Raw genomic sequence first — 56,900 nt, 5'->3', positions numbered from 1 at the left:
GATCATGTAATGAAAAAAAACAACATTTTTTAACGTCATTCCTCCCCGCTTAGCGTAACGGAGGGGTATATTCTTGCTAAAACGCCTGATGATTTCATCCATTAATGAAATCGCTTCCACTGATGAGCGCTCCGTTACCCATGAACATGCTGGAAAAAATCCAGTCCCGGCTGGAACACCTTAGCAAATCCGAACGCAAAGTGGCGGAAGTCATTCTTGCTACGCCTGCTCAGGCAATTCATTCAAGCATTGCGGCCCTGGCGCTGGAAGCTGGCGTCAGCGAACCGACCGTTAACCGTTTTTGCCGGAGTCTGGAAACCCGCGGCTTTCCTGATTTTAAACTTCACCTGGCACAAAGCCTGGCACACGGTACTCTCTATGTTAACCGCAATGTCGATGAAGACGACAGCGTAGAGTCCTATACGGGGAAGATTTTCGAGTCAGCCATGGCCAGTTTAGATCAGGTCCACCACTCTCTCGATATGTCAGCGGTTAATCGTGCCGTCGACCTTCTGACCCAGGCCAAGAAAATTGCCTTCTTTGGCCTCGGCTCCTCGGCAGCCGTCGCGCATGACGCCATGAACAAATTTTTCCGTTTTAACGTTCCGGTTATCTACTCCGACGACATTGTCCTGCAACGCATGAGCTGTATGAATTGCAATGATGATGACGTTGTCGTGATTATCTCACATACTGGCCGGACAAAAAGCCAGGTCGAACTGGCGCAGCTGGCGCGTGAAAACGATGCCATGGTCATCGCCATCACGTCGGCGGGTACCCCGCTGGCGCGAGAGGCAACCTTGTCGATTACGCTTGATGTCCCCGAAGATACGGATATCTATATGCCCATGGTTTCACGTCTTGCTCAGCTGACGGTAATAGATGTGCTGGCCACCGGTTTTACCCTCCGTCGAGGAGCGAAATTCAGAGATAACTTGAAGAGGGTCAAGGAAGCATTGAAGGAATCGCGTTTTGATAAAGAGCTGCCTGTACACAGCGACAACCCATAAAACTTGATAATTAGGTAGTGACCCATTACACCTTCGGTAACGTTCCGGCAGAGCGACATTGCTGACCGGCACCGCCGATTCCATGTTCACGCAACACCAAAGTTGTTTTAGTCAACGGAGTATTACATGTCCAGAAGGCTTCGCAGAACCAAAATCGTAACGACCTTAGGCCCGGCAACCGATCGTGATAACAACCTTGAAAAGGTGATCGCCGCAGGCGCTAACGTGGTACGTATGAACTTCTCTCACGGTACCCCGGAAGATCATCAGATTCGCGCGGATAAAGTCCGTCAGATCGCGGCAAAACTGGGCCGTCATGTGGCCATCCTCGGCGATCTGCAAGGCCCCAAAATTCGCGTATCCACCTTCAAAGAAGGCAAAATTTTCCTTAATATCGGCGACAAATTCCTGCTTGATGCAGAGCTGGGCAAAGGCGAAGGCGACAAAGAGAAAGTCGGTATTGATTATAAAGGCCTGCCGGCGGATGTCGTGCCAGGCGATATCCTGCTGCTGGACGATGGCCGCGTACAGCTGAAAGTCATCGAAGTTAAGGGTCTGAAAGTGTTCACCGAAGTCACCGTCGGCGGACCGCTGTCAAACAATAAAGGTATCAACAAACTGGGTGGCGGCCTGTCTGCCGAAGCGCTGACTGAGAAAGACAAGGCTGACATCGTCACCGCGGCGAAAATCGGCGTTGATTACCTGGCCGTCTCCTTCCCACGCTGTGGCGAAGACCTGAACTATGCCCGCCGCCTGGCGCGCGAAGCCGGCTGCGATGCGAAGATCGTCGCGAAAGTTGAGCGTGCGGAAGCGGTTTGCGATCAGGACGCAATGGACGACGTAATTCTGGCCTCTGACGTGGTGATGGTTGCCCGTGGCGACCTTGGCGTTGAAATCGGCGACCCGGAGCTGGTGGGTATCCAGAAAGCCCTGATTCGCCGCGCTCGTCAGCTGAACCGTTCGGTCATCACCGCGACTCAGATGATGGAGTCGATGATTACTAACCCGATGCCAACCCGCGCGGAAGTCATGGACGTCGCTAACGCCGTCCTCGACGGTACCGATGCCGTGATGCTCTCAGCGGAAACCGCCGCCGGTCAGTATCCGTCAGAAACCGTGGCCGCTATGGCGCGCGTCTGTCTGGGCGCCGAAAAAATCCCAAGCCTCAACGTCTCCAAACATCGTCTGGATATCCAGTTCGATAACGTTGAAGAGGCGATTGCCATGTCAGCGATGTATGCGGCGAACCACCTGAAAGGCGTCACCGCGATCATCACCATGACCGAGTCCGGTCGTACCGCGCTGATGACTTCACGCATTAGCTCTGGCCTGCCCATTTTCGCCCTCTCCCGCCATGAACGTACGCTGAACCTGACCGCCTTGTATCGCGGCGTGACGCCGGTTCACTTCGACAGCACCAACGACGGCGTCGCTGCGGCGCACGATGCGGTGAATCTGCTGCGTGATAAAGGCTATCTGGTCTCCGGTGACCTCGTTATCGTGACCCAGGGTGACGTGATGAGCACCATCGGCAGCACTAACACCACGCGTATTCTGACCGTCGAGTAATACCGACCTCGTGGTGAACGCCCAACCTGCCAGCATCATGCTGGCAGGTTTTTTTTATCCGTAATCAGACAATCCAGCTCAGCAGCAACGTCGCGGCAATCACCGTTGAGGCGCCGCCAATACGGGTGGCAATCTGTGCAAACGGCATCAGCGACATGCGATTCGATGCCGAGAGTATCGCCACATCCCCGGTGCCGCCCAGCCCACTGTGGCAGCTGGTCACAATCGCCGCTTCAACAGGATACATATTCAGCCGGGAAGCGATGAAAAATCCGCTTAACGCCATGGCAATCACGATGGAACCGCAAACCACGACGTAGCCAATCGAGAAGACGGAAACCACGCTCTCCAGAGGGACATACAGCATCCCAAGGCCGATCATCAGCGGCCAGACGAGGGCTGCGGACACAAATTTGTAGCAGCTATGCGCCCCCAGCTCCATCGCTGCGGGGATAATTTTGGTGTATTTGCACAGAACGGCGGCCAGAATCATCAATACCGGTCCCGGGATGTGCAGCACTTTCTCCAGCAGCCCGCCAACGATAAAAAATGCGCAGATCATTAGCAGCCCGGCCCCCATCAGCTGGAAATCGGTGGGCTGCCCTCCCTGAGACTGCGAGAAAACGTGGTTATCATCATGGCTGCGAATTAACATGCCATCGCCGGACAGCGCCGGGCGGCGGACGCCCAGGCGAGCCAGAAAGCCTGCGCAGATAATGGCGAAGATATTCCCCACCACCGCAGCTGGCGCCAGCTGTGCCACATACACGTCCGGCGTTTGCCCGAGGATCGCAGAATATGCCAGCGACAGCGGCAGGATGCCTTCCCCAATACCGCCGCCGATAATCGGCACAATAATAAAGAAAAAGGTATGGTACATGCTGTAGCCAAACAGGCTTCCCACCAGCAGCCCCGTCGCGATCGCCGCTCCGGTCCCCACAACCAGCGGAACGAACATACGCACCATTCCCTGGATAAGAATGGTTCTGTTCATTCCCAGAATACTGCCAACCACCAGACAGGCGATGACAAAATAGAGTAAATTGGCCTCTTTCATCAACAGATGCACGGTGCCCAGAGTGTGGGGATCAAATACCCCGAAATAGACCAGTACCGACGGCATCATCAGACACAAAATGGCCGGGCCGCCGATATCTTTAAGCACCGGCACCATTCGCCCGATTTTGGCCAGCGCGAATCCCAGGGTCATAATGACCGCCAGCCCGCCAATCATGTTCTTTGGCAACAGTCCCGCCATTGATGAGACGGCGACAATCATTGCAATACCGACAAACAGCGTTAAAGGTACGGCGCCGACATCAACGTTGGATAAGAACCGCGGAGTTTGCCCACTCGAGTGCGTTTGTTCTACCGGATGGTTGAGTGAATTATTTTTCATGTTTCACCTGAATTGTGATAGATGGCGTAGGATCGAGGCGCAATATTAAAATTGCGCAGTCAAATAAAAATAAAAAGAAACAAAAAATGAAGAAGCATTCGAATTAAAACCACGTAAACGGTAGCACAGGAATTTTCGCTAAAAAAGAAAACAACGTTCTCCGTTCACGACTTTGTGACTGAGTTAGAAACTCCCTTTTAAGTAATTTAAATTATTACGCCGTAGTTAAAGTTATTGGTTACGACATTGCGTTATCGACAGCCATGAAAAACAAGGAGTTAATCTCCGCACCGCTATTTGTAAGTAAAGTTCCCAAGGCGAAATTATTTAAATACCCGCCATTGTGATTTCAATCACCTTTCATTCCATAGGGGATCGTTAGATTAAAAACCACAAGCAACCCTACACCCTATTTTCAGGATAATTTATGCCTACGCTGCTATTGCAATCATTGTTCCCATTAGTTTTTATCATGTTACTCGGTTGGCTCAGCGGTAAGTTAGGCTATACCCGTCGTGAAGATGCTTCGGTGTTAGCCACCGTGGTCATTCGGTTTGCTCTGCCCTTCCATCTTTTTATTGGCGCGTTAAATACCAACCCGGATAAAATTAAAAACTTCGCCTTTATGGCCGTATTAGTGATTGGCCTGATGGGGTCTTATTTCCTTACTCTGCTGATCTCGCGCTACGTATTCCGCCATGACATCAAAACCAGCGCGATCCAGTCCCTGGTGTGCGCATTTCCTGATATGGCCTATTTCGGTGCGCCGGTCCTTGCCGTCCTGATTGGACCCGAAGGCTTTCTGGGTGTGCTTATCGGCAACTTAATCACCAGCGTGTTCATGATTCCCCTGACTATAATCCTGATTCGGATGGGCGATAAACATGCCGCTGGCGATAGCGAGGAGATTCATGCTGGTAAGCTGATTGTGCAAAACCTGCTGAAAGCCATAAGAAATCCAATCGTCTGGATCCCTATCTCAGGGGTGCTGCTGAGCCTTGCTGGCGTACAGCTTCCCCATATGCTCAGCATGCCGATTGAAATGGTCGGGAAAATTGCCGGCGGCCTGTCGCTGTTTGCTCTTGGCCTGCTGTTTTATGGCGAACGCCCGACGGTTAATATTCAGACCTGCACCAACATCAGTATTAAAAATCTGATTCAGCCCGCCATGATGGCCGCGGCAGGCCTGGCTTTTGGTCTTAGCCACACGCTGATGCAGCAGGTCATTATCATTGGCGCAACCCCTTCAGCCATCGCCGCCGGTATGTTTGCACTGCGCAGCGATACGTATATTGAGCCGGCCTCATCCTCTATTTTACTCGGCACCGCCATTGGCGTGGTCACCGAAGGGATCATGATTTATTTAATTTCTTAATTACCGTCTCAGGGCAACATTTCTATCAAGTTAAAACCTGTTTTTATTTAAACAATGTTCAGGAGTCATCAAATGTTAGTCAAAGAAACATTATATACCCCTTATAATGGCGCAGTCCTGCTGGAAAATCCGCTGTTAAATAAAGGGCTCGCATTTACCGAGGGGGAAAGAACGGCGTTTAATCTCCAGGGATTGCTTCCGCATAATGTTGAAACTATCGAAGAACAAACGGAGCGCGCGTGGAAGCAGTTCAGTGAATTTAAGCGCGATATTTCCCGGCATATCTATCTGCGGAATATTCAGGATACTAACGAGACACTATTTTATCATTTACTGCGTCGTCATATGAAAGAGATGCTGCCGGTGATTTATACGCCAACCGTCGGAGAAGCCTGCGAACACTTCTCTGAAATTTATCGTCGCGGCCGCGGCCTGTTTATTTCCTGGCCTAACCGCCATCACATTGACGAGATGCTGCAGGGCTTCTCGCGCAACGATATTCAGGTGATCGTCGTCACCGACGGCGAGCGTATTCTTGGTCTGGGCGATCAGGGCATCGGCGGGATGGGTATTCCGATCGGTAAACTCTCGTTGTATACCGCCTGCGGCGGCATTCATCCCGCCGCGACACTGCCAGTGATGCTGGACGTCGGGACCAACAATGCGAAGCTCCTTGAAGACCCGCTGTATATGGGCTGGCGTCATCCGCGCATTAACGACGATCAGTATATGGAGTTTATGGATATGTTTGTCGATGCGGTAAAACGTCGCTGGCCGCATGTCCTGCTGCAATTCGAAGATTTTGCCCAGAAGAATGCCAGCCGCCTGCTTAATCGCTATCGCAACCAGCTGTGCTGTTTCAACGATGATATCCAGGGAACCGCCGCCGTCACGACAGGTACGCTGATTGCCGCCGCCGCGGTGGCAGGTACCCGTATGCGCGACCAGCGCGTTGTCTTCCTCGGCGGCGGTTCCGCCGGCTGCGGTATTGCTGAAAAAATTATTGCGCTGATGGTTGATGATGGTTTGTCGGAGGAAGAGGCCCGCAGCAAAGTCTTCATGGTCGATCGTTTTGGTTTACTGACCGATGAGATGCCCAATCTGCTCGATTTTCAGCAACGCCTCGTGACGCCGCGGGACACTACTGCCCACTGGGATGTCACGTCTGCCAACCTGTCGTTGATGGATGTCGTGCGCAATGTGCACCCGACCGTGCTCATTGGCGTATCCGGCCAGCCGGGTCTGTTCAGCGAAGAGATTATCAAAGAGATGCACCGCCACTGCCCGCGGCCAATCGTGATGCCGCTCTCTAACCCAACTTCCCGCGCCGAAGCGCAGCCGAAAGAGTTGCTTGAATGGACTCAGGGTAACGCGCTGATCGCCACCGGCAGCCCGTTTGAACCGGTGTTCTGTCAAGGTGCGACTTACGATATCGCTCAGTGCAACAACGCCTATATTTTCCCGGGACTGGGGCTAGGCATCCTGGCGACCAAAGCAGAACGCGTCACCGAAGCCATGCTGATTACCTGCAGTAAAACGCTGGCGGCGCACTCGCCGTTAGCCACAACCGGAAAAGGCGGATTATTACCCCCGGTAGAAGAGATTGAGATGATTTCCCGGGCCATTGCCCTTGATGTCGCTCTGGTGGCCCAGGCCGAAGGCGTCGCCGCAAAACTCAGCGAGGAAGAGCTGATCGCGAATATTGATAAAACCTTCTGGCACGCGCGTTACACCTCCTATAAGCGTTCATCGCTGTAGCGACACGTCTCTTCATTAATCCTGCGGGAAGCATCGAGGCGTCGACTCCCCTGCTTCCCGATAGTCAAAGGAACCACGCATGTTCAATGTGCTTATTGTGGATGATGATTCGATGGTTGCGGAGCTGAACCGGCTGTTTATCAGCAGGGTCGCCGACTTTCGCTGCTGCGGTATCGCCTCAACGCTGGCGGAAGCTGAGCAGATGCTGAACCATTTGCCACCGATCGATTTGGTTCTGCTGGATGTGTACATGCAGCGAGAGAACGGGCTGGATCTGCTGCCCACCCTGCGTACGAGCGCCCGCAGCATCGATGCGATCATGATTACTTCCGCCGCCGATGCGGCAACCGTCCAGACGGCAATGCGCTATGGCGTGGTTGATTATTTAATTAAACCGTTTCAGTTCCCGCGCTTTGAAGAGGCGCTGCTGACATGGCGTAAACGACGCGAGCTGCAGCGCGCCAAATCCCGCTACGAGCAGTCCGATGTTGACGATTTACTGCGCAGCGGTATTCAGCGCCCGGATAACGCCCGCCGCTTACCTAAGGGATTAACGCCGCAAACGCTGCGCCTGGTATGCCAATGGATCGATACCCATCAGGAGAATGCCTTCTCGACAAATGAGATCGCCACCGCGCTGCAAATATCCAGAGTTTCGTGTCGTAAGTATTTAATCTGGCTAGAAAAAACGGGAATTCTCTTCACCAATAACCACTATGGTCTCACCGGCAGACCGGAATACCGCTATCGGTTGATTAACGAGCATATCGCTTTACTCAGACAATACAGCCAATGAACCCGACAGGTTCATTGGCTCTCTTTTGCTACGTCGGTGCAGGAACAGGCGGGCGCTATTTCTTTTTCGGGAAGAGCTCTTTGCGCTTATAAGGCTCGATTTCCCCCGGTTTACGCGTCTTCAGCAACTTGAGGATCCAGGTATATTGCTCGGTATGCGGCTTGACGAAAATCTCGACCTCTTCGTTCATCCGCCGCGCGATCGTGCGATCATCGGCGTCCAGCAGGTCATCCATCGGCGGACGCACCAGCACCGTCAGACGATGAGTTTTCCCATCATAGACCGGAAACAGCGGCACTACGCGCGCACGGCAGACTTTCATCAGCCGGCCAATCGCCGGCAGGGTGGCTTTATAGGTCGCGAAGAAATCGACGAATTCGCTGTGCTCGGCGCCGTGATCCTGGTCGGGCAAATAGTAGCCCCAGTAGCCCTGGCGGACCGACTGGATAAACGGTTTAATGCCATCGTTACGCGCGTGCATGCGCCCGCCAAAGCGACGTCTGACGGTATTCCACACGTAGTCGAAGACCGGATTCCCCTGGTTATGGAACATTGCCGCCATTTTCTGACCGCCCGAGGCCATCAACATGGCTGGAATATCCACCCCCCAGGCGTGCGGCACCAGGAAGATCACCTTTTCGTTATTGCGCTGCATCTCTTCGATGATCTCTTTGCCCTGCCAGTCGACGCGGGAAAGAATATGAGCAGGATCCCGCAGACCCAGCTCGGCCATCATGACCATCGCCTGCGGTGCCGACATATACATTTCATCGATAATTGCCTCGCGCTCCTGCTCGCTCTTTTCCGGGAAGCAGTACAGCAGGTTTATCTGCGCACGCCGGCGCGAGCTTTTCGCCAGCCGACCCACCGCCCGTCCCAGTTTACCGAGGATCGGATCGCGAAAAGAGGGAGGCGTCAGAGCGATACCGGCAAACGCAAAAACCCCCAGCCAGGCGCCCCAGTAGCGCGGGAGTAAAAAGGATTTTTCAAACTTTGGAATAAACTCAATATTATTTTTTTTCGTTTCCATGCCCAGTCCACAGCCGTACTGCATAAAAAAGATAATGGGGTAATCCCGTCAAACCGCAAGTTGCAGCCTCAGAAGCCGTAAGACGACTTATTGTGGGTATAGTTTAGCGATACGACGGGGAACCTACAAAAGAAAAAGCCGGCGCGCGACAGGCACCGGCTTGCATTGACATCCTGCTAGTCAAACCGCAGCTGCGGGATGACCTCTTTGACCTGCGCCAGATAATCGGTGCGATCGGAACCGCTCAACCCTTCGGTACGCGGCAGTTTCGCCGTTAATGGGTTCACGGCCTGTTGGTTAATCCACACTTCGTAGTGCAGATGCGGACCGGTAGAACGGCCGGTGTTACCCGACAGCGCAATACGATCGCCGCGCTTCACTTTCTGCCCCGGTTTCACCAGCAGTTTACGCAGGTGCATATAGCGAGTGGTATAGGTGCGACCATGGCGTACGGCCACATAGTATCCCGCCGCGCCGCTGCGCTTAGCGACCACGACTTCACCATCGCCGACCGCAAGAACCGGCGTCCCCTGCGGCATAGCAAAATCGACGCCGCGGTGCGGCGCCACGCGCCCGGTCACCGGATTCAGGCGACGCGGATTAAAGTTCGAAGAGACGCGGAACTGGCGCGCCGTCGGGAAGCGCATAAAGCCCTTCGCCAGACCGGTACCGTTACGATCGTAGAACTTACCGTCTTCCGCACGAATCGCGTAGTAATCCTTGCCTTCTGAACGCAAACGCACGCCCAGCAGCTGGCTCTGTTCCCGTTTACCGTCAAGCATTTCGCGCGACATCAGTACCGAGAACTCATCGCCTTTTTTCAGCTTGCGGAAGTCCATCTGCCACTGCATCGCTCGGATCACCGCGCTGACTTCCGTACTGGTTAACCCGGCTTCACGAGCGCTGGCAACAAAGCTGGCGCCCACGGTGCCTTTCAACACGTTGTTGACCCAATCCCCTTTCTGCAGCTCGCTGCTCATTTTAAAGCCGTTCGCAACCCGGGTATAGGTGCGGGTTTCACGGCGCGACATTTCCCATGTCAGACTTTGCAAATCCCCCTCTGCCGTTAAGGTCCACGAGAGCTGTTGACCAATTTTCAGGTTTCGCAACTCTTTGTCGGCTGAGGAGAGCTGGGCGATATCGCCCATATCGATGCCGTACTGGTTGAGGATACTGCTCAGCGTATCGCCAGTGGAGACCACATATTCGTGGCCGCCTGACTCACTGTCGGCTTTATCATCCAGTTCATCCTGAGGAATGGCTTCTTCTTCCTGCGGCGCCTGGTCGATAGGTTCGGAGGCTTCCGGCAGCAGAGAGCGGATTTCGCTTTTTTCCAGCTCAATCGTCCTGACGATAGGGGCGGATTCTGGATGGTAGATATAGGGTCGCCAGACGGCGACCGCTAATGTCAGAACGCTCAACGACCCCAGCATGACGCGGTGAGGTCGTGGCAAATTGTTGAATGCCTGAGTGACAGCGCGGGCTATCTGTTGCACGTATTCACTTCCTCGTTAATCTCCTTTCAGGCAGCTCGAATACTGTTTCGCCAGTTGGTCGAGGAACTGCGGGTAACTTTCTTTACCCAGCTTAATCCCGGTACCGAGAGGGTCCAGAGTCCCCATGCGCACAGAGGTGCCCCTGGCAACAGCTTCTATAACGGCTGGCCTGAACTGTGGCTCAGCAAAAACGCACGTTGCTTTTTGCTCAACCAGCTGTGTTCTGATTTCGTGTAAACGCTGCGCACCGGGCTGTATTTCAGGGTTTACGGTAAAATGCCCCAGAGAGGTCAGACCGTAGTGTTTTTCAAAGTAGCCATAGGCATCATGAAAAACGAAATACCCTTTTCCTTTCAGCGGTGCGAGCTCGTTACTCACCTGCTTATCGGTTGAGGCTAATTTTGCCTCAAATTCTTTCAGGTTAGCGTCAAGTTTGGCTCGACTCTGCGGCATAAGTTCCAATAATTTATCGTGGATTGCAACCGCTGAAAGCCGCGCTATCTCTGGGGATAACCACAGATGCATATTGTAAACACCATGATGGTGATCGCCGTCACTATTTTCACCTGCGGCGTGTTCGTGGCCATGCTCGTCATCGTCGTCATCCGCCCCTTTCATGAGCAGCGGTTTCACGCCGGCAAGCTCAGCGATGGTCACCTTTTTATTCGACGCAATGCTTTGCGTTGACTTGTCCATGAACGCTTCCATCTCTGGACCAATCCAGACCACTAAGTCTGCGTTCTGTAAGCGTTTTGCATCGGAAGGACGCAGTGAATAATCATGCTCTGAGGCACCGTCAGGCAGGAGCACCTGGGTCTCCGTGACCCCATCCGCGATAGCGGAAGCGATAAAGCCTAAGGGTTTCATTGAGGTAACCACGGCAGCATTCGCCGTAGAGGTCTGAGCGAACAAAAAAACGGCGCTAAGTCCAGCGCAAAGAAGCGTATTTTTATGTAACATAATGCGTCTAGTCATCGTAATGAATGAGAAAGATGTGATATTATAACATTCACTCGCTTGTGCAACCCCTAATTTGACATGACAAATCTTGTAACTCTCGAAAACGTCTCGGTCGCCTTCGGCCAACGACGCGTACTGTCTGACATTTCGCTGACGCTAAAGCCCGGCAAAATTTTGACCTTACTCGGCCCTAATGGCGCAGGCAAATCCACGCTCGTGCGGGTGGTTCTTGGACTGGTAGCACCGAGTGACGGTGTTATCAAGCGCGAGAACAATCTGCGGATTGGCTACGTCCCGCAAAAACTGCATCTGGATGCCACGATGCCGCTGACCGTCAGCCGGTTCATGCGCTTACGTCCAGGCACCCGCAAGCAGGACATCCTGCCGGCGCTGAAACGTGTCCAGGCCGGGCACCTGATTGAAGCGCCGATGCAAAAACTCTCCGGTGGCGAAACCCAGCGCGTGCTGCTGGCCCGGGCCCTGCTAAACCAGCCGCAGCTGCTGGTGCTGGATGAACCCACGCAGGGCGTCGACGTTAACGGGCAGGTTGCCCTGTACGATCTGATAAACCAGCTCCGCCAGGAGCTTGATTGCTCGGTGCTGATGGTCTCCCACGACCTGCATCTGGTGATGGCAAAAACCGATGAGGTGCTGTGCCTGAATCAACATATTTGCTGTTCCGGCACCCCGGAAGTGGTCTCCACACATCCGCAGTTTATCTCGATGTTTGGCCAGCGTGGGGCGGAACAGCTGGGAATCTATCGTCACCATCATAATCACCGCCATGACCTGCAGGGGCGGATTGTACTGCGTAGGGGAAATGAGCGCTGATGATTGAACTTCTGTTACCCGGCTGGCTGGCCGGGATGATGCTTGCCTGTGCGGCAGGCCCGCTCGGGTCGTTTGTGGTCTGGCGCCGGATGTCCTATTTCGGCGATACCTTAGCGCATGCCTCTTTGCTTGGCGTGGCCTTCGGGCTGTTGCTTAACGTCAATCCGTTTTATGCGGTGATCGCCGTGACCTTAATGCTGGCAGGCGGTCTGGTGTGGCTGGAAAAACGTCCGCATCTGGCGCTCGATACCTTATTGGGGATTATGGCGCACAGCGCGCTGTCGCTTGGTCTGGTGGTGGTTAGCCTGATGTCGAATATTCGCGTCGACCTGATGGCCTATCTGTTTGGCGATTTACTGGCGGTAACGCCGGAAGATTTGATCTCTATCGCCATTGGCGTGGTGATTGTGCTGGCTATCCTGCTCTGGCAGTGGCGCAACCTGCTGTCGATGACCATCAGCCCCGATCTGGCGTTTGTCGATGGCGTGAAGCTGCAGCGGGTGAAACTGCTGTTAATGCTGGTCACCGCGCTGACCATTGGCGTCGCCATGAAGTTCGTCGGCGCGTTGATTATTACCTCGCTGCTGATCATTCCTGCCGCCACGGCGCGCCGCTTTGCCCGTACGCCGGAGCAGATGGCCGCCGCTGCCGTTGGGGTGGGGATTATCGCGGTGACCGGTGGACTGACCTTCTCGGCGTTTTACGACACCCCCGCCGGCCCGTCCGTGGTGCTGTGCGCCGCGCTGCTGTTTATCTTCAGCATGATGAAAAAATCGGCCGCCTGAGCCGCGCCCTCTTCCCCGGTCGCGGCGAGTTGACCGGGGTCCTCATCCCTGCCCTGCCGGAACAAGCTCACCGCTCATCTGCCGGCAGCCAGGTTACGGCATTGCCGGCGGCGTAATACCGAAGTGATTCCAGGCGCGTACCGTCGCCATACGCCCACGCGGCGTACGCTGCAAAAAGCCTTGCTGGATCAGATACGGTTCCAGAACATCTTCGATAGTTTCCCGCTCTTCGCCAATCGCCGCCGCCAGGTTATCCAGGCCGACGGGGCCGCCGAAGAATTTATCGATGACCGCCAGCAGAAGTTTGCGGTCCATATAGTCGAACCCTTCCGCATCAACATTCAGCATGTCCAGCGCCTGAGCGGCAATCTCCAGCGAAATGGTGCCATCATGGCGCACTTCGGCAAAGTCACGTACCCGGCGCAGCAGGCGGTTGGCGATACGCGGCGTGCCGCGCGCGCGGCGGGCCACCTCCAGCGCACCTTCGTCGCTCATTTCCAGCCCCATAAAGCGCGCGCTGCGGCTGACGATATGCTGCAGGTCAGGAACCTGGTAAAACTCGAGGCGCTGTACAATCCCGAAACGGTCACGCAGCGGCGAAGTTAATGACCCCGCGCGCGTCGTGGCGCCAATCAGGGTAAACGGCGGCAGATCGATTTTGATCGACCGCGCCGCAGGCCCTTCGCCGATCATAATATCCAGCTGATAGTCTTCCATTGCCGGATACAGCACCTCTTCCACTACCGGCGAGAGGCGGTGTATTTCATCAATAAACAGCACATCGTGGGGTTCGAGGTTGGTGAGCATGGCGGCCAGGTCACCCGCCTTCTCAAGCACCGGACCGGAGGTGGTTCGCAGGTTAACGCCCATCTCATTGGCGACGATGTTTGCCAGCGTCGTCTTTCCCAGCCCCGGTGGACCAAAGATCAGCAGGTGATCGAGTGCGTCCCCGCGCAGCTTTGCCGCCTGGATAAAAATCTCCATTTGCGAACGCACCTGCGGTTGACCGACATACTCTGCCAGCAATTTCGGGCGGATTGCGCGGTCGGCCGTCTCTTCAAACCCGGCGCTGTCTGCCGATACCAGCCTGTCTGCTTCAATCATCCCTTACCTCACAACGCGGCGCGGAGCGCTTCGCGAATTAGCATTTCACTGTTGGCATCCGGGCGAGCGATTTTACTCACCATCCGGCTGGCCTCCTGAGGTTTATAGCCCAGCGCCACCAGCGCAGCAACCGCTTCCTGCTCCGCATCGTCATCAGACGGACCCGCCGGTGAAGTCAGCACCAGATCCGTCGCCGGCGTAAACAGATCGCCGTGCAGACCTTTGAACCGGTCTTTCATTTCAACAATCAGACGCTCAGCGGTTTTCTTACCGATACCCGGCAGTTTCACCAGGGCAGCCAGCTCCTCGCGCTCTACGGCGTTAACAAACTGCTGCGCCGACATACCGGAGAGGATCGCCAGCGCCAGCTTTGGCCCGACGCCGTTGGTTTTAATCAGCTCTTTGAACAGGGTGCGTTCCTGCTTGTTATTAAAACCATAGAGCAGCTGCGCATCTTCGCGAACGACAAAATGGGTAAAAACGATGGCCTCGTTGCCCACATCCGGCAGTTCATAAAAACAGGTCATTGGCATATGTACTTCATAGCCCACGCCTCCCGTTTCCAGTAATACAAGCGGGGGTTGTTTTTCGAGAACGATGCCTCTGAGTCTGCCTATCACATGGAGCTCCTGCGTTAAGGGCTAAAGTATCTGCGGTATCATAAAAAAAGGCTGGATGAATATCCAGCCTGATTTGACGTTATCGTAAGCGCCCACGCGCCAGATTGAGCCGCGTCTCGCTGATCTGAGCCGCGTTCTGACTGACGTGGCAGTGGGTAATGGCGATAGCCAGCGCATCCGCCGCGTCCGCCTGGGGGTTGGCGGGAAGCTTAAGCAGCGTGCGCACCATGTGCTGCACCTGGCTTTTTTCCGCGCTGCCGATGCCGACAACGGTTTGCTTAACCTGCCTCGCGGCATACTCGAACACCGGCAGGTCCTGATTCGTCGCCGCGACAATCGCCACGCCGCGCGCCTGCCCCAGCTTCAGCGCCGAGTCGGCGTTTTTCGCCATAAACACCTGCTCGATGGCGAAATAGTCCGGCTGAAACTGGGTGATAATTTCCGTCACGCCTGCGTAAATCAGCTTCAGGCGCGACGGTAAATCGTCGACTTTGGTCCGAATACAGCCGCTGCCAAGATAGCTCAGCTGCCGCCCGACCTGACGAATAACGCCATAACCGGTAATGCGTGACCCCGGGTCAATGCCGAGAATAATGGCCATCACGCACCTCCGGTTAGTGATTTAACGGTCAGCAACATTAGAGCGTTGCGGCGACCTCATCAGAGATCTCGCCGTTATGATACACTTCCTGCACGTCGTCGCAGTCTTCCAGCATATCGATCAGACGCAGCAGTTTGGGTGCCGTTTCCGCATCCATATCCGCCTTGGTCGAAGGAATCATGGAGACTTCAGCCGCATCAGCCTTCAGGCCAGCCGCTTCCAGCGCATCGCGCACCGCGCCCATCTCTTCCCACGCGGTATATACGTCAATCGCGCCGTCGTCATAGGTTACAACGTCTTCTGCGCCAGCTTCCAGCGCGGCTTCCATGATCACGTCTTCGTCGCCGGCTTCAAAAGAGATGACCCCTTTTTTGCTGAACAGATAGGCTACGGAGCCATCGGTGCCGAGGTTGCCGCCGGTTTTGCTGAAGGCATGGCGCACTTCGGCAACGGTACGGTTGCGGTTGTCGCTCAGGCATTCAACCATGACCGCGGTGCCGCCAGGGCCGTAACCTTCATAAATGATGGTTTCCATGTTCGCGTCATCATCGCCGCCAACGCCACGGGCGATAGCACGGTTCAGGGTGTCGCGGGTCATGTTGTTGGACAGTGCTTTATCTACTGCCGCACGCAAACGCGGGTTAGAAGCGACATCGCCGCCGCCCAGACGCGCAGCGGTAACCAGCTCACGAATGATTTTAGTAAAGATCTTACCGCGCTTGGCATCCTGTGCCGCTTTGCGGTGTTTGGTGTTGGCCCATTTACTATGACCTGCCATAAAAAACTCTCCAAAAATGCCTGCTTCCCGCAGCCTTTCGACCTGCAAATGGCTGGGAAGACTAGTCGGCGTTAATTACAAATTCTTCAATCGCCTGCCGGTTACTCCACGACTTGGTCAGGGCGGCGGCTTCTGCCGCATTGACCCAGCGGTAATCCAGATGTTCCGTAAAGACAATCTGGCGTTCATGAGGGAGCGCAAGACAGAACCAAAATTCCGTATTGCGCTCAACGCCCGGCGCGTAGCGATGACGTAAATGAGAAAAAATCTCGAAATCCACCGTGCGCTGACAGTCCATTAAGGTCAGCTGCTCATGAGCAACATCAATCGCGACCTCTTCCTTTACTTCACGCACGGCGGCTTGCGCTGCGGTCTCCCCCGCTTCCAGGCTGCCGGTTACCGACTGCCAGAAAGCGGGATCGTCGCGTCGCTGCAACATCAGCACCCGCTTCGTATCTTCGGCATAAATGACCACCAGAACGGAAACGGGAAGCTTGAATGACATCTTACTTATTCTCCAGAGACTCTTTTGTCTCTTTCGCCACAACCTGAATACCTAACTCACCCAGGGATGTCGGGTTAGCAAAGCTCGGCGCTTCGGTCATCAGACAGGCCGCGGCGGTCGTTTTCGGGAAGGCAATAACGTCACGGATATTATCGGTACCGGTCAGCAGCATGGTCAGACGGTCAAGACCGAAGGCCAGACCCGCGTGCGGCGGCGTACCGTACTTCAGCGCGTCCAGCAGGAAGCCGAATTTTTCACGCTGTTCCTGTTCGTTGATGCCCAGAATACCGAAGACGGTCTGCTGCATGTCGCCATTGTGGATACGGACGGAACCGCCGCCCACTTCATACCCGTTGATCACCATATCGTAGGCGTTAGCGATCGCCGTTTCCGGCGCGGTTTTCAGTTCATCCGCAGTCATGTCTTTCGGCGAAGTGAACGGGTGGTGCATCGCGGTCAGACCGCCTTCACCATCATCTTCGAACATCGGGAAGTCGATAACCCACAGCGGCGCCCATTTGGTTTCGTCGGTCAGGCTCAGGTCTTTACCCAGCTTCAGACGCAGCGCACCCAGCGCATCGGCAACCACTTTCTTATTGTCCGCGCCGAAGAAAATCATGTCGCCATCCTGGGCGCCGGTGCGCTCAAGAATGGCGTCGACGATCTCTGCGTTGAGGAATTTCGCTACCGGGCTGTTGATGCCTTCGAGACCTTTCGCACGCTCGTTGACTTTCATGTACGCCAGGCCTTTCGCGCCATAGATCTGGACGAACTTGCCATACTCATCAATTTGTTTACGGGTCAGCGCAGCGCCACCCGGTACGCGCAGCGCAGCGACGCGCCCTTTGGCATCATTGGCCGGGCCGGAGAAGACGGCAAACTCTACGGCCTTCACCAGGTCGGCAATATCGACCAGCTCCATCGGGTTACGCAGATCCGGCTTATCGGAACCGAAGCGGCGCTCGGCTTCCGCAAAGGTCATCACCGGGAATTTGCCCAGGTCGACGCCTTTCACGTCCAGCCACAGCTGGTGAACCAGCTCTTCCATGACTTCACGCACCTGCGGCGCGGTCATAAAGGAGGTTTCCACATCGATCTGGGTGAATTCCGGCTGGCGGTCTGCACGCAGGTCTTCGTCACGGAAGCATTTCACTATCTGATAGTAACGGTCAAAGCCAGACATCATCAGCAGCTGTTTAAACAGCTGAGGAGACTGCGGCAGCGCGTAGAATTTGCCTTTGTGAACGCGGCTCGGCACCAGATAGTCGCGCGCGCCTTCCGGGGTCGCTTTGGTCAGCATCGGGGTTTCGATATCGAGGAAACCGTGATCGTCCATAAAGCGGCGCACGAAGCTGGTGATTTTCGCACGGGTTTTCAGACGCTGAGCCATTTCCGGACGACGCAGGTCCAGGTAACGGTATTTCAGTCGCGCTTCTTCGGTGTTGACGTGATTGGAGTCAAGCGGCAGCGCTTCTGCACGGTTGATGATCGTCAGCGAAGAGGCCAGCACTTCGATGTCGCCCGTAGCCATCTCGCTGTTGACGTTTTTTTCGTCGCGCGCACGCACGGTACCGGTGATTTGGATGCAAAACTCATTGCGCAGTTCGGAAGCCAGCTTTAACGCCTCCGCACGATCCGGATCGAAAAACACCTGCACGATGCCTTCGCGGTCACGCATATCAATGAAGATAAGGCTACCAAGATCACGACGACGGTTGACCCAACCACACAGAGTCACCTGCTGCCCCACGTGGGACAGACGTAGCTGTCCGCAATATTCTGTACGCATGAGATATCCCTTAACTTAGCCGCAGGCGGATTGTTGCCTGCCTCGCAGGCGACGGAGTCGCAGCTTTAGCTGAATGTCACAACTGAATGAAAAAAGGCGGTCATTATAATAGAATTTCCGCCGCACGATAAGCCCGATGCAGTTTGTACGTTGCTTTGCTGTACGCTTATTGCCTGTGCTCACAAAAATTAACAAAAATTGTTACCCATGAGCCGGATCGGCAACGGTATTGTAACGGTCAAACCACAGAAGAAGATACGGGGATACCATGTTAGAACTCAATGCGAAAAAAACTGCGCTCGTTGTCATCGATCTGCAAGAGGGTATTTTGCCCTTCGCCGGTGGGCCGCATCGTGCCGATGACGTGGTAACGCGCGCGGCCCGTCTGGCTGAAAAGTGCCGTCAGCAAGGCTCGCCGGTCATCATGGTCCGCGTTGGCTGGTCCGCTGATTTTGCCGAAGCGCTAAAGCAACCGGTTGACGCGCAGGCCGGCGGGCACGCGCTGCCGGATAACTGGTGGACCTACCCGCAGGCGCTGGGCAAACAGGACGGCGATATTGAAGTCACCAAACGCCAGTGGGGCGCCTTCTATGGTACCGACCTCGAGCTGCAGCTACGTCGTCGCGGTGTTGATACCCTTATTCTCTGCGGCATCTCCACCAACATCGGCGTTGAATCCACCGCGCGTAATGCCTGGGAGCTGGGCTTCAACCTGGTTATCGTCGAAGACGCCTGCAGCGCCGCCTCTGCCGAGCAGCACCAGGGCAGCATGACGCATATTTTCCCGCGCATCGCCCGCGTGCGCAGCACCGAGGACGTCCTCGCCGCCTTATGATTTATATCGGGCTCCCGCAATGGTCGCACCCGAAGTGGGTGCGTCTGGGCATCACCAGCCTTGCAGACTATGCTCGCCACTTTAACTGCGTGGAGGGTAATACGACCCTTTACGCCCTGCCGAAGGCGGAGATTGTCGCCCGCTGGTATGAGCAAACTCACGATAATTTTCGCTTCTGCTTTAAATTTCCGGCCACCATTTCGCATCAGGCCGCTCTGCGCCATTGCGACGACCTGAGCCACGAGTTTTTTACTCGTCTGGCGCCGCTGGAAACGCGTATTGGCCAGTACTGGCTGCAGCTGCCCGCCACCTTTGGCCCCGGAGACCTCCCTGCCCTGTGGCACTTTCTCGATACGCTGCCGACCCAATTCACCTATGGCGTCGAAGTACGGCATCCAGAGTTTTTCGCCAAAGGGGACGCCGAAAAGGCGCTCAATCGCGGGCTGCATCAACGTCACGTGAATCGCGCCATCCTCGACAGCCGCCCGGTGCATAGCGCCATCGCGCGAAATCCGGCCATGATCGACGCCCAGCGTAAAAAACCCAAACTTCCGGTTCATGCCGTGGTCACGGCGGGGAATCCGCTGGTTCGCTTTATCGGCAGCGACGACATGGCCCACAATCACCGGCTGTTTGGCGTCTGGCTGCAGACCTTACCCCAATGGAGCCAGTCGACAACGCCCTATTTATTTCTCCACACCCCGGACATCGCGCAGGCCCCGGAGCTGGTCAGCACGCTTTGGGAAGATTTGCGCCGGGTGATGCCAGAGGTCGGGACCGCACCGTCAATTCCGCAGCAAACCGCGCTTTTCTGATATCCTGCTATGCTAATCGGAGCCATCTGAAAGAGTGAAAGGGAGTTTTTTGTATGGTCAGCGCGCTGTACGCGGTGTTGGGTGCGTTATTGCTAATTAAGTTTTCTTTTGATGTTGTACGTCTGCGCACGCAATACCACGTCGGGTATGGTGACGGAGGGTTTAGCGAGCTGCAGGTTGCTATCCGCGTGCACGGCAACGCCGTTGAGTATGTGCCCATTGGCATCATCCTGCTGCTGTTTATGGAGATGAATGGCGCGCAGAACTGGATGGTGCACGTCTGCGGTATTTTGCTGATTGCCGGACGACTGATGCACTCTTACGGTTTTCACCACCGGCTCTTCAGCTGGCGTCGCTCCGGAATGAGCGCCACCTGGTGCGCCCTGTTGCTGATGGTGCTCGCGAATCTGTGGTATATGCCCTGGGAGTTGGTTTTCTCCTTACATTAGCGCACAATACGCCGTTTTCGTTTTTTCGGGTTTAACGTTATGTCTCACCGCGATACGCTTTTTTCCGCGCCGATTGCCAGCCTCGGCGACTGGACCTTTGATGAACGGGTTGCTGAAGTCTTCCCGGATATGATCCAGCGCTCCGTGCCCGGCTATTCCAATATCATTTCTATGATCGGCATGCTGGCTGAACGCTTCGTTCAGCCCGATACCCAGGTTTATGACCTCGGCTGCTCGCTTGGAGCGGCAACGCTCTCTATCCGGCGTAACATTGCCCACCCTGGCTGCAAAATTGTGGCGGTGGATAACTCTTCGGCGATGGTCGAACGCTGCCGTCGCCACATCGATGCCTATAAAGCGCCGACGCCCGTCGAGGTTGTGGAAGGCGATATTCGTGATATCACCATCGACAACGCCTCCATGGTGGTACTGAACTTTACCATTCAGTTTCTGGCCCCCGATGAACGCCAGGCTATTCTGGATAAGGTTTACCAGGGGCTGAATCCCGGGGGCGCGCTGGTGCTGTCCGAAAAATTCAGTTTCGAAGATGCGCATGTTGGCGAACTGCTGTTCAACATGCATCACGACTTTAAGCGTGCCAACGGCTACAGCGAACTGGAAATCAGCCAGAAGCGCAGCATGCTGGAAAACGTCATGTTGACCGATTCGGTCGAAACGCACAAAGCCCGCCTGCATAAAGCCGGGTTTGAACATGCCGAATTGTGGTTCCAGTGCTTTAACTTTGGTTCACTGGTGGCGGTGAAATCAGAGGAAAAAGCATGATCGATTTCAATCATTTTTATCAACGCATCGCTCTCAGCCCGCTATCTCACTGGCTGGAGACGCTCCCTGCCCAGGTCGCGGCGTGGCAACGGGAAGCTCTGCACGGCAAATTCCGCGAGTGGGAACGGGCCGTAGAGTTTCTGCCGGAGCTGGCCCCGTATCGTCTGGACCTGCTGCATAGCGTCACCGCCGAAAGCGAAGCGCCGCTAAGCGAAGGCCATCGGATGCGCGTAGAGAACCTGCTGAAAAACCTGATGCCCTGGCGCAAAGGGCCCTACTCGCTTTACGGCGTGAATATCGATACCGAATGGCGTTCTGACTGGAAATGGGAGCGCGTGCTGCCGCATCTGTCCGATCTGACCGGGCGCACGATTCTCGACGTTGGCTGCGGCAGCGGCTACCACATGTGGCGCATGATCGGCGCCGGCGCGCATCTGGCGGTCGGGATTGACCCGACGCAGCTGTTTTTATGCCAGTTTGAAGCGGTGCGTAAGCTGCTGGGTAACGATCAGCGCGCCCACCTGTTGCCGCTGGGCATTGAGCAGCTTCCGGCGCTCAACGCCTTCGATACCGTCTTTTCAATGGGCGTGCTGTACCATCGCCGCTCGCCGCTCGACCATTTATGGCAGCTCAAAGATCAGCTGGTCGACGGTGGCGAACTGGTGCTGGAGACGCTGGTGGTCGAAGGGGATGAAAATAGCGTTCTGGTACCAGGCGACCGCTATGCGCAGATGCGCAACGTCTACTTTATTCCGTCGGCCGCGGCGTTGAAAATGTGGCTGGAGAAGTGCGGATTTGTCAATGTGCGGATTGTCGATGTCTGCGCCACCACCACCGAAGAGCAGCGCCGTACCGAATGGATGATTACGGAGTCGCTGGCTGACTTCCTCGACCCCGAAGACAGCAGTAAAACGCTTGAAGGTTACCCGGCGCCGGTGCGCGCGGTGATTATTGCCAACAAACCTGAGACCCAGCAATCGCTGGCGAAAAAGTCAGCCGGGGGCAAATAAAGGTGAAAAAAAGACCCCTGTTGAAATTGCAGGGGCCTGGTACGGGCAATCATCATATTGGGCGACATGATGTGCAGCAAAAAACGGTTTAACTTCTCTGCGCAGAAATGATTTGCTTCATTTCTGCCACCGCTACGCCATTAACGGCATAGCGTGAATATTCATCTGCGTCGGCATCGGCGGACATCGATAATCCGGAATGACGGAAGCGCATTGGCGATGGCACCCAGTGTCCGGCCGAGCTGTGGACCTCTTTGACACCTGCCTGAAGAAACTTCGCCAGGTTGGCCGCTCGAACACCTGCACCAGCCATAATGGTTGGAGTATCCCCCAGGGCAATAAGTTCCGTAATTAATGAAAGACCTTTTTCAGCGCTGGCCTGCTGACCCGATGTCAGGATACGGGCAACGCCGGAATCGGCCAGCGTGCGATAAGCCTGATACGGATCCGCACACATATCAAAAGCCCGGTGGAACGTGACCGCCAGCGAACCGGCCGCCGCCATAATTTTTTGCATGCGCGCGGTATCGACCCGACCATCCACATCTAACACCCCGATGACCACGCCGGGAAAACCCAGCTCCCTGACCGTCGCCACATCGTCGAGCATCGCCGCAAACTCGCTTTCGGTGTAGCAAAAATCACCGCCGCGCGGGCGAATAATCGGATGCACCGGAATGGTCACCGTTTCGCGTACTGTTTTCAGCACGCCCAGCGACGGGGTTAATCCCCCTTCATGCGGCGCGGCGCAGAGCTCAATGCGATCGGCTCCACAGCGCTGCGCCTCTTGCGCACAGGCCATGCTATAACAGCAGACTTCCAGTAGCGTCATTTCCTTCTCCTTTACGCTGCGGGCAACACAGCATGTCATGATTTATCCGTTCAAAAACCGCGTCGCTTCACACTGTTACGCATCAGATTGTTCGCTGGCGACAATTTGCTCAATTGACCACGGGTGAAATTTAATCGTGACGCGGCCATCCGTCACCGCCAGGGTCGGGTTTGGCAGCCGTTCGCGCTCTCCTTTCGGCGAGCTGGTTTTGACAAAAATCCCCGGCTGACTCAATCCCTCATCAGACAGCAGCGCCAGCGCGCGAGCATTGAGCGCATCCGGCTCGCCCGGCAGCACAATCTCAACGTGCTCCCATCCTTCATGCGGATAGCGTTTCTCGCCCGGCCACGGCAGCTCAACCACGCTGAAACGCCAGTGGGCCACCGAAACCGGCTCATCCAGTTTGAACAGGCAGATAGGTCGACCGTTGATCGTGTTTTCCGACAGCAGCGTGCCGCATTGTTCAAAACCGCGACGCCAGCGCTCTGCCGTGGCGTTTTGGTGGCAGCGCAGGGAAATATGGTCGGCATCCAGCGGCGCGATATCCAACCCAAGTCGGTCGGCCAGCCCGCTTAGCGCGTCGGTGAAACGCGGCAGATCCGCGGAAATATCGTTAAGCTCATCAATTTGCTGCCAGTTTGCCATACTGCACCTCAATGCACGTCAAAGGGGGGGTAATTTAGCGTGTTTCCCGGCGGCGACCAACCGGGAATCTTCTGTGGGGTTCGCCGAGTGGCTATTCATTAAGCGTGCTGCCCGGCAACGCGCGCACGGTGCTGACGCATGGGCGCAAATGCAGTATACTCCTGCCCTAATTTGTCCACATTCCGGCGCTGCCCCATAGGGGTTATAGCGCCTTAAACGTAAGGTATTCCGGTGAATATTCAGGCTCTTCTCTCAGAAAAAGTCAGCCAGGCCCTGATCGCGGCAGGTGCGCCTGCCGATTGCGAACCTCAGGTCCGCCAGTCAGCAAAAATCCAGTTCGGCGACTATCAGGCCAACGGCGTGATGGCAGTAGCGAAAAAACTGGGTATGGCGCCGCGACAACTCGCAGAGCAGATACTGTCTCATCTCGACCTTAACGGGATTGCTAACAAGGTTGAAATCGCCGGGCCCGGCTTTATCAATATTTTCCTCGATCCGGCCTTTTTAGCGGAAAATGTGAACAGCGCGCTGGCGTCTGAGCGTCTGGGCGTCGCCCGGCCGCAGGCGCAAACTATCGTCGTTGACTACTCCGCCCCGAACGTCGCCAAAGAGATGCACGTCGGCCATCTGCGTTCCACCATCATCGGTGACGCTGCCGTCCGTACGCTTGAATTCCTCGGTCATAAGGTGATCCGTGCGAACCACGTCGGCGACTGGGGCACTCAGTTCGGCATGCTGATCGCCTGGCTGGAAAAACAGCAGCAGGAAAACGCCGGTGAAATGGCGCTGTCCGACCTCGAAGGCTTCTACCGCGATGCGAAAAAGCATTATGACGAAGATGAAGTCTTTGCCGAACGCGCCCGTAACTACGTGGTAAAACTCCAGGGTGGCGATGCTTACTTCCTGGAGATGTGGCGCAAGCTGGTTGACATCACCATGACACAAAACCAGATTACCTACGATCGTCTGAACGTCACCCTGACCCGCGATGACGTCATGGGTGAAAGTCTCTACAACCCGATGCTGCCGGGCATTGTTGCCGATCTGAAAGCCAAAGGTCTGGCCGTCGAGAGCGAAGGCGCGACCGTGGTGTTCCTTGATGAGTACAAAAACAAGGAAGGCGAACCGATGGGCGTCATCATCCAGAAAAAGGATGGCGGCTACCTCTATACCACTACCGATATCGCCTGTGCGAAGTATCGTTATGAAACGCTGCACGCCGACCGGGTGCTCTACTACATCGATTCCCGTCAGCACCAGCACCTGATGCAGGCGTGGACGATCGTGCGTAAAGCGGGCTATGTACCGGAATCCGTGCCGCTGGAACATCACATGTTCGGCATGATGCTGGGCAAAGACGGGAAGCCGTTCAAAACTCGCGCCGGCGGTACCGTGAAGCTGGCGGATCTGCTGGATGAAGCGCTGGAACGCGCGCGCCGCCTGGTGGCCGAGAAAAATCCGGACATGCCTGCCGATGAGCTGGAACAGCTGGCCAATGCGGTCGGTATTGGCGCAGTGAAGTATGCCGATCTGTCCAAAAACCGGACCACCGATTACGTATTTGACTGGGATAACATGCTGGCCTTCGAAGGCAACACCGCGCCGTATATGCAGTATGCCTATACCCGCGTGCTCTCCGTCTTCCGTAAAGCGGAAGTTGACGAGCAGGCGCTGGCTGCGGCACCGGTGATCATTACCGAAGCGCGCGAAGCGCAGCTGGCCGCGCGCCTGCTGCAGTTCGAAGAGACGCTGACCGTTGTGGCCCGCGAAGGCACGCCGCACGTCATGTGCGCCTATCTCTACGATCTGGCGGGCCTGTTCTCCGGTTTCTACGAGCATTGCCCGATTATCACCGCCGAGAGCGAAGCCGCACGCAACAGCCGTCTGAAGCTGGCGCAGCTGACGGCCAGAACCCTGAAACAGGGTCTGGATACGCTGGGTATTGAAACCGTCGAGCGGATGTAAGTCGGCGGGGGATTTTGTCGCCCCGGCTAGCCGCGCGCTGCCGGGGAAATGCCTGATGGCGCGGTGCTTGTCAGCGTCTGTCAGGGCGATCAAATCCTGCCTTAGAAGTATTTGCGCAAATACTCCGTCAGACACAATATCGCCATTGCCTGACCATACGGCATCGAAGTCAGCGGGATCTCGCGGTAAAAGTCGAGATTGCCGCCCATCCCGGTCCCAAACGAGGTCTGTAACAGCTCGCCTTCCGGGGAGATATTTTTCACCACCCCGCGAATCGCCTTCTCCGCCACCTCGGCGTACTCCGCCGCGACATAGCGCTTACGCACCGCTTTCAGAATGCCATAGGCAAATCCGGCGGTGGCCGATGCTTCCAGGTACGAGTGCGGATCGTCCAGCAGCGTATGCCACAGGCCGCTGTCATCCTGACATTTTGCCAGCGCGGCAATTTGCGCATTCAGCACCTGGATCAAATAGCGTCTGACGGCGCTGTGCTCAGGTAAATCAACCAGTTCAAGGAAATCGGGGATCACCATCGTCAGCCAGCTGTTACCCCGCGCCCAGCGAGCGCGGGCGAAGTTATGCTGACCGTCATAGCTCCAGCCGTGAAACCACAGCCCGGTTTCCCGATCCATCAGGTTCTGAACGTGAAGTAAAAACTGATACACCGCCTCTTCCACATACTGCGGACGATTGAGCAATTTACCGATTTTAGCCAGCGGCAGTACGGTCATCATCAGCGTATCGTCCCACATCTGCTGATGGTTCTCTTCCGCCAGCGTGATGTGCTGCATTCCCCCATGCTCCGTGCGCGGCATCTCATGCATCGCCCACTCCGCCCAGCTATCGAGCCAGGGCAGATACTCCGGTCTCCCGGTCTCTTCGTAGCGCCAGGCCAGGGTCAGGAATGGGGCCATGGTATTAACGTTCTTCGTGGTCGCCCCTTCGGCGAAGCGATCGGCAAACCAGCTGTCGATAATATCGCGCATCGCCGTGTCCCCGGTCTGCTGGTAGTACTGATGAATACCGTACAAACCTACGCCATGCGTCCACTCCCAACCGGCCCACCCTTTGGTATCAATGACCCGCCCGTCGTCCAGCCGCAGCAGAAACGTCCCCGCTTCATCGCGAATATTGACCAGATTATGGGTCACTTTTTGGATCAGCGACTGCAGTTCATGGCGGCTAATAAAATGCGCCGGCTGACGCAGTAACGGGCTATGTTTGACAGGCCACACCTTCATCTCTTTACCCTCTGTTGTATGTCGATTTCATTTCAGCACCCTGCTTCAGCGATGGCGCGGCAGGTTTATTGCGGTTCAGATAACCAATATTGTTATTTCCCCACAGCGCGTCGAACGGCATGCCGGCCAGCATCTCAACCACCGCGCGATCTTCCGCTGTCGCCAGCTCTGGCTGTGCGCGGCCCGAGCGACGCATTTTGAGCGTCTCCGCCCGCAGCACGCTATGCGTGGCAAGATTGAGCCTGAAGCGCAGGGAGACGAGGAAACCGCAGGCCAGCACCGCCAGCGTGCCGACGCTCAGGATCAACAGGATGGTATGGCTCACTTCATAGGGCTGGGTCTTCTGCCCGGAAACAAACCCCGAGAGCTGCATAATGATACCCACCAGCATCACCGCGCCGGCCTGAGAGGCTTTGCGCGTCAGCGTCATAATGCCGGCAAAAATCCCTTCACGACGCTGCCCGGTGATGACCTCATCCACATCCGCGATATAGGTGTAGGTATTCCATGGCACATAGTTGATTCCGCCACGCCCAAGTCCCGCGACGGCAGAGATCAACAGCAGCAGCGAGTAGACATCGCTCAGTCCGGCGTAATAGAGAATCGCGTAGGACAGCGAGCTCAGGCCAAACAGCACGACCACCATACGATACGAAGGGGCGGGTCCGAAGCGAATACAGAGCGGAATCATGGCGATGACGGCAATAAACTGGAAGATAGCCATCGTGCCCAGCAGGTTGGACGCCATTGAGGCCTCCTGCATCAGCACAAACACCACGTAGTAGGTAAACACGGCATTAAAGACGTCCTGAGCGATATAGCCGCCAAGGTACATCCCCAGGTGCTGGCGGAAAATCTTAATCCGCAGCGTCGAACTCAGCTCAATAAACAGGCGATTGAGGCTCTGAGCCAAAGACAAATTGCGCTTCTCTTCTTCCGCCCGCAGCGCGGCTTCGGACCACTCTTCCCGCGGACGTTCCCAGGTAAAGAACCAGACGAAGGTCAGCATCAGCGCGCACAGCACGGAGAAGACGAGACTTGCGTAGAAAAAGGAAACCGCATTGTCCTTACCAAACTGGGTCAGCAGAATGCCCGGCAGGAATGACGCCAGAATGGCCGACATCTGCGCCATCGAAATACGCGCGCCGGAGAATTTGGTTTTTTGTTTAAAATCATCCGTCATTTCCGGTACCAGCGTTTCATACGGCACCAGAATCATGGTGTAGACGATATCGAACAGCAGATAGGTGAGCAGGTAATACCAGAATCCCATATCGCTAACCCACATGATGGAGTAGCTGAACACGCAGGGGATGCCGAGCAGAATAAAGAACTTACGTCGGCCAAAGCGTTTGCCGAGCCACGTGGTCCCAAAGTTATCGGTCAGAAAGCCCATCAGCGGGCTGATCACCGCATCCAGCACTCTCGCCGTGGCAAAAATCAATGTTGCTTCAATAGGGGAAAGGCCGCAGAAGGTGGTGTAGAAGTAGAGGAGCCAGGCCGCGGTCAGCGCGGTGGTCCCGGCGCCGAGGAAGTCGCCCGAGCCATAGGCCAGATAATTAACTAAACCGATTTTACGTGTTTTCATCGCCGTAAATCCTGTGTCTTTTTTTTAGTGAACTCCGACAAGCTTTCTGGCTTAGCCAAAAGGGAGTGGATACATGGCTACAGTAGAAGTATGAGAACAGGGTTACCTTTTCGTTTTTGCCAGCCCGCCCCCGTCCATGGCAAAAATACAAAGAGTCGACGGACACGCATCACCTATTTATAAAACAGCATTTCCTTTATAACAAAACGCATGTCCAAAACTAAAATTTGGTCGATGAAAACGTGATTTATCTCCACCAGAAATCAGTCGCTTAATGTGTGATGAACAGGGATTGCGGGAGATAAAAAATGAGAGTAAAGAAAGTATGAAGGGTTATTTCGCGTATCTGAAGGAGGCCTGATGTCCTATTCTCATCTGCTCGTTGCCGTCGCCCCAACGCCGGAAAGCCGCGTGCTTATCAATAAAGCGGTCTCTATCGCACGTCCGCTGGATGCCAAAGTCAGCCTGATCACGCTGGCCACCGATCCGGAGTTATATAACCAGTTTGCTGCGCCGATGCTGGAAAACCTGCGGGACTTGATGCATGAAGAAACGCGAGATTTTCTCTCCGGACTGGCGAAAGAAGCCAATTACCCTATCGACAACGTGACGATTGCCAGCGGCGAACTCAGCCACCACATCAAAGATTTTTGCCAGCAGCATCACGTGGACCTGGTGATATGTGGCAATCACAACCACAGCCTGTTTTCGCGCGCCACCTGCTCGGCGAAAAGCATCGTCGGCAGCAGCGGCGTGGACGTTTTACTGGTCTCTCTGGAAAAAGGCTGACGCCAAAGGCGTCAGCCTGTATCCCGCTTACCGCGCTACGCCAGTTTGGGGAAAGTTGAGACTTTGCGTTGCAATCGGCTCTCCTCACTGCGCGGTTCGATCTGCTGCAAATCGCTGATGAACCGCTCCTGCCAATGATGGATATCGTTATCCTTGATGACCGCCAGCATCTCCGCATGACGCGCAATGCGTTCCGCCAGCGGCATCGTCAGACCACGATCCAGCGCCGCGGCCACCTCATCGCGATCGTAGGGATTGACGATCAGCGCACTGGTTAGCTCATTCGCCGCCCCGGCAAACTGCGACAGGACCAGCACGCCCGGGTTCTGCGGATCCTGGGCAGCAATAAACTCTTTCGCCACCAGATTCATCCCGTCGCGTAGAGGCGTCACTAACCCGACATCGGAATAGCGGAAGATCTTCATCAACAGTTTGCGTTCAAAATGTTGATTCAGGTAGTACAGCGGCGTCCAGCCCAGCTGTCCGTACTGGCCATTGATTCTGCCGCTGGCGGTCTCCAGCTGATGGCGAATATCCTGATAGGCCTGTACTTCGCCGCGGGAGGTTGGCGCAATCTGCGTATAGCGAATCTTGCCATGGTGCTGCGGGTATTTCTCCAGCAGGGCTTCATAGGCGAGAAAGCGCTCCGGCAGGCCTTTAGAGTAATCCAGTCGCTCAACGGAGAAGATATTTTTTACCCCCTTAAGCTCGCTTTTCAGCTGTGCCAGTTTGGGCGGCAGCGGCCCCTTCGCACTGCGCGCAATCTCGTCAGGATCGATGCCTATCGGGTAAACCTCGGTGCGGAAATGTTTGCCCCATGCCTCATGGCGTCGGCCATCTCGCGTTACTACCCGGGTCTGTAGCGAGACGCTATCAAGAAACGCCACTCTGTCGTTATCGGTCTGGAAGCCAAGCAGATCGTAGTCACAGAGCTGCTCAAGAAGCTCGGCATGCGGAGGCAGCGCGTTAAAAATCTCTGGCGTCGGGAACGGAATGTGCAAAAAGAAACCGATACGGTTATTGACCCCGAGCTTGCGCAGCTCGCTGGCAAAAGGCAGCAGATGATAATCATGAATCCACAAAATATCATCGGGCTCAATCAGCGGGAGAAGCTTCTTCGCCAGGTTGGCGTTAACCCGCAGATAGCCGTCCCATGACGGACGCTGGAAGTCCACCAGATCCAGGCGATAGTGAAATGCCGGCCACAGCACGGCGTTGGAAAACTGGTTGTAGTATTCGTCATGATCCCGTTCATTGAGCGTAAACGAGGCCCAGGTGATATTGCCTCGCGTCACCGTGTTTAGCGGTTTCTGGTCATCGCCAATCTCTCCGCTCCAGCCAAACCATAATCCACCGGCGGCCTTCAGCGCGCCCAAAATGCCCACGGCCAGGCCACCCGCGCTGGCCTTTTTATCATCCGGTGGCGCAATACGATTAGATATTACGACTAAGCGCCCCATAACCCTCCCTCCTGTCATTTTGCGCATCAGGTTGTTGCTTATTATTTGCGATGCTGATTAACCAATGCTGAACGGCCGCGACATCCGGCAGACGCCATTGCGCCTGGGTGTCGCCCTTGCCAACTTTTACCGACATGCCGCCGAGCTGATTCACGACGTTGAACCCGGCTTCGTCCGTCAAATCGTCGCCAACGAATACCGGTTTACGCCCCTGAAACGGCGCCTCCTGCATAAACGTCGCAATCGCTTCCCCTTTATTGACCCCACGCGGCTTAATCTCCACCACGCACTTACCCAACTGCAATGCGAGGATGGGGTAACGTTTGACAATCCCCTGCGCCAGCGATAGCGCCGCGCTCTGGTACGTCGGCGCCTGGCGATAATGCAGCGCAAACGCCATGCCTTTGTGTTCCAGCTCACATCCCGGCATCGTCTCCAGCGCCGCCCGCAGCTGCTCATCCAGTTCCCGGAGCAGCGCATCAGGAAGCGTGACGATGTGCGTTTTACCATTGATATCGCGGCGTTCTGCCCCGTGAACACCGGCCAGCGGCAGCCGGTATGGATGGGTAAGCGCATCAAGCTCAACCATTGAGCGCCCTGAAATCAATGCCACCGCCCCACCGTGCTGCTGCGCAAGCTGCCGCAGCGCCTGAAGCGCCTGTGTGGGGATAACAACCTGATCGGGATGAGGTTTGATATCGGCAAGCGTGCCGTCGAGGTCAAAGAAAAATGCATGATGTTCGGTTGGCACAGGCGGTACAGATATCTTGTCAGCCACCCTGTTCTCCTCCTTTCATGGCCAGCACAACGCTGGTTGTTAACGGATTGTTAGCCATGTAAGTATAGACAGTGTGACCGGGATCGCCATTTTTGATAGCTATCGCCAGCGTAGCGGGCGCTGGCGATAATCAGGGATTAGACTAAAAGGTTGGGGGATTATTAAGCAGCCCGTTTTGCTTTTTGTTTATAACGGTCGAAGATAACCGCCGCCAGCAGAATCACCCCGCGCACCACGTACTGAGAGAACGGCGAGATATTGAGCAGGTTCATGGCGTTCTCTACGGTGCCGAGGATCAGGATCCCGGCAACCACATAAGAGATCTTACCGATCCCGCCTTTCAGCGACACGCCACCCAGCACGCAAGCTGAGATAACGATCAGCTCATAGCCAATCGAGGTCATCGGCTGGCCGCTGGTCATGCGCGAGGCGAGGATAATCCCGGCGGCCGCAGAAACCACGCCTGAGATCACGAAGATAATAATTTTGGTCCGCACCACCGGCACCCCCGCCAGACGGGCCGCCTCTTCATTGCCACCGATAGCCAGCGTATTGCGGCCAAAGGTGGTTTTGTTGAGCAGTAAACCAAAAACAATCAGGCAGGCGACGGTCAGCCAGATCGGGGCCGGCAGGCCAAACCAGTTGGCATAGCCTAAGGTAAAGAAGCGCTCATCTTCAATGCCGACCGCCTTTCCGTCGGAGATAATATAAGCCAGGCCGCGCACAATCTGCATTGTGGCCAGCGTCGTGATCAGGGCGTTAATTTTCAGCCGGGCAATCACGAAGCCGTTAACCAGCCCGCTGATTGCCCCCAGCAGCAGACCGGCGGCAATCCCTATCCACATGCTTTCCGTCAGATTAATCACCACTGCCGTCGTTACGCCAGCGCAGGCGATGACCGATGCCACCGACAGATCAAAATCCCCGGACGCCAGGCAAAACAGCATGCCGCAGGCCACCATACCGGACATTGAGATCGCCAGCCCCAGCCCTTTCATATTGATAAACGAGGCAAAATTGGGTACAAAAATCACGCAGCCGATAAACAACACGGCAAAAACAACCAGCATGCCAAACTGATCCCAGATTCGGGCAAAGCTAAACGAACTCTGGCGGGCATTAGGGGTAGTAACAGAGGACATTATTGACTCCTTACTCAGGCGACCGCCTGGCTCACTTTTGGCATCGCAAGGCTTAACGCCTGCTGTTCATTGGCATCATCATGCAGCAGTTCGCCCGCCACCTCACCTTCGCGCATCACCACGATACGATCGGCCACGCCGAGCACTTCGGGCAAATCGCTGGAGGCGAAAACGACGGCGACACCGGAGGCCGCCAGGGCATAGATAACGTTATAAATTTCATGCTTAGCGCCCACATCAATGCCGCGGGTCGGCTCATCCAGCAGGATCACTTTCATCTCTTCCGACAGCCAGCGTCCCAGAATCGCCTTCTGCTGGTTGCCGCCGGAGAGATTCATAATCAGCTGTTCGGGGCCCGGGGTTTTGATATTAAGCGACTTAATATGCCGATCGGCGTTGTGCGCTTCCCAGCCGTTGTTAATGATGCAGCCCGCGTGAATATGCCGGCGACGCGCGCTGATATTGATATTGTCGCGTACGGAATGGACCGGAATAATGCCCTCCGCTTTGCGGTCTTCCGGGCACAGCATCATTCCGGCCTCGATAGCCTGTGCCGGTTTGCGAATATCGATCGCCTGCCCGTCGATATACACCTGACCGCCGGTGATACGGGTTCCGCCAAACAACCCTTTCATCAGCTCGCTACGCCCGGCCCCGACCAGCCCAAACAGGCCGACGATTTCCCCGCTGCGCACCGACAGATCTACCGGCCTGCGGACGCCGGGCGCTTTGACCTGCTCCAGGCGCAGACGCTCTTTGCCATACTCACGCGGTTTCCAGCCGTAAACATCGCCCAGCTCGCGCCCGACCATCGCCTGCACCAGCGCGTCATGACTCACGGTCTGCATATCATCGAAGGTGCGTACGTAGCGGCCATCTTTAAACACGGTGATCGCATCGCTGAGCGCAAAAATCTCCTCCATGCGGTGCGAAACATAAATAATCACGCGCCCTTCCTCACGCAATTCGCGGATGACGCGAAACAGATGGTCGATCTCGCGCGCCGAAAGAGAGCTGGTCGGTTCATCAAATGCGATAACCTTTGCGTTACGGGTGAGCGCCTTAGCAATCTCAACCATCTGCCACTGGCCGATGGAGAGGTATTTCAACGGCGTTTCCGGGTCGATATCCAGCCCCAGATGTTCCAGCTGCAGCCGCGCTTCGTAGTTGAGCAGCGAGCGGTTCACTAAGCCGTACTTATGCGGGATTTGGCCGAGGTAGATATTCTCCGCGACGGTCATTTCCGGAATCAGGTGCAGCTCCTGATAAATGATTGCCACTCCGGCGTTCAGCGCTTCGGTAGTGTTGCTGAATACGCGCGGTTGGCCGTCTATCTGCAGGTCGCCGGCGGTAGGAATATAGTTGCCGCTGAGAATTTTCAGCAGCGTCGATTTTCCGGCTCCATTTTCCCCCATCAGGGCGTGGATCTGTCCGCTATAGCAGTCAAAGCTAATATCGGAGAGCGCCTTAACGCCGGGAAAGGTCATGGTAATGCCGCGAAATGAGAGATAAGGGGTAGACTGTTGCATAACAACTCCGCTCTTCTATGCTCAGCCTCCCGCAGGCTGCGGGAGGCAGGGTCAACCAGGCCTTACAGCCCTTTTTTCGCCAGCTCTTCTTTGAAGTTGTCGCGCGTGATCAGCACCACATCGGTGACCGCAGTGAATTTCGGCGGTTCTGCGTCTTTTGTGACCCAGTTGTAGAGCATCTCGCTGGTTTTATATCCGTGGATATCCGGGCTAGGCAGCAGAGAACCGTAGAAACCGGTCGCCTGCGCTTTGGAGAGTTCGTTAACCGCATCCACACCATTAATGCCAATGCCAATCACATCCCCGGCTTTAAAGCCCTGACCTTCGGTGGCGCGCACGCCGCCCAGTACGGTGTTGTCATTCATCCCCACGATCAGCCAGTGCTTCACCTGAGGATGCTGTACCAGCATCGAGTTACCGGCGTCGAAGGCGCCCGGGATATCGTTGGATTTAGTCGGCACGCGGTAGATCTGTTGGTCAGGGAAACCGGCCGCTTTCAGCGCGTCGATGGAACCCGTGGTACGACGACGGGCGGTATCGAGTTCATCAGCGGTAATCGCCATCACGCCGGTATCCTTCACATCCCAGCCGCGTTTTTGCATCTCTTTGTACAGCTCCTGCCCCTGACGGGCGCCAATTTCACTGGCGGCCATCATCACCAACGGTACGCTCTCCATCGGTTTACCTTTCGCATTCACGAACTGGTCATCGACGGTGATGACTTTCATATCGTATCCGCGCGCTTTAGCGACAATCGCCGCCCCGAGTTTCGGGTCAGGTGTACAAATAACGAAGCCCTTTGCCCCGCTGGCCGCCAGGCTGTCGATGGCATTCAGGGTTTTCTCACCATCCGGGACCGCAATTTTAATTACCTCAAAGCCCAAATCTTTGCCGGCCTTATCGGCAAATTTCCACTCGGTTTGAAACCAGGGTTCTTCCGGTTGTTTGACCAGAAATCCGAGTTTAAGCGTTTCAGCCATAGCTGATTGTGACATAACCGCAGCGAGACCGATCGCCGCCAGCGCTTTAGTAAATTTGTGCATGGTAAACTCCAGCTTTATTTCGCTTTTCTGTAGGGAAGTATCGGACTTAATTTTTTTATCGGACGTAAAACAAGGCATTAGAAAAATTGCACACCGAACTGCCGTTGTTCATTAAGTAATAACTGGAAATCAATTCTCCATACGAGAGCATTATCACATCGCGGAATTACAGTAATTGCGTGCATAGATTTAGCGAAAAATGACATAAAAAAAGAGCTAATTGTCAGACAATTAGCCCTGCACATAGCAATATTATCCATATCATCAGCAGACTTATCCTTGTCGCTACCGCCGCCTGCTCTCAGGAGATGTCCCGAAAGTGCTGTGCCCCCTTTTTCAGCCGTTTCCCTTACCGATACGACTTCTCACAAGATGAAATATCGCACAGGAGAATTTTATTACCGTTAATAACAGAATACACCTCATCATCCCGCTTATCTGGTCCTGTAAAAATGACGTCACTCAATCATTTCTCGTGATTTCTTTTTTACCGAATGGTTGATGCGACATGACCGAATTATGACCTCAGGATTAAATTCATATTTAATTAATATGTCGTAGGCATCATCCATATCATAAAAAAAGCCATAAAAATAAATTCAATAAAATCATCAAGATATGGATATTAAAATCAAGTAAAAGACAAAAACAACACGCTTTATAAGGATGTTGTAACGAAACGTAAACAGATGCACTTGAGAGTTTTCTTAGTCTATTATTGAGGGTATTCTATATATATCGGCAGGCGCTAATTAATTACCGATACACATAGGGAAAGTGCAAATTCATTATTTTGCCGACAATGTTACGCGTAAAGAGTCTCGCATTTTATCGTTCACCGGCGAAGATTCCCGACGCGTGAATGATACCTCCAGCTTAATAAGGATATTTTTTATGGTCGTTTCAGGAATGGCTCAAAAACTCAATAATCAGATGAACCTTGAGTTTCATGCCTCAAATTTATATCTGCATCTCAGCGAATGGTGCGAACAGCACCGTCTGAACGGCACCGCCATCTTTTTGCGCTCCCGGGCACAATCCCACGTGACGCAGATGATGCGCGTATTCGATTTTATGAAGACCGGCGGAAACTGGCCGATCGTCAAAAATGAAGGCAGCTACAGCTATAACTGTCACTCCCTCGAAGATCTGTTTACCACCACCCTGGCCGATTATGAACAGCGTAGCAGCATGCTGTCCGGATTGACCGAAGAGGCTAAAGCGCAACGCGACGACACCACCTGGCGCTTCCTGACGCTGCTGGAGAAAGAGCAGCAGCAGGACGGCGTGCTGTTGCAAAGCGTGCTTGAAGAGGTTCGTAACGCGGATAAAGCCGGCCTGGGTATGCTTCAGACCGATCGCCGCCTGCTCAGTCTGGTGACACGCCGCCAGGATTAAGGCCATCGCGCCGGCATCACATCAACCGTTCTCTCAGCGAGTATGGATCCCGAGAGAACGGCTTTCGCATCGCAGCATAGCGATCGCCCTGGCCGGCGCAACCGCGCAGCGTTGGCACTAAAACCCGCCGGACGATGCCCTGCAGACCGCCGTATGGCCACCGTTCCGCTGCGCGAATAAACGACACCGGATCATCAATCCCTCCACTTCACGCCTCCGTCCATCGCGGATAACGTTCCAGCGATCGCTGTTTCTGACACATCATTTCCGCCGTTCAGGCGCCGTTCTTATTCCTGAAAAGCATTAAAAACTTTTAAGCCGATCGCATTCCTGCTCTGGGAAATGGCGCAGCGGGTGATTAGTGACGGCGATCACTTTTCGCCATCGACTTTAAGAATATAAAAACAGCGTTTCAAAAATTTAAAACATGAGGTTTATATTAATGGCAGGATACGCGGCTTCAACCTCACAAGGGTTGCAGGGAAGACCGATTTTGTTACGCCATCAGCTAGCCTACGGCGGCGGTAATTTACTGGGGAGCGGCGCGCTGGCAATCAGCGGCGCCTGGCTACTTTATTTCTACACCACGTTCTGCGGACTGACGCTGATTGAGGCGTCGTTCATTTTCTCCGTCGCCAGCATCATCGATGCGATCAGCAATCCGTTAATGGGCTACCTGACCGATAACTTCGGTAAAACGCGGCTCGGCAAACGCTTCGGACGCCGACGTTTCTTTTTATTGATCGGCATCCCGCTGATGATGTTTTACCCGCTGCTGTGGGTTGAGGGGCTGGGTTTCTGGTACTACCTCTGCACCTACGTCGTCTTTGAGATTATTTATACCTCAGTCATGGTGCCTTATGAAACCTTAGCCACCGAAATGACCGACGACTTCTCATTACGCTCTAAACTGACCGGCTATAAAGCCATTTTCGGCAAGCTTGCCAACTTCCTGGCGGCGTTCATCCCAGGTCAGTTTATCCTGTTGTACGGCAAAGACTCCGCCACACCGTTCTTCCTGACCGGGCTGACCTACGGGGTTATTCTGATTATCGCCATCTCCTGCCTGTGGTTTTGCAGCTGGGAGCGCCCGCGTGAAGAAGAAGTTCGCGTGAATGAGAAAAAAGGCCTGCTCACGACCCTGCTGATGCTGGCGAAGGATATGCGTTCAACCTTCTATCTACGCGTGTTCCGCAAACATCTTGGGATGTATCTCTGCGGTTTCGGCGCAGAATGGCTGTTTGCCTCGATCTTTACCTACTTCGTTATCTTTGTCCTGCAGCACGATCCGGCGATGGTCGCCGGGCTGAACAGCCTGAACTCGATTCTGCAGCTGCTCTCTACGGCGTTGTTTATCGGCCTGTGTGTGAAAAAGGGATTCAGCAAGCCCTATATTCTGGCGCTGAGCATCGTGATTTTCTCCGTGTTGCTGTACACCTCGCTGTGGTTTTTCCATCTGCCCGCTCATCTGGCAACCATCCTGATGTTTGGGATCACGGTGCTGTTTGGCCTGGGTACCGGCGGCGTGTACTACATTCCATGGACCGTTTACACCTTCCTCGCCGATGTTGATGAGATCTATACCGGCCGCCGCCGCGAAGGGATCTACGCGGGCGCCATGACCTTCTCCGGAAAAATCCTGCGTTCGATTATTGTCTTCACGATGGGAGCTATTCTCAGCTTTTACGGGTTCCAGTCGAAAGCGCATACGCAACCAGAAAGCGCCGTGACCGCCATTGCGGTGGTGTTCTGTAGCGGCGTGATCCTGCTGGCGCTGGCAGCCATTGTCTTCAGCAAGCAGATGAAACTGGATCGCAAAGCGCACCTGGTCGTATTGCAGGAAGTGGCGCGGATTAAAGCAGGGGGTAAGGTTAGCGATATCCCGTCCGATGTGCGTATTATCGTGGAGGATTTAGTCGGCCATCGTTATGAAGAGTGCTGGGGCAACAGTAAGCTATTTAAAGATGAACAGCCGGCGTCGGCAAGGGCCGCTATCTCTCATTAACGTCTGGTTTTCGCCCCGCCATCGACAGCGATAGCGGGGCGAAACAACTTAGTGTGCTTCACCCTGCGGCGTAAACTTAAGCTCAATCAGCGCAATCGCTTTTTGGACCGCGCGCAGCGTCACCGGATCGGCCGAAGCCGGATGGCTGGCAAAATCGATGGCTTTCAGCTGCGTGGTCATTTTTTCGCGGACTTCAACAGGGGCGATGACATCAATGACGTCGAGAATCTGTTTGATAACCAACTGGCAGGCGACAACGTCAGAAACCAGTTCGTCTTGTTCGGTGAGATGTTGAGACATTTATTACTCCTTTTTCGAGGAGCGTAATAGTAACCTAAATCCCGAGAGATAAAAAAACCTGCCGCAGCAGGTTTTTTTATCAGAACATACCGGCAGGCGGTACATCTTTGAATGTTTTGCAGTACTGCTCGAACATGCTCTTCAGAATTTTGCGCAGTTTCATGAAGCGACTCCGGTTTTGTTATGCAGGTGTTACCATTGATGGGGTCTATAATATGACTTGCATCACATAAATCAATAGAAACATGCGCTAACTCACAATTTATTTACAAGAATAATTTATAAATTAAACAAAAGTGAGGGAAATCGCAGAGTTAAGAGCCTGCACGTTTTTCCCGCGATAGGCACCTCACCAGGCGATGGCAAACACACAATGAGTACAGATATCTCTTCACGAGAAGGCCGCGCCTTCTCTGCTCCTGCGCTGCTGGTCGCCGGCGCATTTTTCATGGAGTTTCTTGACGGGACGGTAATCGCTACCGCGCTGCCGGACATGGCAAAAGATTTTGGCGTTGCGGCGGTTGACCTCAATATCGGTATCAGCGCCTACCTGATTACGCTGGCGGTATTGATCCCGGCCAGCGGCTGGATTGCCGATCGCTTCGGCGCGCGTAAGATCTTCACGCTGGCGTTGGCTATTTTTACGCTTGCCTCCGTTTTTTGCGGCTTTGCCGGCAACGTGGACACCTTTGTCGCCATGCGAATCCTTCAGGGTATTGGTGGCGCGCTGATGGTGCCCGTCGGCCGCCTGGCGGTACTGCGTACCACGCCAAAAGATCAGCTCATCAAAGCCATTGCCACACTGACATGGCCGGCGCTGGTTGCGCCGATCATCGGTCCACCGCTGGGTGGCTTTATTACCCGCTATGCCAGCTGGCACTGGATTTTCTTTATTAATGTTCCTCTGGGATTGATCGCCATCGCGCTGTCGCTGCGAATTATTCCCGATATCCGCGAAGCGCAGCGACGTCCCTTTGACCTTCCCGGCTTCTTTGCGACATCGGTTGCTATGGTGAGCCTGGTGAGCGCCATGGAGTTGCTTGGCGATAGCCGACCACAAGGCTGGACAACCCTGGTCCTGCTGGGGATCGGTACGGGATGCATGCTGTTCGCTCTGCGCCATTTCCGCCGGGCAGAGTGGCCGATGGTGCGTCTCGATGCGCTACAGGTACCCACCTTTCGGGTTACGATGTACGGAGGATCGCTTTTCCGTGCTTCCATCAGCGCCGTCCCCTTTCTGTTACCGCTGCTGTTTCAGGTTGGCTTTGGTATGGATCCGTTCCATTCCGGGCTGCTGGTGCTGGCGGTGTTTGTCGGCAACTTCACTATTAAACCCGCCACCACCCCGCTCATCCGTTGGCTCGGCTTCCGTCGGCTGCTGTTAATAAACGGGACGCTAAACGTCATCTCGCTGCTCGCCTGTGCTTTTTTAACGCCGCAGACCCCGGTCTGGCTTATTTGTATGATCCTGTATCTCGGCGGCGTATTCCGCTCGATTCAGTTTACCGGCGTGAGCACGCTTGCTTTTGCCGATGTTCCGCCTGCGCAGATGAGCTACGCCAATACGTTGTTCAGTACCGCGTCACAGCTGGCCGTGGGTCTGGGGATCACCCTCGGCGCGATCGGCATTCGCATGGGTGAAAAAGCCAGTGAGTGGTTAAGTCTGACGACCCTACCGGGGATCAGCTTCCGGCTCTCCTTTGTCTTTATTGCCTTAATTTGTCTGGTGGGAATGGTAGATAGTCTGCGATTGAGCAAAGATGCCGGTAGCAGCGTCTCGCAGAGCAAAAAATAGCAGCAAAAAGGCCAGCGGAGGCTGGCCTTATTCGAAAAAAACGAGAGCTTGCTTAGCCGACTATCTGGCGGACAAAAGCTTCGATCTCTTTATCCTGGCAGTTCTCGAAGAAGCACTGCTGGAAACGCGGGCCGGAGACAGCCGTTTTGACCAGTTCCGGATCGATAGCGCGCAGAGTATCCAGATAGTTATCTTTCACCACGGCAGCTTTCACCGTATTCAGGATCCCGGCGTTACGCACCTGCGGCTCTTTGCGCTCCGGTGGGTAACCTTCGCCATTGCGACCGGTGAAGGCTTTTTCAAAAATAAAGCGCACGTTCAGCTCGGCACCCCAGCCAAAACCTTTGGCAAACGGCAGGGACAGCGCATTACCGTTATTAATCTGCGCAAACAGGAAGGCATCAGCCGGATCAATACAGTAGCCGCACACTACGCCTGGGTGGATGTTCAGCGACATCAGCGCGCCCTGTCCGGTTCCGCAGCCGGTTACCACGAAATCAACCGCTTTCGAATTCAACAGAATGCTGGCCATGATGCCCAGATGAATATAGGTCAGATGATGGTCGTGCTCATCGCTCATCCCGACGTTGTATACCGGGAACCCTTTTTCATCGGCAACGGCGTTTAGCTCGTTGAGGATGATGGCGTTTTTGCTGGCCTGGCTGTTTTCCATCATCAGTGCAATTTTCATGCTTTACTCTCCTGAATGCTGTGCGGGCACTCCCGCGATAGTTCGTTAGCGTTATGATGGACTCTACTACTTAACAAACGCACTTTCAAATTTTATGAAAAGTTGTTTTATAAATTACGTAGCGCTTCACATTTTTCGCCTTCGCCCCCGCCCTCCCGGTACCAGCCGCCACAGGCAGAGACGCAGTCAGCTCCCTGGCAGCCCATCTTCCTGCCAACGCCAGACACCTTATTTCTGTTTTTTATTTTGATAATACGAACTGACTAAAATATTAAACCGAAACCATTCTCATTACTTATTAAATTGCCAATGCGTTTTATTCCCATTTTCATTTTTAATAAATAAGTTTTTTAATTTACTTTTTGCAAATAAATTAATAACAAATTATAGTAACCGCACAATTACGTTGACCCTTTATTTTCGGAGCACACACGATGCTGAAAACAGAAATGATCGATAAACTGAATGAGCAGATGAATCTTGAACTTTATTCTTCTCTGCTTTATCAGCAAATGAGCGCATGGTGCAGCTACCACAGCTTTGAAGGCGCCGCCGCATTCCTCCGCCGTCATGCGCAGGAAGAGATGACCCATATGCAGCGCCTGTTTGATTATTTGACCGATACCGGCAGTCTGCCCTGCATCAACGCTATCTCCTCGCCGTTTGCCGAGTACGCATCGCTGGATGAGCTGTTCCGCGTCACCTACGAACACGAACAGCTGATTACCCAGAAAATTAATGAGCTGGCCCACGCCGCCATGACTAATCAGGATTATCCGACGTTTAATTTCCTGCAGTGGTATGTGGCTGAACAGCACGAAGAAGAGAAATTATTTAAATCTGTTATTGATAAGCTGACCCTCGCCGGTAAAAGCGGCGAAGGCCTGTACTTTATTGATAAAGAGCTGGCGACGCTCGACACGCAGAATTAATTATCCCAGCGGCGAAGTTTCGGCTTCGCCGCTAAATTAATGCCGGCAGATCTTACTCTCACGCGTATTAAACCCCGCCTCTACGGCAACAAACTTCCCCTTTTTCTGTAGAAATGCCACCAGCTCCGCCGCGCTTAAATTTTCTGCCGAGCAGGTATGAAAACGTGCATCTGCGCCGAAGCGGGCGATGATTGCCGCCTCAAGAGTGGCCGTTGAGTAAGGTTCGCCCGAGGCGATCATCATCTGCAGCACTTCATGACCATGAATCGATTGCATAGCTCCTCCTGTAAAACGCCCAGCATAGCCCGGCGAACGGCTGGAAGCTTTGCGCCAGCGCAGCCTTCAGGCGGCCTTCGCGGAGTGTAAATATTTAATTACAACCACTGTAACCCTCATTTGACGAGAATGATAATTTCACATACTCTGCGCGACATATTTTATTGTTAATTCCTTCATGGATAGAGAGAAACGTGAAGAACCGCACTCTGGGTAGTATTTTAATCGTGGCCGGGACCACAATCGGCGCAGGGATGTTGGCAATGCCGCTGGCTTCCGCGGGCGTGGGTTTTGGCGTCACCTTCTGCTTACTGATCGCGCTGTGGGCGCTGATGTGCTACACCGCGTTATTACTGCTGGAGGTCTATCAGCACGTGCCCGCCGATATGGGGCTCGGTTCGCTGGCGGCACGTTATCTCGGACGTTACGGGCAGTGGGTGACCGGCTTCTGCATGTTATTCCTGATGTATGCGCTAACCGCAGCCTACATTAGCGGCGCGGGCGAACTGCTGGCCTCCAGCCTCAACCAGTGGCTGGGCTGGTCGCTTCCTCCTGCGGGCGGCGTGTTGCTGTTTACCGCCATTGGTGGCGCGGTAGTCTGCCTCGGCACATCGCTGGTTGATCTGTTTAACCGCTTCCTGTTTAGCGCCAAGATCATTTTTCTCGCCATTATGCTGGCGCTGCTGTTGCCGCATATCCATCGCATCAATCTGCTGACGCTCCCGCTCCAGCAGGGCCTGGCGCTATCGGCGATCCCGGTGATTTTTACCTCTTTCGGTTTTCACGGTAGCGTGCCGAGCATCGTCAGCTATCTTAACGGCGATATTCGTAAGCTGCGTCGGGTCTTTATCATCGGTAGCTTTATCCCGCTGGTCGCCTATATTTTCTGGCAGCTGGCGACGCTCGGCAGTATTGACTCCCCGGCGTTTACCGCGCTGCTGGCGCAAAATGCCGGCCTGAACGGACTGCTGGAAGCACTGCGCGAAGTCGTGGCGTCGCCGCACGTTGAACTGGCAGTGCATCTGTTCGCCGACCTCGCGCTGGCCACCTCGTTCCTTGGCGTGGCGCTTGGACTGTTTGATTATCTGGCCGATCTGTTCCAGCGTAAAAACAGCCCCGGCGGTCGTCTGCAAAGCGGTGCAATCACCTTCCTCCCGCCGCTGGCGTTTGCCCTGTTTTATCCGCGCGGCTTCGTGATGGCGCTGGGCTATGCCGGCGTCGCGCTGGCGGTGCTGGCGCTCATGCTGCCTTCGCTGCTGGTGATGAAGAGTCGGAAACAGCACCCTGACGCTCCCTGGCGGGTCGCCGGGGGAACACCGGCGCTGTGGCTGGTGCTGTTGTGTGGTATTGCGATTGTCGCTATTCAGTTTTGCATCGTCGCGGGTTTGCTCCCGGCGGTAGGATAAAAAAAACGGCCTCTGGCCTAATGCGGGTCACTTAAAGGCGACCCGCATTTTTTTGGTTTATCGCCGACCAGAGCGATGCCGGGTTCCCAGGGCCGGGCGAAACCGGCCCTGGGAAGTTCATCTGTCGCGCAGGAAACAGAAATACGCGGACGGAATATTCCACGGAACCCACGCGACAGACCCCTTTCGCGCAAACCAGCGTAAAACCGACATCCCTGGCTTAACAGCGACCTCCAGGACAGACTTATCCGCAGGCGTGTTGAAAACCTGACAGCGCCGGATAAAAATCGGCAATCTCTTTGAGATGACGGATAGTTCCCCCTCTGCCGGAGCGGTCAGCCGATCCTTAAACGATCGGCATCAGACCAGCAGAACCGTTATTTATTTCGCTAAGCAACACTGCTTATATTTTTTGCCGCTGCCACAGGGACAGGGATCGTTACGCCCGACCTTGACTTCATTGCGGATCGGTTGCTGCACGACTTCCGGCTCAGCATGCTCAGTCCAGTATTGGTACAACGAGAGCGCTGCCGGGCGGATATGATCCACGCTGGCGATAAACTCATCGACAGAGAGCGCCTCAACCGCTGTAAACTGCGCTTCCGTGCCGTGCAAAGCAATGCTGTCCAGCGCCGACTGCGGCTCTTCCGGCAGAGCGGGCCAGTTTCCGAGAGCGACGCCGCGCATATAGCCGAAGCACCACTCCTCAACAATCGTCAGCTCCTGACCTTCCTCTTCGCGGGTCCCAAACAGCGGTTCAAACTGATCGGGATACTCGTCCAGACGCTCGGCAATGTCGCTCATGTGCTGCAGAGTCAGGTTAACAAAGTGGTCACGCTCGCGGTCATTCGCCCAGCGCGGCACATTGTCCGCTCCGCCCCAGATAGCCAGCAGCCACTGAGCCGGTTCAATCTCTTTCGGGCCGGAGAGAATGGCCGTCAGCAGGCCGTCAAGCTCTGAGACATCAAGGATGGCGCCCTCGGTGGCGTATTTCGACAGGATATCGTCCAGCCATTCAAGTTCGCTTTCGTTCAGGGGTCCGGTTTTCATAAACAGGCTCGTCGTGGTAGAAAAATGGCGCATACAGTAGCGGAAATGCCGGGAGAAAACCACCCGGCAGCGTACTCAGCAAGCGTTAAATGTCTTTAATGATGCTGGCGCGCATCGTTTCGTATTCGCTCTCGGTAATGGTTCCGTCATCGAACATTTTTTTCGCCTGCGCGAGGCGTTCCCGCACATCATCGGCGGATGAGAGCGGCGCGCTCTGCCGGGCTGCTGACGGGCTGTATTCACTCTCTTGTTGAATGTCGCCATAGCGGTTAACACCATCGGTGCCGCGGGCAAACAGCAGCCAGATAGACAACGCCAGCGCCGCCATGCCTCCCGCCGCCGTTATCCATACCCAGACGGCCGCCTCGCCGTTATCAACGGTGGCGATAATGCCGATAAAGCCAACCAGCAGAACAGCATAGGGTGACAGCAGCCACCAGCCTGATTTGTTCAAATCGTGCAGACGGCGCACCGCAACCGCGATGCCGGGGATAATGATGATCAGGCCAAACAGGCCTCCCACGATCGGAATCAACCCCAGTACGGCCGAAAGCACAAAGTTGGCGACGGTAAAAACCACATACTCCTTGCGCGCCGAACGCCCGCGAAAGGTGGCATATTTGCGGAAGCAATCACCGTAGCTTTCAAGCAATGTAGCCATAAGATCCCTCATTTAATTGTTTTTATTGCCATAACGGCGTTCCGTTCCCAAAGGATAATAGTCCGGCGAACCGGAGCGCTATTTTACCGCAGTTTGGCCATACCGCGCCTGAGAAAAATGGGGGAAACGCTGAATACCGGTACTACCCGGCAGGATGGCGGGAGAGGATTGTGGGCTGGCGGACAAACGTCCCCGTTATCGCGCGCCGCGAACCGGGTTCCTGAATCCAGGCGTAAAGCGGGTTATCGGCTTTCGCCGCGTTGTAATCGACGCAGACAACACGCTCGCTCAAGGAGCAAGGTTCACCGGATAAAGTGTAGTGACCGATCACCACCGGGACATCTGTTGTGTCCAGATGGGTCTGCTCCAGAGGAATATCCGGGATCCGGCCGATCATTTCCGGCTGAACCTGGGCTATCTGGCGATAGGTTTTCGCATCATCCCGCCACCAGCGCAGACGAATATGGCGGCGCTCGACGCCCGTCTTATCCACGAAGCTAAAGCCTGCAGGTAGTTTCAGTTCTGGTCCTTTAAGCACGGTCTCGATCATCTGGAACAGAGGATGCTGTTGATCAAAAGCAGCGACCCAGTTTTCGGGTTTCAACCGATTCTGCTCATCCAGCCACGGTCGCAGTCGGGCAATCGTCTTGTCCTGCCAACAGGCATGTACCGCCCGAATATCGCCATAATCAACAAACAGCGGCAGCGTTTTAAACCAGTCGATCCAGAAATCATGCCGTGGAGTGTCTTCGACGACATCGGCCAGAAAGGCCTGATGCTGACGTCGATTATTCGGGGAGTGCGACCGCAGCGGCTGAGCGCGATGCGGATGGCGCAGTGCCCAGCCAACGGCGTTAAATTCATGATTGCCCATCAGACATATCGCCTGTCCCGATTCCACTTCCGCCCTCACCCGCTCCAGCACCGCCAGGTGGTCGCTCTGCGCCCCTGGCTGATTATCAATCAGATCGCCGACGAAGATCAGTAAACGCTCATCCGGTTGGTACAGAGCATCAAGGTGTTCCAGCAAAGCGGCGAGCTTGTGGTACTGACCGTGGATATCGCCGATGAAAATTCTACGCCTCGCCGGCTGGCCAGAATGCAGCATATGAACACCTTTTCCGAAGAACAGAGACATTGATGATATCAGTTTAAGCGGCTGGCCTGGCGGGATTTCACCCGGCGTAAATTACCCCGTCATGAGATCTTCGGGAAACGGTCGGTATGGCAGAATAATTGCGGTCGCTCCGTCAGTCGACGGACCGTGCGACAAGAAAGATGTTACGCCGTGATATCAGGAATGGAGGGATTTCAGAAATGAAAAAACCACCCGTAGGTGGTTTCACGACACTGCTTATCATTGATTTTATTCTATAATCCCAATGGTACCCGGAACGAGACTTGAACTCGTACAGCCTATGGCCGAGGGATTTTAAATCCCTTGTGTCTACCGATTCCACCATCCGGGCTCGGGATGTAAATTGGAGGCGCGTTCCGGAGTCGAACCGGACTAGACGGATTTGCAATCCGCTACATAACCGCTTTGCTAACGCGCCTTAATACTTAAACACCCGCATCTGCCGATGTTTTTAATCTGGAGCGGGAAACGAGACTCGAACTCGCGACCCCGACCTTGGCAAGGTCGTGCTCTACCAACTGAGCTATTCCCGCATTATCAAGCAAATTTGCTAATCACTTGATTTTGTTATCGTCTGGCAAGCTGTGCTGCCGTTCGATGCGTTGCATTCTACTTACCTGGCGAAATGAGTCAACGATATTTTTTAAATCCTTGTGTCGTTTGCTGAAATTTGCGGCGAAACGATCACTGATCAAGCAAATCTCCGCGTGCGGCGTTCAAATACTGCAGCATAGACCACAGCGTCAGCACCGCTGCCACGAGGAACAGGGCGATTCCGGCCCACTCTACCCAGGCGTTTGGTCGCCACAGCATCCACACCAGTGCCGTCATCTGCGCGGTTGTTTTCACTTTCCCGATCCAGGAGACCGCCACGCTGCTGCGTTTGCCCAGTTCGGCCATCCACTCACGCAGCGCAGAAATAATAATTTCACGGGCAATCATGGTCGCGGCCGGCAGGGTTACCCACCAGGTGTGATAGTGCTCAACCACCAGCACCATCGCAATCGCCACCATCACCTTATCGGCAACCGGGTCAAGAAAAGCGCCGAAACGGGTGCTCTGATTCCAGCGGCGGGCCAGATAACCATCAAACCAGTCGGTAACGGCAGCGACAAAAAAGATCAGGGCGCAGGCAAAAGGGGCCCAGACGAAAGGCAGATAAAACGCCAGCACAAAGAACGGTATCAGGATGACGCGAAACAGAGTAAGCAATGTAGGGATATTAAATTGCATAGTGACAGGTAACTATCTGTTAGAAGTAAAAATTAGCCCTATGTTGCTACAGAGCCCCTAATGTTTCAACGAGTAGAAGATCTTTTCTGCCAGACCGTGAGATATACCCGGTACTTTGGCTATCTCCTCGACGCTGGCTTGCTGTAACCCTTGCAATCCGCCCATATACTTCAGCAGCATCTGGCGGCGTTTCGGCCCTACCCCTTCGATAGTCTCCAGTGAACTGGTGCTTTTCACTTTTGCCCGTTTTTTACGATGCCCGGCAATGGCATGATCGTGGGATTCATCGCGAATGTGCTGAATAACGTGCAGCGCAGGCGAATCAGGCGGCAGGTTAAACCCTTCGCCTTCTGGTTCGAAGAATAACGTTTCCAGCCCGGCTTTACGATCGCTACCTTTTGCCACCCCCAATAAGAGAGGATGCTGTTTATCCCAGGGCACATCCAGCCCGGCAAAGACGCTTTTCGCCTGCCCAAGTTGCCCTTTACCGCCGTCTATCAGGATAACGTCAGGAATCTTGTTCTCTTCTATTGCCTTACCATAGCGGCGGCGCAGAACCTGGTTCATCGCCGCATAATCATCGCCCGGGGTAATGCCGGTAATATTGTAACGTCGATACTCGGCACGCAGTGGCCCGTTACTGTCGAACACCACGCAGGAAGCCACCGTCTGTTCACCCATAGTATGGCTGATATCAAAGCATTCCATACGTTTAACGGCCGGCAGTTTCAGTACGGTAGCCAGGGCCTGCAGACGTTGATGGATCGTCGACTGTTGGGAAAGTTTCGTGGTGAGCGCCGTGGCCGCATTGGTACGTGCCAGCTTCAGATAGCGGGCCCGGTCGCCGCGCGGTTTCGTCTGGACGTTGACCCGGCGCCCCGCCAGTTCAGAGAGGGAATCCGCCAGCAAGGTTTTATCGCCAAGATTAAAATCGAGCAGAATCTCTCCCGGCAGGGTACGCATCTGGCTGCCCTGCAGATAGAACTGGCCGACAAACGTCTCCACCACTTCGCCAAGCTCCGTACCGCCGGGCACTTTCGGAAAATAGCTGCGGCTACCGAGAACCTTGCCCTGACGAATAAACAGAACGTGGACGCAGGCCATGCCCGCATCAAAGGCGACGCCAATAACGTCGAGGTCATCCCCGGTATTCGAGACGAACTGTTTCTCGGTCACCCGGCGTACGGCCTGAATTTGATCGCGAATGCGCGCCGCTTCTTCAAACTCCAGCGCCTGGCTGGCCTTCTCCATCCGGGCAATGAGCTGCGTCAGCACCTGATCATCCTTACCCGCGAGGAACAGCCGCACATATTCAACCTGCTGCGCGTACTCCTCTTCACTCACCAGGCCTGACACACAGGGCCCCAGGCAGCGGCCAATTTGATACTGCAGGCAAGGACGCGACCGGTTACGGTACACGCTGTTCTCGCACTGACGCACAGGGAAAATTTTTTGTAGCAGTGCAAGCGTCTCGCGAACCGCATAACCATTCGGGAAAGGACCGAAATACTCGCCCCTGGCGTGTTTCGCCCCGCGGTGCATTGCCAGGCGCGGGTGGGTATCACCGCTAAGGAAAATGAAGGGGTAGGATTTGTCATCACGCAGCAGCACGTTATAACGCGGCTGATACAGCTTGATGTAGTTGTGCTCCAGCAGCAGCGCTTCCGTTTCCGTATGGGTTACGGTCACGTCGATTTGCGCAATCAGCGCCACCAGCGCTTCGGTTTTACGCGAAGCCAGGTTGCTCCGAAAATAGCTGCTCAGCCTTTTTTTCAGATCTTTTGCTTTACCAACATAGATGACGGTGCCGCCAGCATCATACATGCGATAGACGCCCGGCTGGCTGGTTACCGTTTTCAGGAAAGCTTTTGCGTCAAAAACATCACTCACTGACTTGCTAACGACTCCGCATTGCACAGACCATGTCGAATGGCCAGGTGGGTCAACTCGACGTCACCGTGGATGTTTAATTTACTGAACATCCGGTAGCGATAGCTGTTCACGGTTTTGGGACTCAGATTTAGCTGCTCTGAGATCTCATTCACCTTCTGACCCTTGGTAATCATCAGCATAATCTGCAATTCGCGTTCAGACAAACTGGCAAAAGGCGATTCTGTCTTTTCCGGTTCAATCTGGCTAAGCGCCATTTGCTGGGCGATATCGGAAGCAATATAACGCTGGCCGGACGCTACGCAGCGAATGGCATTCACCACTTCCTGAGGCGCAGCACCTTTACTCAGATAACCTGCGGCACCAGCCTGCATCACTTTTGCCGGCAGCGGATTTTCGGTATGCACGGTGAGCATAATCACTTTGGTATCGACAATGGAACGCGCAATCTTGCGCGTGGCTTCCAGGCCACCCATTCCAGGCATGTTCATGTCCATCAGAACAACATCAACGGAATTGGCGCGGCACCATTTCACCGCATCCTCGCCGCAGCAGGACTCACCGACAACTTTAATCCCTTTTATATCTTCCAGAATGCGTCGTATCCCTGCGCGCACTAGCTCGTGGTCATCAACAAGAAGGACGTTGATCAAAGGAATAATCTCCAGAATTAGGGATAACGCTACGGATAGCTTATCTCATACATATTACCGGGTTTTCTCGTCACTTTAAAAGGCAAAAAAATGCCCTACGGAAAGTTTCTTCCCCGGATATGTCAATTTGTCTGCACAGCAAGTGGAAACTTATAGATAACAGTAAGTTGTATTACGCTTCATTTTTAACATTTGCCCTACAAAAACACCCGCAGGGCGCCGCGATACCGCAGGGCAAAATACGAAACAAAATATGTAACAATAATTAACGATGAAAACACACTACCGCAAAAATTAACCTGCGATGCGCGGAGAGAGTACGTATTATTCAGGCAATTAATGCGCCTACACCTCTGATGAGAGGACACAAATTACGCGCTCCTTTTTTTCCCGTCGCTTGTGGTATACTGCGCCGCCTTAACATTTAGTATTGCGCAAAAGCGCCGATAGCAAACGAGGATATCGATGAGCACTCCAGATTTTTCCACTGCAGAAAATAATCAAGAACTGGCGCAGGAAGTGACCTGCCTGAAAACGCTGCTGACGCTGATGCTCCAGGCAATGGGCCAGGCGGATGCGGGTCGGGTGATTATTAAAATGGAAAAACAGATCACGCAGATGGAAGATGAGGCTCAGGCTGCCGTATTCTCCAGCACCGTTAAGCAAATTAAACAAGCTTACCGCCAGTAACAGTCAACCGGCTGTGAGTTCAGCACAGCCGGTCCCCACGTCTGACACGCAGAACACCCTACCTGCTCAAATTAAACCGGTCGCCACCGCATAACAGGCGATTTGCGTTTTATTTGGCGCATTGAATTTTCGTTGCATATTTTTTTGATGGAAATTAACGGTATTTTCTGAGATAGAGAGAATAATCGCCACTTCAGCCGATGTTTTTCCCTCCGCAGTCCATTTCAATATTTCCAGTTCACGACGACTAAACTTCATTTCCGGCGGCATGACCATCGCATCTTCCAGCCGCAGTAACGTCAGCAGGCTCAGCTCGGTCAGCGTTCTTAAGCGCATCTCCTGCTCGTCTTCATGAAACGGCCCTGCGCTGCGGCTACGGCCGGAAACGGACAAAAACCCCTGAGCATGATTAGGCAAGGTCAGACACTGGGTAACCCCCTTGTTCAACCCGTGATCCCGCGCGCCATCCCACAATTCCGGCGTATCGCGGAAGAGTCTGTCATCCCACGGCAGATGGCCACGGAGAAAGTTTTCGGGACGCAATACCGGATCGATAGCAAAATAATTCTCAGCCTGGTAGTGTGTCATCCACGCCTGCGGGTAGGTCGATTGCAGCGTAATCCTGGGCCGGGTAAAAGGCACGGGGTGGCGTACGCAAAGCGCAAAATAGTCATATTCCAGCCCTTCCGTTTGTTGTTGCAGGAGATTATAAACTTCCCCTCCCGTCGCGATTGACTGAAATTGTTGCAGCATTTCCCGCCGCCAGCTGAAAAAATCAATGTCCCTCATAACCGACCAAATAACTCCTGAGTAATAATCATTATTAGAAATACAGAAAACTAACACATAAATCTTATTTATATGTATAAAATATCGTATGCATCGCACTTATTAGGCCATGACTGGCGCTCCTCACCCGTTACCGGAGAAAAGTATGTCGGATCCATTATCGCTAAACACGATATATTCCCGGCTATGGCAGGCCTTTAGTTCCCACCCGGCCCCGGAAGTCGAATTTACCCAGACGGGGGCGTTGCGTTCCTGCTTTGCCGTCACCGATTTTGCCTCAGCTTCTATTGCCGTCGCGGGCGGTCAACTGGCACAACTCTCAGGCTCTCCCTCGCCCATCCGGATCGACCGGCGCCTCGCGTCTTACTGGTTTAATCATAGCCTGTATCCTGTAAACCGGCCGCCCCAGTCGCTTTGGGATCCCCTGGCCGGCGACTACCCGACTGAGGAAGGCTGGATCCGTTTGCATACCAACGCACATCACCACCGTCGTGCCATGGCGCGCGTTTTAGGTGAACATGACTCCCGGGCTTCTCTGGCGTCCGCGGTTAGCCAGTGGCAGGCTGAGGCGCTTGAACAAGCGGTCGTCGAAGCAGGCGGTTGTGCGGCGGCAATGCGCAGCGCCCGACAATGGCAGGCGCACCCGCAGGGCATGGCGGTCAGTCAGGACCCGCTGCTGATCGAAACACCGTTACCGTCTGGCTCCCCCGTCGACTGGCGTTTATCTCGCAGCAGGCCGCTGCTCGGCATTCGGGTTCTCGATCTGACGCGGATTATTGCCGGACCGGTGGCCACCCGTCTGCTCGCCGGCCTCGGTGCGCAGGTGCTGCGGATCGATCCGCCAGACTGGTATGAACCGACGCTCGAAGAGGAAATCACGCTCGGCAAGCGCTGCGCACGACTGAATATTAAAACAGCAATCGATAAGCAACGTTTAATAGATTTGCTCTCTCAGGCTGATGTTATCGTACACGGCTACCGTGCCGATGCGCTGGACACCCTGGGATGCGATAGCGAAACGCGGGCTCGACTCAGACCAGGGCTGGTCGATGTGTCGCTGAATGCCTGGGGATGGAGCGGTCCATGGCGTAACCGCCGCGGTTTTGACAGTCTGGTGCAGATGGCCTGCGGCATTGCCGCAGCCGGTCAACAGTGGCGCCTGGCGGATAAACCGGTGCCTCTGCCGGTTCAGGCTCTGGATCATGCCACCGGTTATTTAATGGCTGCCGCGGTACTCAAAGGTCTTTATCGTCGTGCGACCTGCGGTGAGGGTTACCGCGCGCGCCTGTCGCTGGCTCGGGTGGCGGCATGCTTAATGCAATATCCCACGCCAGAAAGCCCCCTCTCTTTTCGTGAACCGCAGCGGGGCGATTTCCAGCCGGCGCTGGAGTGGTCAGCTTTCGGCCTGGCTGAGCGTCTGCGCTTTCCGTTACAGCTGGCGGGAACACCGGTGGTCTGGTCGCGGCCGCCCTCGCCGCTGGGGACGGCCGCCGCGAGCTGGTAAAAATTACTGCATCAGAAATTTTTCAAGGAACTGGCGGGTGCGCGGCTGCTGCGGGTTAGCAAACAGCGCTTTCGCCTCACCCTGTTCGACGATACGCCCCTGGTCCATAAAAATAGCGCGGTCCGCGACATCGCGGGCAAAGCTCATTTCATGAGTCACAATCACCATCGTGCGCTTCTCCTGCGCCAGCTGGCGAATGGTGTTCAGCACCTCGCCAACCAGCTCAGGATCGAGAGCCGATGTCGGCTCATCAAACAGAATCACATCCGGGCGCATCGCCAGCGCACGCGCGATGGCCACACGCTGCTGCTGGCCGCCGGACAGACGGCGGGGATAGCTGTTTTCTTTACCGTTCAGCCCCACTTTTGCCAGCAGTTCCCGGGCGCGAACAATGGATTCGTTTTTATCCTCACCCTTGACGATAACCGGCCCCTCAATGATGTTTTCCAGTACCGTACGATGCGGGAACAGGTTAAAGCTCTGGAACACGAAACCCACATGCTGGCGCAGGCGGCGAATCAACCCTTTTTGCTGGCTGAAACTGCGCGCGGTATCAATGGTCACATCGCCCACCCGGATGGTCCCGCTTTCCGGCTGTTCCAGCAGGTTAATACTGCGCAGCAGCGTCGTTTTACCGGAGCCGCTGGGGCCGATGATCGCCACCACTTCCCCCTCCTGGACATTGAGGTCGATACCGTGCAGTACCGTCTGGCCGTGGAATTTTTTCACCAGGTTTTTGACTTCAATGGCACTCATTTTGGATCACGCTCCTGGCGATTCAGCTGGTTTTCAAAATAGTTCTGCAACGAGGACAGCACCGTCGCCATCACCCAGTAAATCAGCGATGCGGCCAGATACATAGTAAATACCTCCAGGGTGCGCGAGGTAATCAGCTGCGCCTGACGGAACAGTTCCGGAACCTGAATGGTGGCCGCCAGCGAGGTATCTTTTACCAGGCTGATAAAACTATTGGAGAGCGGCGGCAGCGCCACGCGCGCAGCCTGCGGCAAAATCGCCCGGCGCAGGGTTTGCCACGGCGTCATACCGATACTGGCCGCTGCTTCCCACTGCCCTTTGTCAATCGAGGCGATCGCCGCCCGCAGCGTTTCCGCCGCGTAGGCCGCGGTGTTAAGCGACAGGCCAATCATCGCCGCCGGGATCGGGTCGAGCTCAATACCAAACTGCGGCAGACCATAATAGATCATAAACAGCTGGGCAATCAGCGGGGTACCGCGGAAGATGGAGATATACATTCTCGCCAGCCATTTCACCGGCCGCAGAGGCGACATCCGCATCAAAGCGAGGATAAAGCCCAGCACCAGGCCAAAGAACATACCGCCGATGCTCAGCTGTAAAGTAAACACCGCGCCTTTCAGCAGATAAGGCGCGGAATCGATAACCAGTTGGATACTCTCTTGCATTCTGTATGTTCTGCTTTAGATATGGGGATGATAGGCAAACAGCGCCGGCGCTCCACCCGTGTGGATAAATAAAATCGGCCCTTCATCCTTAAAGCGCTTCTGATTAATGCCGTCAATCAACCCGGCCATCGCTTTGCCGGTATAAACCGGATCCAACAGAATGCCTTCCAGCTGCGCCAGCAGCTTCACGGCTTCCATTCCTTCGTCGTTCGGCGTGCCATATCCCGGCGCAAAATAGTCATCCCACAGCTTAATCTCCGCATTGGCCTGGAGCTCCAGACTGTTCGCCACCGCCTGCTGAAGCGCAACGACTTTCGGCAACTGATCCGCCACCTTGCGTGATACGGTGACGCCAATCAGCTCAGCCCCTGGCATCAGCTGTTCCAGTCCTACGGCCAGTCCGGCATGAGTACCCGCGCTCCCGGAGGCGACCACCACGGAAGAGAGTTCCACGGCGCCTTCGCACTGCTGAGCGATTTCGAGGGCGCTTTCCACATAGCCCAGCGCGCCAAGCGCATTTGAGCCCCCCACCGGAATGACATAGGGCCGATAGCCCTGCGCTTCAATGCGGGTTGCCAGCTCCTCCAGCTGAACATCGGGTTGGGTCAGCGCATCGCACATCTCAACCTGAGTATTAAACAGATCCAGCAGCAGGCGGTTACCGTTGGTCAGGTAGTTCTCGGCGCGAGTGCCAATAGGGTTTTCCAACAGCGCCACACAGTGCAGACCCAGTTTCGCGGCCACCGCCGCCGTTTGACGAACGTGGTTCGACTGAATCGCGCCGGCGGTGATTAACGTATCCGCGCCTTCACGCAGCGCATCTGCCGCCAGGAACTCCAGCTTACGCAGCTTATTGCCGCCCATCGCCAGCGGGGTCACGTCGTCACGTTTTATAAAAATCTCGCGGCCCAGATGATCGGACAAGCGCGGTAGATATTCCAGCGGCGTCGGCGCGCCAATCAATTCCAGGCGCGGGAAGCGCGTTAAATTTTGCAGTGACATGGTACCTCCTGACTGAGTTATCTTTATTATGCACACACTGGCGTACGAAATAAAAAAAGGCGCTATCAATAGCGCCTTTTTTCACCGCCCGCCGTTACATCGTCACGTCAGCGCCAAACCATTTTTCCGACAGCGCTTTCAGGCTGCCATCTTTCTGCATATCTGCAATCGCGCCATCAACCGCTTTCAGCAGGTCTTCGTTGCCTTTACGCAACGCCACGCCAGACTCCTGACGGGAGAACGCTTCGCCGGTCACCGCCAGGGTATTGCCGGTTTTCTTCACCAGATCCAGCGCCGCCAGGCGATCGACCAGAATCGCGTCAATACGGCCCACGCGCAGATCCTGATATTTAGTCGGGTCATCATCATAGGTACGAATATCTACGCCCTGGACGTTCTGGCGCAGCCACTCTTCGTAGTTGGTCCCCAGACCGACGCCGACTTTTTTACCTTTCAGGTCCGCTGCGGTTTTGATAATGCCTTCATTGCCTTTTTTCACCAGCGCCTGGATACCCGACACCGTATAGGGGGTAGAGAAGTCATACTTTTGCTTGCGCTGGTCGGAAATGGTGACCTGGTTAATCACCACGTCAATACGTTTAGAATCGAGGGAAGCCAGCATGCCGTCCCATTTGGTCGGTTTCAGATCGGCCTTCACGCCCAGATGTTTCGCCAGTTCATTAGCAAAATCAACCTCGAAACCGGTCAGCTTTCCGTCGTCGCCCTGATAGCTGAACGGCGGATAGGTCCCTTCCA

55 protein-coding genes and 3 tRNA genes (1 of these 58 only partly in view) are annotated in these 56,900 nt (G+C 54.8%); 21 read left to right on the top strand and 37 right to left on the bottom strand.

The genetic code is table 11. From position 1 onward, the window contains the following. The first annotated feature begins 104 nt into the window (after positions 1–104). Both AC236I_RS09095 and pyk read left to right on the top strand, forming a co-directional pair. Positions 105–1,010 carry a MurR/RpiR family transcriptional regulator gene (locus AC236I_RS09095; RefSeq protein ID WP_160873290.1) on the top strand — a complete coding sequence of 302 codons (906 nt, stop codon included), beginning with the start codon at positions 105–107 and terminating at the stop codon, positions 1,008–1,010. Positions 1,011–1,136: 126 nt separating this feature from the next. Continuing rightward, positions 1,137–2,579, top strand: a complete 1,443-nt coding sequence (pyk, locus tag AC236I_RS09090; protein WP_004864005.1) for a pyruvate kinase — start codon at positions 1,137–1,139, stop codon at positions 2,577–2,579. Positions 2,580–2,643: 64 nt separating this feature from the next. Here the strand turns inward: pyk and AC236I_RS09085 are convergent, their stop codons facing one another. After that, entirely contained in the window at positions 2,644–3,978 is a 1,335-nt protein-coding gene (locus tag AC236I_RS09085; protein WP_004864007.1) for a 2-hydroxycarboxylate transporter family protein, read from the bottom strand. 427 nt (positions 3,979–4,405) lie between these two features. Between AC236I_RS09085 and AC236I_RS09080 the strand changes: the two genes are divergently transcribed. The 3 genes from AC236I_RS09080 (at position 4,406) to dcuR (ending at position 7,907) form a co-directional block, all read left to right on the top strand. Beyond that, complete coding sequence (locus AC236I_RS09080; RefSeq protein ID WP_004864011.1) at positions 4,406–5,353, top strand: AEC family transporter; 948 nt, start codon at positions 4,406–4,408, stop codon at positions 5,351–5,353. Positions 5,354–5,425: 72 nt separating this feature from the next. Further along, positions 5,426–7,111 carry an NAD-dependent malic enzyme gene (locus AC236I_RS09075; protein ID WP_004864014.1) on the top strand — a complete coding sequence of 562 codons (1,686 nt, stop codon included), beginning with the start codon at positions 5,426–5,428 and terminating at the stop codon, positions 7,109–7,111. Positions 7,112–7,190: 79 nt separating this feature from the next. Continuing rightward, complete coding sequence (gene dcuR, locus AC236I_RS09070) at positions 7,191–7,907, top strand: two-component system response regulator DcuR (protein ID WP_064367726.1); 717 nt, start codon at positions 7,191–7,193, stop codon at positions 7,905–7,907. 55 nt (positions 7,908–7,962) lie between these two features. Here the strand turns inward: dcuR and lpxM are convergent, their stop codons facing one another. From lpxM to znuA, 3 genes are all read right to left on the bottom strand, one after another. Continuing rightward, positions 7,963–8,937 (bottom strand): lauroyl-Kdo(2)-lipid IV(A) myristoyltransferase, encoded by a 975-nt coding sequence (gene lpxM, locus AC236I_RS09065; RefSeq protein ID WP_004864019.1) that lies wholly within the window; start codon positions 8,935–8,937, stop codon positions 7,963–7,965. 176 nt (positions 8,938–9,113) lie between these two features. Then, positions 9,114–10,433, bottom strand: a complete 1,320-nt coding sequence (gene mepM, locus AC236I_RS09060; protein ID WP_004864022.1) for a murein DD-endopeptidase MepM — start codon at positions 10,431–10,433, stop codon at positions 9,114–9,116. A gap of 15 nt (positions 10,434–10,448) precedes the next feature. After that, on the bottom strand, positions 10,449–11,393 hold the full coding sequence (znuA, locus tag AC236I_RS09055) for a zinc ABC transporter substrate-binding protein ZnuA (protein WP_004864025.1): 945 nt from the start codon (positions 11,391–11,393) through the stop codon (positions 10,449–10,451). Between the two features lie 78 nt (positions 11,394–11,471). Between znuA and znuC the strand changes: the two genes are divergently transcribed. Both znuC and znuB read left to right on the top strand, forming a co-directional pair. Beyond that, entirely contained in the window at positions 11,472–12,224 is a 753-nt protein-coding gene (gene znuC / locus AC236I_RS09050) for a zinc ABC transporter ATP-binding protein ZnuC (protein ID WP_004864029.1), read from the top strand. Then, on the top strand, positions 12,224–13,009 hold the full coding sequence (gene znuB / locus AC236I_RS09045) for a zinc ABC transporter permease subunit ZnuB (RefSeq protein WP_004864032.1): 786 nt from the start codon (positions 12,224–12,226) through the stop codon (positions 13,007–13,009). Before znuC ends, znuB begins: the two co-directional genes overlap by 1 nt. A 93-nt stretch (positions 13,010–13,102) precedes the next feature. Here the strand turns inward: znuB and ruvB are convergent, their stop codons facing one another. The 6 genes from ruvB to aspS form a co-directional block, all read right to left on the bottom strand. Beyond that, positions 13,103–14,113, bottom strand: a complete 1,011-nt coding sequence (gene ruvB / locus AC236I_RS09040; RefSeq protein WP_004864035.1) for a Holliday junction branch migration DNA helicase RuvB — start codon at positions 14,111–14,113, stop codon at positions 13,103–13,105. Positions 14,114–14,121: 8 nt separating this feature from the next. Continuing rightward, positions 14,122–14,733 (bottom strand): Holliday junction branch migration protein RuvA, encoded by a 612-nt coding sequence (gene ruvA / locus AC236I_RS09035; RefSeq protein ID WP_004864039.1) that lies wholly within the window; start codon positions 14,731–14,733, stop codon positions 14,122–14,124. Between the two features lie 79 nt (positions 14,734–14,812). After that, on the bottom strand, positions 14,813–15,334 hold the full coding sequence (gene ruvC / locus AC236I_RS09030; protein WP_004864044.1) for a crossover junction endodeoxyribonuclease RuvC: 522 nt from the start codon (positions 15,332–15,334) through the stop codon (positions 14,813–14,815). A 37-nt stretch (positions 15,335–15,371) separates the two neighbouring features. Continuing rightward, positions 15,372–16,112: a YebC/PmpR family DNA-binding transcriptional regulator gene (locus AC236I_RS09025; protein ID WP_004864047.1), complete on the bottom strand. Its 741-nt coding sequence runs from the start codon at positions 16,110–16,112 to the stop codon at positions 15,372–15,374. A 61-nt stretch (positions 16,113–16,173) separates the two neighbouring features. Next, complete coding sequence (nudB, locus tag AC236I_RS09020; protein WP_004864050.1) at positions 16,174–16,617, bottom strand: dihydroneopterin triphosphate diphosphatase; 444 nt, start codon at positions 16,615–16,617, stop codon at positions 16,174–16,176. A gap of 1 nt (position 16,618) precedes the next feature. Beyond that, positions 16,619–18,406 (bottom strand): aspartate--tRNA ligase, encoded by a 1,788-nt coding sequence (aspS, locus tag AC236I_RS09015; protein ID WP_048023979.1) that lies wholly within the window; start codon positions 18,404–18,406, stop codon positions 16,619–16,621. A 268-nt stretch (positions 18,407–18,674) separates the two neighbouring features. Between aspS and AC236I_RS09010 the strand changes: the two genes are divergently transcribed. The 5 genes from AC236I_RS09010 to cmoB are packed head-to-tail and all read left to right on the top strand — an operon-like array spanning position 18,675 to position 22,298. After that, a complete protein-coding gene (locus tag AC236I_RS09010) occupies positions 18,675–19,241 on the top strand; it encodes a hydrolase (protein WP_004864056.1) in 567 nt (188 codons plus the stop codon). Beyond that, positions 19,238–20,056, top strand: coding sequence for a DUF72 domain-containing protein (locus AC236I_RS09005; protein WP_004864059.1), 819 nt, complete (start codon positions 19,238–19,240; stop codon positions 20,054–20,056). Before AC236I_RS09010 ends, AC236I_RS09005 begins: the two co-directional genes overlap by 4 nt. 53 nt (positions 20,057–20,109) lie before the next feature. Next, on the top strand, positions 20,110–20,505 hold the full coding sequence (locus tag AC236I_RS09000) for an MAPEG family protein (RefSeq protein WP_004864064.1): 396 nt from the start codon (positions 20,110–20,112) through the stop codon (positions 20,503–20,505). Positions 20,506–20,544: 39 nt separating this feature from the next. After that, the gene (gene cmoA / locus AC236I_RS08995) at positions 20,545–21,288 is read left to right on the top strand and encodes a carboxy-S-adenosyl-L-methionine synthase CmoA (RefSeq protein ID WP_004864067.1); all 744 of its coding nucleotides are present in this window, start codon (positions 20,545–20,547) and stop codon (positions 21,286–21,288) included. Beyond that, positions 21,285–22,298, top strand: coding sequence for a tRNA 5-methoxyuridine(34)/uridine 5-oxyacetic acid(34) synthase CmoB (cmoB, locus tag AC236I_RS08990; protein ID WP_487608771.1), 1,014 nt, complete (start codon positions 21,285–21,287; stop codon positions 22,296–22,298). Before cmoA ends, cmoB begins: the two co-directional genes overlap by 4 nt. 88 nt (positions 22,299–22,386) lie before the next feature. Here cmoB and cutC read toward each other — a convergent pair whose 3' ends face one another. Together cutC and AC236I_RS08980 are read right to left on the bottom strand one after the other, a co-directional pair. Continuing rightward, complete coding sequence (gene cutC, locus AC236I_RS08985; RefSeq protein ID WP_054828782.1) at positions 22,387–23,130, bottom strand: copper homeostasis protein CutC; 744 nt, start codon at positions 23,128–23,130, stop codon at positions 22,387–22,389. 75 nt (positions 23,131–23,205) lie between these two features. Continuing rightward, positions 23,206–23,775: a VOC family protein gene (locus tag AC236I_RS08980; protein ID WP_032717090.1), complete on the bottom strand. Its 570-nt coding sequence runs from the start codon at positions 23,773–23,775 to the stop codon at positions 23,206–23,208. Positions 23,776–24,006: 231 nt separating this feature from the next. On the opposite strand from AC236I_RS08980, the gene argS reads away from it, so the two are divergent. Then, on the top strand, positions 24,007–25,740 hold the full coding sequence (gene argS / locus AC236I_RS08975) for an arginine--tRNA ligase (RefSeq protein WP_487608770.1): 1,734 nt from the start codon (positions 24,007–24,009) through the stop codon (positions 25,738–25,740). 101 nt (positions 25,741–25,841) lie between these two features. Here the strand turns inward: argS and bglB are convergent, their stop codons facing one another. Together bglB and AC236I_RS08965 are read right to left on the bottom strand one after the other, a co-directional pair. Next, positions 25,842–26,981 carry a beta-galactosidase BglB gene (gene bglB, locus AC236I_RS08970; protein ID WP_015583999.1) on the bottom strand — a complete coding sequence of 380 codons (1,140 nt, stop codon included), beginning with the start codon at positions 26,979–26,981 and terminating at the stop codon, positions 25,842–25,844. Between the two features lie 4 nt (positions 26,982–26,985). Then, positions 26,986–28,569, bottom strand: a complete 1,584-nt coding sequence (locus tag AC236I_RS08965; RefSeq protein ID WP_104896797.1) for an MFS transporter — start codon at positions 28,567–28,569, stop codon at positions 26,986–26,988. A 360-nt stretch (positions 28,570–28,929) separates the two neighbouring features. Between AC236I_RS08965 and uspC the strand changes: the two genes are divergently transcribed. Beyond that, positions 28,930–29,358, top strand: coding sequence for a universal stress protein UspC (gene uspC, locus AC236I_RS08960; protein WP_004864087.1), 429 nt, complete (start codon positions 28,930–28,932; stop codon positions 29,356–29,358). Between the two features lie 35 nt (positions 29,359–29,393). On the opposite strand, the gene otsA is transcribed toward uspC, so the two are convergent. The 5 genes from otsA to AC236I_RS08935 form a co-directional block, all read right to left on the bottom strand. Continuing rightward, positions 29,394–30,818 (bottom strand): alpha,alpha-trehalose-phosphate synthase, encoded by a 1,425-nt coding sequence (gene otsA, locus AC236I_RS08955; RefSeq protein ID WP_004864090.1) that lies wholly within the window; start codon positions 30,816–30,818, stop codon positions 29,394–29,396. Beyond that, entirely contained in the window at positions 30,793–31,596 is an 804-nt protein-coding gene (gene otsB, locus AC236I_RS08950) for a trehalose-phosphatase (RefSeq protein ID WP_015583997.1), read from the bottom strand. Before otsB ends, otsA begins: the two co-directional genes overlap by 26 nt. Positions 31,597–31,757: 161 nt before the next feature. Continuing rightward, on the bottom strand, positions 31,758–32,738 hold the full coding sequence (gene araH / locus AC236I_RS08945) for an L-arabinose ABC transporter permease AraH (RefSeq protein WP_004864095.1): 981 nt from the start codon (positions 32,736–32,738) through the stop codon (positions 31,758–31,760). Positions 32,739–32,752: 14 nt separating this feature from the next. Then, on the bottom strand, positions 32,753–34,267 hold the full coding sequence (araG, locus tag AC236I_RS08940) for an L-arabinose ABC transporter ATP-binding protein AraG (RefSeq protein WP_004864098.1): 1,515 nt from the start codon (positions 34,265–34,267) through the stop codon (positions 32,753–32,755). Positions 34,268–34,329: 62 nt separating this feature from the next. Beyond that, a complete protein-coding gene (locus AC236I_RS08935) occupies positions 34,330–35,310 on the bottom strand; it encodes an arabinose ABC transporter substrate-binding protein (protein WP_004864103.1) in 981 nt (326 codons plus the stop codon). Between the two features lie 894 nt (positions 35,311–36,204). Here AC236I_RS08935 and AC236I_RS08930 point away from each other — a divergent pair. Further along, positions 36,205–36,708 (top strand): non-heme ferritin-like protein, encoded by a 504-nt coding sequence (locus AC236I_RS08930; protein ID WP_004864107.1) that lies wholly within the window; start codon positions 36,205–36,207, stop codon positions 36,706–36,708. A gap of 442 nt (positions 36,709–37,150) precedes the next feature. Then, positions 37,151–38,713, top strand: a complete 1,563-nt coding sequence (locus tag AC236I_RS08925; protein ID WP_064359002.1) for an MFS transporter — start codon at positions 37,151–37,153, stop codon at positions 38,711–38,713. A gap of 48 nt (positions 38,714–38,761) precedes the next feature. Here AC236I_RS08925 and AC236I_RS08920 read toward each other — a convergent pair whose 3' ends face one another. Both AC236I_RS08920 and azuC read right to left on the bottom strand, forming a co-directional pair. Beyond that, positions 38,762–39,013 carry a DUF2766 family protein gene (locus tag AC236I_RS08920; protein WP_004864113.1) on the bottom strand — a complete coding sequence of 84 codons (252 nt, stop codon included), beginning with the start codon at positions 39,011–39,013 and terminating at the stop codon, positions 38,762–38,764. Positions 39,014–39,092: 79 nt separating this feature from the next. Further along, on the bottom strand, positions 39,093–39,176 hold the full coding sequence (gene azuC, locus AC236I_RS08915; RefSeq protein WP_015583995.1) for a stress response protein AzuC: 84 nt from the start codon (positions 39,174–39,176) through the stop codon (positions 39,093–39,095). A 210-nt stretch (positions 39,177–39,386) separates the two neighbouring features. On the opposite strand from azuC, the gene AC236I_RS08910 reads away from it, so the two are divergent. Continuing rightward, positions 39,387–40,808: an MFS transporter gene (locus AC236I_RS08910; RefSeq protein ID WP_015583994.1), complete on the top strand. Its 1,422-nt coding sequence runs from the start codon at positions 39,387–39,389 to the stop codon at positions 40,806–40,808. A gap of 52 nt (positions 40,809–40,860) precedes the next feature. On the opposite strand, the gene AC236I_RS08905 is transcribed toward AC236I_RS08910, so the two are convergent. Further along, positions 40,861–41,499 (bottom strand): RpiB/LacA/LacB family sugar-phosphate isomerase, encoded by a 639-nt coding sequence (locus AC236I_RS08905; RefSeq protein WP_004864120.1) that lies wholly within the window; start codon positions 41,497–41,499, stop codon positions 40,861–40,863. A 434-nt stretch (positions 41,500–41,933) separates the two neighbouring features. On the opposite strand from AC236I_RS08905, the gene ftnA reads away from it, so the two are divergent. Continuing rightward, positions 41,934–42,431, top strand: a complete 498-nt coding sequence (gene ftnA / locus AC236I_RS08900) for a non-heme ferritin (RefSeq protein WP_004864122.1) — start codon at positions 41,934–41,936, stop codon at positions 42,429–42,431. Positions 42,432–42,467: 36 nt separating this feature from the next. Here ftnA and AC236I_RS08895 read toward each other — a convergent pair whose 3' ends face one another. Further along, the gene (locus AC236I_RS08895; RefSeq protein ID WP_032717085.1) at positions 42,468–42,707 is read right to left on the bottom strand and encodes a YecH family metal-binding protein; all 240 of its coding nucleotides are present in this window, start codon (positions 42,705–42,707) and stop codon (positions 42,468–42,470) included. Between the two features lie 194 nt (positions 42,708–42,901). On the opposite strand from AC236I_RS08895, the gene tyrP reads away from it, so the two are divergent. Then, positions 42,902–44,113, top strand: a complete 1,212-nt coding sequence (gene tyrP / locus AC236I_RS08890) for a tyrosine transporter TyrP (protein WP_032717084.1) — start codon at positions 42,902–42,904, stop codon at positions 44,111–44,113. A gap of 381 nt (positions 44,114–44,494) precedes the next feature. On the opposite strand, the gene AC236I_RS08885 is transcribed toward tyrP, so the two are convergent. The 9 genes from AC236I_RS08885 to uvrY all read right to left on the bottom strand — a co-directional run bounded on the left by AC236I_RS08885 (position 44,495) and on the right by uvrY (position 50,738). After that, positions 44,495–45,163, bottom strand: coding sequence for a YecA/YgfB family protein (locus AC236I_RS08885; RefSeq protein WP_015583992.1), 669 nt, complete (start codon positions 45,161–45,163; stop codon positions 44,495–44,497). A gap of 85 nt (positions 45,164–45,248) precedes the next feature. After that, the gene (locus AC236I_RS08880) at positions 45,249–45,824 is read right to left on the bottom strand and encodes a DUF805 domain-containing protein (RefSeq protein WP_004864134.1); all 576 of its coding nucleotides are present in this window, start codon (positions 45,822–45,824) and stop codon (positions 45,249–45,251) included. 142 nt (positions 45,825–45,966) lie between these two features. Continuing rightward, positions 45,967–46,932 (bottom strand): metallophosphoesterase, encoded by a 966-nt coding sequence (locus AC236I_RS08875; RefSeq protein ID WP_487608769.1) that lies wholly within the window; start codon positions 46,930–46,932, stop codon positions 45,967–45,969. 275 nt (positions 46,933–47,207) lie between these two features. Beyond that, positions 47,208–47,293, bottom strand: a tRNA-Leu gene (locus AC236I_RS08870). Positions 47,294–47,306: 13 nt separating this feature from the next. After that, positions 47,307–47,380: transfer RNA gene (locus AC236I_RS08865), tRNA-Cys, on the bottom strand. Between the two features lie 39 nt (positions 47,381–47,419). Beyond that, positions 47,420–47,495: transfer RNA gene (locus tag AC236I_RS08860), tRNA-Gly, on the bottom strand. Positions 47,496–47,646: 151 nt separating this feature from the next. Beyond that, positions 47,647–48,195 (bottom strand): CDP-diacylglycerol--glycerol-3-phosphate 3-phosphatidyltransferase, encoded by a 549-nt coding sequence (gene pgsA, locus AC236I_RS08855; protein WP_004864143.1) that lies wholly within the window; start codon positions 48,193–48,195, stop codon positions 47,647–47,649. A 57-nt stretch (positions 48,196–48,252) separates the two neighbouring features. Next, positions 48,253–50,085, bottom strand: coding sequence for an excinuclease ABC subunit UvrC (gene uvrC / locus AC236I_RS08850; RefSeq protein ID WP_004864146.1), 1,833 nt, complete (start codon positions 50,083–50,085; stop codon positions 48,253–48,255). Continuing rightward, positions 50,082–50,738: a UvrY/SirA/GacA family response regulator transcription factor gene (uvrY, locus tag AC236I_RS08845; RefSeq protein ID WP_004864149.1), complete on the bottom strand. Its 657-nt coding sequence runs from the start codon at positions 50,736–50,738 to the stop codon at positions 50,082–50,084. The genes uvrC and uvrY overlap by 4 nt, the downstream gene beginning before the upstream one ends. 465 nt (positions 50,739–51,203) lie before the next feature. Between uvrY and AC236I_RS08840 the strand changes: the two genes are divergently transcribed. Further along, positions 51,204–51,428, top strand: coding sequence for a DUF2594 family protein (locus AC236I_RS08840; protein WP_004864152.1), 225 nt, complete (start codon positions 51,204–51,206; stop codon positions 51,426–51,428). A gap of 66 nt (positions 51,429–51,494) precedes the next feature. Here the strand turns inward: AC236I_RS08840 and sdiA are convergent, their stop codons facing one another. Beyond that, positions 51,495–52,217 (bottom strand): quorum-sensing transcriptional regulator SdiA, encoded by a 723-nt coding sequence (sdiA, locus tag AC236I_RS08835; protein WP_004864155.1) that lies wholly within the window; start codon positions 52,215–52,217, stop codon positions 51,495–51,497. Positions 52,218–52,362: 145 nt separating this feature from the next. On the opposite strand from sdiA, the gene AC236I_RS08830 reads away from it, so the two are divergent. Next, a complete protein-coding gene (locus AC236I_RS08830; RefSeq protein ID WP_487608768.1) occupies positions 52,363–53,721 on the top strand; it encodes a CoA transferase in 1,359 nt (452 codons plus the stop codon). Between the two features lie 3 nt (positions 53,722–53,724). Here the strand turns inward: AC236I_RS08830 and tcyN are convergent, their stop codons facing one another. The 4 genes from tcyN to tcyJ form a co-directional block, all read right to left on the bottom strand. After that, on the bottom strand, positions 53,725–54,477 hold the full coding sequence (gene tcyN / locus AC236I_RS08825) for an L-cystine ABC transporter ATP-binding protein TcyN (RefSeq protein ID WP_004864162.1): 753 nt from the start codon (positions 54,475–54,477) through the stop codon (positions 53,725–53,727). After that, positions 54,474–55,142 (bottom strand): cystine ABC transporter permease, encoded by a 669-nt coding sequence (tcyL, locus tag AC236I_RS08820; protein WP_487608767.1) that lies wholly within the window; start codon positions 55,140–55,142, stop codon positions 54,474–54,476. Before tcyL ends, tcyN begins: the two co-directional genes overlap by 4 nt. 15 nt (positions 55,143–55,157) lie before the next feature. After that, positions 55,158–56,144, bottom strand: a complete 987-nt coding sequence (gene dcyD / locus AC236I_RS08815) for a D-cysteine desulfhydrase (RefSeq protein WP_004864169.1) — start codon at positions 56,142–56,144, stop codon at positions 55,158–55,160. A gap of 94 nt (positions 56,145–56,238) precedes the next feature. Next, a protein-coding gene (tcyJ, locus tag AC236I_RS08810; RefSeq protein WP_004864171.1) for a cystine ABC transporter substrate-binding protein crosses the window boundary here: on the bottom strand, positions 56,239–56,900 show its 3' portion. It continues 139 nt past the right edge of the window; only the last 662 of its 801 coding nucleotides appear in the window; the start codon falls outside the window, past its right edge; the stop codon is at positions 56,239–56,241.

Source organism: Klebsiella sp. Sb-30, assembly GCF_057652795.1.
Note: the sequence above shows the minus strand (reverse complement) of the source record. Positions and strands in the feature narration are given on the sequence as shown.

Excerpts from the sequence above, each read along its gene's own strand:
- AC236I_RS09095 (WP_160873290.1), top strand. The coding sequence starts at position 105 with ATGAAATCGCTTCCACTGATGAGCGCTCCGTTACCCATGAACATGCTG.
- pyk (WP_004864005.1), top strand. The coding sequence starts at position 1,137 with ATGTCCAGAAGGCTTCGCAGAACCAAAATCGTAACGACCTTAGGCCCG.
- AC236I_RS09085 (WP_004864007.1), bottom strand. The coding sequence starts at position 3,978 with ATGAAAAATAATTCACTCAACCATCCGGTAGAACAAACGCACTCGAGT.
- AC236I_RS09080 (WP_004864011.1), top strand. The coding sequence starts at position 4,406 with ATGCCTACGCTGCTATTGCAATCATTGTTCCCATTAGTTTTTATCATG.
- AC236I_RS09075 (WP_004864014.1), top strand. The coding sequence starts at position 5,426 with ATGTTAGTCAAAGAAACATTATATACCCCTTATAATGGCGCAGTCCTG.
- dcuR (WP_064367726.1), top strand. The coding sequence starts at position 7,191 with ATGTTCAATGTGCTTATTGTGGATGATGATTCGATGGTTGCGGAGCTG.
- lpxM (WP_004864019.1), bottom strand. The coding sequence starts at position 8,937 with ATGGAAACGAAAAAAAATAATATTGAGTTTATTCCAAAGTTTGAAAAA.
- znuA (WP_004864025.1), bottom strand. The coding sequence starts at position 11,393 with ATGTTACATAAAAATACGCTTCTTTGCGCTGGACTTAGCGCCGTTTTT.
- znuC (WP_004864029.1), top strand. The coding sequence starts at position 11,472 with ATGACAAATCTTGTAACTCTCGAAAACGTCTCGGTCGCCTTCGGCCAA.
- znuB (WP_004864032.1), top strand. The coding sequence starts at position 12,224 with ATGATTGAACTTCTGTTACCCGGCTGGCTGGCCGGGATGATGCTTGCC.
- ruvB (WP_004864035.1), bottom strand. The coding sequence starts at position 14,113 with ATGATTGAAGCAGACAGGCTGGTATCGGCAGACAGCGCCGGGTTTGAA.
- ruvC (WP_004864044.1), bottom strand. The coding sequence starts at position 15,334 with ATGGCCATTATTCTCGGCATTGACCCGGGGTCACGCATTACCGGTTAT.
- AC236I_RS09025 (WP_004864047.1), bottom strand. The coding sequence starts at position 16,112 with ATGGCAGGTCATAGTAAATGGGCCAACACCAAACACCGCAAAGCGGCA.
- nudB (WP_004864050.1), bottom strand. The coding sequence starts at position 16,617 with ATGTCATTCAAGCTTCCCGTTTCCGTTCTGGTGGTCATTTATGCCGAA.
- aspS (WP_048023979.1), bottom strand. The coding sequence starts at position 18,406 with ATGCGTACAGAATATTGCGGACAGCTACGTCTGTCCCACGTGGGGCAG.
- AC236I_RS09010 (WP_004864056.1), top strand. The coding sequence starts at position 18,675 with ATGTTAGAACTCAATGCGAAAAAAACTGCGCTCGTTGTCATCGATCTG.
- AC236I_RS09005 (WP_004864059.1), top strand. The coding sequence starts at position 19,238 with ATGATTTATATCGGGCTCCCGCAATGGTCGCACCCGAAGTGGGTGCGT.
- AC236I_RS09000 (WP_004864064.1), top strand. The coding sequence starts at position 20,110 with ATGGTCAGCGCGCTGTACGCGGTGTTGGGTGCGTTATTGCTAATTAAG.
- cmoA (WP_004864067.1), top strand. The coding sequence starts at position 20,545 with ATGTCTCACCGCGATACGCTTTTTTCCGCGCCGATTGCCAGCCTCGGC.
- cmoB (WP_487608771.1), top strand. The coding sequence starts at position 21,285 with ATGATCGATTTCAATCATTTTTATCAACGCATCGCTCTCAGCCCGCTA.
- cutC (WP_054828782.1), bottom strand. The coding sequence starts at position 23,130 with ATGACGCTACTGGAAGTCTGCTGTTATAGCATGGCCTGTGCGCAAGAG.
- AC236I_RS08980 (WP_032717090.1), bottom strand. The coding sequence starts at position 23,775 with ATGGCAAACTGGCAGCAAATTGATGAGCTTAACGATATTTCCGCGGAT.
- bglB (WP_015583999.1), bottom strand. The coding sequence starts at position 26,981 with ATGAAGGTGTGGCCTGTCAAACATAGCCCGTTACTGCGTCAGCCGGCG.
- AC236I_RS08965 (WP_104896797.1), bottom strand. The coding sequence starts at position 28,569 with ATGAAAACACGTAAAATCGGTTTAGTTAATTATCTGGCCTATGGCTCG.
- uspC (WP_004864087.1), top strand. The coding sequence starts at position 28,930 with ATGTCCTATTCTCATCTGCTCGTTGCCGTCGCCCCAACGCCGGAAAGC.
- otsA (WP_004864090.1), bottom strand. The coding sequence starts at position 30,818 with ATGGGGCGCTTAGTCGTAATATCTAATCGTATTGCGCCACCGGATGAT.
- araH (WP_004864095.1), bottom strand. The coding sequence starts at position 32,738 with ATGTCCTCTGTTACTACCCCTAATGCCCGCCAGAGTTCGTTTAGCTTT.
- araG (WP_004864098.1), bottom strand. The coding sequence starts at position 34,267 with ATGCAACAGTCTACCCCTTATCTCTCATTTCGCGGCATTACCATGACC.
- AC236I_RS08935 (WP_004864103.1), bottom strand. The coding sequence starts at position 35,310 with ATGCACAAATTTACTAAAGCGCTGGCGGCGATCGGTCTCGCTGCGGTT.
- AC236I_RS08930 (WP_004864107.1), top strand. The coding sequence starts at position 36,205 with ATGGTCGTTTCAGGAATGGCTCAAAAACTCAATAATCAGATGAACCTT.
- AC236I_RS08925 (WP_064359002.1), top strand. The coding sequence starts at position 37,151 with ATGGCAGGATACGCGGCTTCAACCTCACAAGGGTTGCAGGGAAGACCG.
- AC236I_RS08920 (WP_004864113.1), bottom strand. The coding sequence starts at position 39,013 with ATGTCTCAACATCTCACCGAACAAGACGAACTGGTTTCTGACGTTGTC.
- azuC (WP_015583995.1), bottom strand. The coding sequence starts at position 39,176 with ATGAAACTGCGCAAAATTCTGAAGAGCATGTTCGAGCAGTACTGCAAA.
- AC236I_RS08910 (WP_015583994.1), top strand. The coding sequence starts at position 39,387 with ATGAGTACAGATATCTCTTCACGAGAAGGCCGCGCCTTCTCTGCTCCT.
- AC236I_RS08905 (WP_004864120.1), bottom strand. The coding sequence starts at position 41,499 with ATGAAAATTGCACTGATGATGGAAAACAGCCAGGCCAGCAAAAACGCC.
- ftnA (WP_004864122.1), top strand. The coding sequence starts at position 41,934 with ATGCTGAAAACAGAAATGATCGATAAACTGAATGAGCAGATGAATCTT.
- AC236I_RS08895 (WP_032717085.1), bottom strand. The coding sequence starts at position 42,707 with ATGCAATCGATTCATGGTCATGAAGTGCTGCAGATGATGATCGCCTCG.
- AC236I_RS08885 (WP_015583992.1), bottom strand. The coding sequence starts at position 45,163 with ATGAAAACCGGACCCCTGAACGAAAGCGAACTTGAATGGCTGGACGAT.
- AC236I_RS08880 (WP_004864134.1), bottom strand. The coding sequence starts at position 45,824 with ATGGCTACATTGCTTGAAAGCTACGGTGATTGCTTCCGCAAATATGCC.
- AC236I_RS08875 (WP_487608769.1), bottom strand. The coding sequence starts at position 46,932 with ATGCTGCATTCTGGCCAGCCGGCGAGGCGTAGAATTTTCATCGGCGAT.
- pgsA (WP_004864143.1), bottom strand. The coding sequence starts at position 48,195 with ATGCAATTTAATATCCCTACATTGCTTACTCTGTTTCGCGTCATCCTG.
- AC236I_RS08840 (WP_004864152.1), top strand. The coding sequence starts at position 51,204 with ATGAGCACTCCAGATTTTTCCACTGCAGAAAATAATCAAGAACTGGCG.
- sdiA (WP_004864155.1), bottom strand. The coding sequence starts at position 52,217 with ATGAGGGACATTGATTTTTTCAGCTGGCGGCGGGAAATGCTGCAACAA.
- AC236I_RS08830 (WP_487608768.1), top strand. The coding sequence starts at position 52,363 with ATGTCGGATCCATTATCGCTAAACACGATATATTCCCGGCTATGGCAG.
- tcyN (WP_004864162.1), bottom strand. The coding sequence starts at position 54,477 with ATGAGTGCCATTGAAGTCAAAAACCTGGTGAAAAAATTCCACGGCCAG.
- tcyL (WP_487608767.1), bottom strand. The coding sequence starts at position 55,142 with ATGCAAGAGAGTATCCAACTGGTTATCGATTCCGCGCCTTATCTGCTG.
- dcyD (WP_004864169.1), bottom strand. The coding sequence starts at position 56,144 with ATGTCACTGCAAAATTTAACGCGCTTCCCGCGCCTGGAATTGATTGGC.